The organism is Bacillus sp. V3B (assembly GCF_024494465.1).
In the GTDB taxonomy this organism is placed as follows: Bacteria; Bacillota; Bacilli; order Bacillales; family Cytobacillaceae; genus Bacillus_BD.
On sequence record NZ_JAETXM010000025.1, the window covers coordinates 1 to 51,153 of the forward strand.

The window sequence follows — 51,153 nt, forward strand, 5'->3', positions numbered from 1 at the left end:
GCAATCTAACGTTCAATAAATTCTGTTTCTCCTAAAAATGCTTGTACGTCTTCAAAATAAGGTAGTCCTTCATTATCGCCTTTTACACTAACAACCATAGAGCCTACAGCATTAGCAAAGTGAAGCGCTTTCTCAAAAGACATCCCTTTTAGAAGGCTTGATATAAAGCCAGCGTCGTACCCGTCTCCAGCTCCTACTGTATCGACAACAGCGCGGGCTTTAATGGGGGGCATATTATATACTTGTATACCATCTGATCCGATAGAACCATCGGCACCTTGTTTAATGATAACCTTTGAGATTCCAAATTCATGGAATTTCTTGATATAGTTCTCTAATGAATCACTTCCAAGAATGGTTTCTGCTTCATCTTCGCCAGTGAGTAATATATCAACATCTGGTAGAAGATCATGAATGAATGCTCGTGCTTCTTCTTTTGACCACATTTTAAGGCGAATGTTCGGATCAAATGAAACAAGTAAATCGTTTTGCTTCGCAAGTTTAACCGCTTTCTTGATGATCCTGCGGTTATTGCTACAAATGGAAGGAAAAACGCCAGTAACATGCAGTAGTTTTGCTTTTTGAAAATATTCTTCATGTAAATCATCTTCTGACATCGTTAAAGTAGGTGATTTGTCACGGTAATAAAAAGATCTTCCGTTTCCATCTTCCAGTACTTCTCGAAAGTAAATAGAGGTAGGGTGGCCTTCGATCAACTCAACTTGAGATGTATCGATTCCTTCTCCTCTAGCACAATATTGAATATATCTACCAAATTCATCTTTACCGAGTTTACTAATCCATCCTGCTTGTAAACCAAGACGTGAACAGCCAATGGCAAAATTGAGTTCAGCGCCACCTATTTTTCTTTCAAACATCTGAGAGAAACGAAGAGGTCCCTTTGAAACCGGATCCATTGTAATCATTCCATCTCCTATAGTAATGACATCCATCATTTGATGTGCACCAACTTTCTATGAGACTAATCACGGAATTACTAAACCGTTTTATGTTCATATTATAAACTCTTTTGTTAGCGGTTACAATATGAACAAATGAAAAGATGTTAATATTTGAATGGTTTTATTGTAAAAGTGTCCATTTCTTGGGTATTTTTTAAATAATCTAATCAAATATAGTCTAATATCATGATTCCTTAACACATGAACTAAAACGTTTTAGTTCTGTTATTGTCATATACTTACAATAGTTCTATAATTAAGAATGGGAATATTAAAAAGTAACCTAATATAATTACTAAATATACTAATTTCCTGCTTTCTTCTATAATAAAAAGAACGATCAAAATATAAATAAATCACATTTAACTTCATTCAGTAGAAGTCCTCCACTTCTGTAAGTGGGGGATGAATGCAAAAAGCTCTCTGATTCAGTGGGGGTTCAAACCCCGGCTGAATGAAGTTAAGCCTCCGGCGAGCCTTTCGATTTTTTAAAGGTCATTTATCGAGCGAGCTCGACGACGGACAGGACGTCCTAGTCAGGCGAAAGCCACAGGATGTGGCTTTCTGAAGCGTGATAAAAATCCGGGCGCAAATTCGGCGGGGCGAATTTGATTTTTTCAACATGGAGCGGTATTCCCATCCAATCTTATGTCGGAAAATCAAGTTAGACTTATATAGAACGAAAGGCCATCAGTTAACTTCTTTCTATTTTGCTTTGTACGTTTTAGAGCGTTAAGGAAGCGTATTAATTTATCCTATTATTTTTGGATCCTTTTGGAGGTGTTTTCTTATGAAAAAAGGTAAAACGGTTACAATTGAAGATGTCGCTAAAGCAGCAGGCACGTCTAAGAGTACGGTTTCGCAGTTTTTAAATAAAAGGTATGAATATATGAGTCAAAATACGAGAGAGAAAATCGAAAGAATTATTGCAGAAATGAATTTTCAACCCAATCACTTTGCTAGTAATTTAAAAAAGCGAAAAACAAAGATGGTAGGGATTATTGTAGCTAACATTCGCCATGTATTTTCTACAGAGATTATTAGAATCATTGAACAAACGTTACAAGAACAAGGGATGCAGGTTATTATTTGTAATGCGGATGATGATCCGGAAAAGGAAAGGGGGTATATTCAATTACTTGCTACAAGAAGTGTTGATGGCTTAATTATTTTTCCGACGGGTTCCAACTACGCAGAATATAGCCGTTTAATAAATGACAAGGTCCCGGTAGTTTTTATTGATAGAAAAATGGAAGGAATCCTTGCCGATACGGTACTTCTTGATAATGAAGCGGCTTCTTTCTTGGCGGTTTCAACTCTTGTGGAGCATGGGCGGGATCGAATTGCTATGTTTACTCAACCGGTTGATCATCAAATCTCTCCTCGTGTGGAGAGGATTGAAGGCTATAAAAAAGCTCTATCCTTTTTCAATTTTGATGATCATGCAGAACTGTTATGCTCGAATCCCCTTCCTTTATTAAAAGGTGATTTAGAACGTCTATTTAAGGCTGAAATAAAACCAGATGCAATTATTGCAGGGAACGATCTAGTTTTAAAAGAAGTACTTAGTTTTTTAAAAGAGAACAACATATCGATACCAGGCGATGTTTCTGTTATCGGAATTGATGATGTTTCATATGCAGATATTTATCATCCTTCGTTAACGACTATTGCCCAGCCAACACAGGAAATGGGGCTAAAAACAGCAGAAATTATCCTTAGTTCTATAAAAGAGAGTGAATCGAGAGTTCCGATTGTTTATCGGTTTTCCCCTGAACTAAAGATGAGGGAGTCATGTTAAAAGCAGACAAGTGGTGGATAGTTCAAACAATTACATCTGTATTAATATGTTCAAACCTTCCAACATGAAATAGTCCTTGTACCGTCAGTTTTAATTCTGGGATAACCGGCAGTGCGAGGAATGAGAGTGTTAAAAACGGATTGAAATGATCGCTTGCACCAAGGTGTTTTAGCGCAACGTTTAGATTTTGTAGTTGTTCGTTAACCTCTTTATAAGAAAGGGGAGAGATTAAACCCGAAATGGGTAATTCTAAAGCGGTAAGAACTTTTCCGTTCTTTACAACAACCAATCCTCCTTGCATCCTTTTTATTTCATTAGCGGCAAAGAGAATGTCGCTGTCATTTAATCCAGCGATAATGAGATTATGAGAATCGTGGGCAACGGTTGACGCGATAGCCCCATCCTTTAATCCCAATCCTTTAACGATACCTAATCCAATATGTTTTGTCATATGATGTCTCTCGATTACGGTTAACTTTAGTTGATCCTTTTTAGTAGAGGGTTGGAACATTCCTATCTGATTAACATCTACTTCTTCTACTAAATGCTGGGTAAGAAGACTATTTGGTATAATCCCAATAATATTGGCTTTATTTTCTTTAAGAGGAATTTGTAAATCCTCGACTTTTAATTCATGAAAGGACACCGTCTTACTTAAACTATCAGGTACTTCTATAGTATTCTCAGCAAAACTAGATATTTCTCCATTAACCATTAAGGCTGTTCCATTTTTAAAAACTTGCTGAATCGTCATTTCCTTTAGGTCATCAATCAATAAAAAGTCGGCCTGATACCCCGGTGCAATCGCTCCTTTGTCGTTAAGATCAAAACATTCTGCTGTGTTAATCGTCGCCATTTGGATAGCGGTAATCGGATCAATTCCTTCACGGATTGCAAGCTTTACATTATAGTCAATGCTTCCTTCTTCTAGCAAATCGTCTAGATGTTTATCATCGGTCACAAACAGGCAGCGTCGAGAGTTACGTTCATTTACAACACCAATCAGGTTACGCAAATCTTTTGCAACAGTTCCTTCACGAATCATGAGGTACATGCCTTTTTGCAGTCTTGCTTTTGCTTCATCGATGGTTGTGCATTCATGGTCCGTTCGAATCCCGGCAGCCATATAGACATTCAAGTCACTTTCCGTCAATCCTGCAGCATGACCATCAATCTTCTTCCCTGCAACTGTAGTTTCCAAGAGTTTTTCCATCATTGTTCTCTCACAATCCCTGACAGCAGGGAAATTCATTACTTCTGCTAGTCCGAGTACTCGAGGGTGGCTGTAAAAAGGTTTTAATTCTTCAATGTTTAATATCGCACCAGAATGCTCAAACTCCACAGCAGGAACGCAGGAGGGCATCATAAACAAAATATCGACTGGTAGCCCTTCACTAGAGTCAAGCATAAATTGTATACCTTGCACCCCAGAAACATTGGCGATTTCATGTGGATCTGTAATAACCGTAGTGACACCGTGTAAAAGTAGGACTTTCGCAAATTCTTGAGGTGTTACCATGGAGGATTCAATATGGACATGGCCGTCAATAAAGGAAGGGGAGACATAGCAGCCTTTTGCATCGATTACTTTTTTGCCCTCAAATTTTCCGACCCCAGCAAAATATCCATCAGTAATGGCCACATCTCCTTCAATCATTCCAGCATTAAATACATCGATGATTTTCCCATTCTTTATGACAAGATCCGCTGGTTCTCGGCCAGCAGCTACAGCCATTCTCCTTGTTAAAATATCACTGTCCATAAATAATCTCCTCACTTTGATTGAGATTTAATAAGCAATTCTTTTATTAGATGCAGCCCAAGCCTGAAACGGTGAATCTGCTTGTTCGAGGGAAAGTTGAACCATTTTAATTGTCCGTTTGTCTTTAGGAAGTGCAATCTGTTCGTAGATGAATTGATCATCAAATCCAACTTTTGCAGCATCTTTTTGTGTGCATGCATAGTAAACAGCTTTTGGCCTAGCCCAATAAATGGCCCCTAGACACATGGGGCAGGGCTCACAACTTGTATAAATTTCACAGTCATCAAGTTGGAACGTTTGTAAGGTTTGACAAGCTTCTCTAATCGCTTGAACCTCTGCATGGGCAGTGGGGTCATTTAATGCCGTTACCTGATTTCTCCCAACCCCAATAATTTTCCCATCTTTTACGACAACAGCCCCGAATGGACCGCCGTTATTAATCGTTACATTTTCAAGTGCAGTTTTGACAGCCATCCCCATATATTTCTCCATTTTTTCACTCCCTTATTCTCTAAACATCTTATTTTTATTATATTTGTACATTTTGCCATTGATGACATAGAAAAAGAACCCCCTTATTAATTATTCTGACATTGATTTTTAAATGAATATGTAATCAAACGTTTGATTAACCCCCTATGTTCGTAGCTAGCTTGTCTCTATTAAAGTTGTAGCTAATATTTGTGAATTTGTCGCATACTACTATTAATGTCAGGTTTAAAAAACAGTCCAACTTAAACTAGTGAATTAACAGAAAATTAACAAGAATACATAGTAACAGAGTCACTTTATTTACTGAACATGATAAAATAAGAAATAAGAATAAAATTAGGCTTATAGCAACCTTCTAAACTGATGGTTGGGACTCAAAACGGAGGAATGATGATGAATAATCATGAGATTGATTACAAACTTTATGGCGACGATATGCAGTTTGTTGAAGTGGAGTTAGACCCAGGTGAAACGGTGGTAGCAGAAGCAGGCGGATTGATGATGATGGATGATGGAATTCAAATGGAAACCATTTTCGGCGATGGATCCGGTGGTGGTGGTGGCTTAATGGACAAGCTGTTTAGTGCTGGCAAACGAGTCATCACAGGCGAAAGCTTATTCATGACGACCTTTACGAATCAAGGTCAAGGCAAGAAACATGTTTCATTCGCTTCTCCATACCCGGGAAAAATTATTCCGATGGATTTAAGTGAGCTTGGCGGCAAAATTATTTGTCAAAAGGATGCTTTCCTCGCAGCAGCAAAGGGAGTTACAGTCGGCGTGGAATTCCAACGCAAAATGGGTGCTGGTTTTTTTGGCGGTGAAGGTTTCATTATGCAAAAACTTGAAGGAGATGGACTATCGTTTGTCCATGCCGGTGGAACGATCATAAAAAGGGAACTGCAGACAGGAGACGTTCTTCGCGTGGATACAGGTTGTTTAGTCGCAATGACGAGCGATGTTGACTACAATATTGAGATGGTAAAAGGAGTGAAAACCACCTTGTTTGGTGGTGAAGGTTTATTCTTTGCGACGTTAAGAGGACCAGGGACGGTTTGGATTCAATCTCTTCCGTTTAGTCGCTTAGCCAGTCGTGTATTTGCGGCTGCACCGCAAACGGGTGGAGTCTCAAAAGGTGAAGGTGGCATTGGTGGTCTCTTTAATATGTTTAGTGATAAATAATAAGGATAATAAAAACAGGGTTGATCGGCGAAAAGCCGTCAACCCTGTTTTTGTTTATAAGACCATTAAAATTTAGTTTCGCGGCAAAACCACAAAAGTTTAAGTAAATAAATTCATTATTCAGCTACAGAACCGTCGTCGTCTTGATCATTCATTTTGTCTAGCATGCTAATGGCATTCACTAAGTGATTATTAAAAATTTGCTTCGCGACTTGAAGCAGATCAATGATTAAAGGGTCCCTTAATGAATAAATCACACGATTGCCATTTTTCGTTCCAACCACGATGTTCTTATTTCTTAAAACCATTAGTTGTTGAGAAACGGTAGAGCCTTCGCTTCCAATCGCACTTTGAATTTCATTTACACCCATTTCACCTTCAGCAAGTACCTCTAAAATTTTGATGCGGAGTGGATGGGCAAGGGCCTTAAAGAACTCCGCTTTAAATTGTTGCATTTCAAGATTCATAATAAATCCAGCTCCTTAAAGAGTTGGACGCTTATTTATGTGAAACGTCCTAAATTAATGACTAATTGAAGTATATACCTTTTTCTTTTCTATAACCAACTCTTTTGAACAGGAAAGACTCGTACATTCATGAAAAGCAAAATGTTTACAACCAACGCATTTTTGTGTATCTAAGTGATGCAATGCATATTGAATCGCATCACCCGTATGTTGGAAAAAATGTTCCTCACCAATCACATCGTATAAACCGGTTTTCTTTAAGATTTCTTCTGGCTGACTACCCAGGCCAGAGACGATCACGATACCATGCTTTGAAAAGTCTTTAACCATACTCGATAAATGGGCTTCACCTGTTATATCAATAAAAGGAACCTTTCCCATTCTTAATAAAAGGATCCTGGGTTTATGATTGATCGTATTCATAATCGTTTGTTGGAAGGTTTGGGCAACACCAAAAAACAGAGGTCCTTCTATATTATAAATGGTAATCTGCGGACAGTCATGGCCTTCCGCTACCATTTGTGTTTCAACTTTTTTACTAATCTTATTTAAATTAGGCAAAGCTTTAGCGATGACCTGAGCATCGACCATCCGTTTTGTAAATAAGACAACAGCAAGTATGAGTCCTACTTCAACTGCCGTCGTTAAATCAACAAATACGGTTAAGAGAAAGGTAACAACTAATACAAGAGAATCGGATGTTTTTGTTTTTAATATATAGGAAAAAACATGTCTTTCACTCATATTCCAGGCAACAACCATTAAGACGGGAGCAAGGCTGGCAAGTGGAATATGTGATGCGTAGGGTGCAAAGACCATTAAAACGATCAAAACAACAACCCCATGAATCACGCCTGATAGTGGCGAAACAGCTCCATTTTTAATATTTGTAGCGGTTCTTGCAATCGCACCTGTTGCTGGAATTCCACCGAAAAGGGGAGTGACCATATTGGCGATTCCTTGGCCAATGAGTTCCTTATTACTCTTATGGCGACTGTTTGTCATTCCATCTGCTACAACTGCAGAAAGAAGAGACTCAATTCCACCAAGAAGAGCAATGACGAAGGCTGGTCCAATTAGTTGTTGGATCAAACTGAAATTCACCTGAGGAATGGCCATTTTTGGAAGTGAACTCGAAATTTCTCCATAAGCTGTACCGATCGTTTCCACATGTCCTGGGTATAATAAGCTTGCGACAATAGTCGATAATAGTAATCCAATTAAAGGACCTGGTACCTTTGGTAGAAGTTTGGGTGTGATCAATATCGTGATCAGACAGATAATCGCAGTCACAACGCTAAAGGTGTTCACGGTATATAACCGATTGGATATTTCTGTCATATTGGCAAGAAAGCTTTCTTTACTCTCTATCCCTGTCAGACCAAGAAAGTTAGCAATTTGCCCTGTAAAAATAGTAATCGCAATCCCGGTTGTAAAGCCGATGGTTACAGGCCGAGGGATAAATTTGATTAATGAGCCAAGTTTGAAAACACCCATTAAGACTAAAATGATCCCCGCCATAAATCCTGCTACAAGAAGATTTTCATATCCGTAAGTCATCACAATACCAAAAAGAATAGGGATGAAAGCACCAGTTGGTCCACCAATTTGAAATTTAGAACCACCAAAAAGTGAGATGAGAATCCCAGCAATGATTGTTGTATAAATACCATACTCGGGCTTTACGCCTGAAGCTATCGCAAAAGCCATTCCTAGTGGGATCGCAATAATCCCAACAATAATTCCGGATATAAAATCTTTCTGTAAAGCCTTCCAACTATAATTTTGAAATCTCTCATCAAAAAGAAATGTACCTTGCATTTTTTCCCCTTCTCTTCTTTTTTAATATTTATATATTTGTATATTTGAATATACTGTTATACGAATTTACAACGTTTTTCCTTTTTTGTCAAAGTATTTTTGTTAGAAGAGAAGTAAAAAGTAAAGTTACAATAGTATGACCACTTTGGATTATAATCTATTAAGATGTTTAGAATGGGAATAGAGAAAAATGCGAATAGGATTCTATTGGTATACAATGGATATAGACATCATTTAGGAAGGAGTCTTAAGGATGAAGTATATCTCCCTCTATAGAATATGTACCATCGTGTGGCTGGCAGTGAGGATTTTTATTGAAATTATTTTTTTCCGAAGAAGGCATCGTAAGAATTGGACAGATCAAACGGATCAAAAGTGGGAGGAGCTACTTAGGAGACAGGCTCACCGTTATAAGCAGAAAGCATTGCACCTAGAAGGTGTTATGATTAAACTGGGCCAGTATTTAAGTACTCGTAAAGATATGATTCCTACTGCATATATAATAGAATTAGAAGGTTTACTTGACCAAGTTACTCCTGTTCCATGGGAAAAGTCGAAACAGGTTTTAGAAGATGAATGGAAGCAGCCTTATACGAATGTTCTTCATGATCTTAGTCCAAAACCAATTGCTTCTGCTTCAATAGGTGAAGTTTATCAAGGTGTTTTACATACGGGTGAAGTAGTGGCTGTCAAAATTCAACGTCCAAAAATTGGCGAGATTATTTATAGTGATTTTAGAGCAGTAAAAATTGTATTGTGGATGGCAAAACGTTTTACAAAACTAGAGAATTCAATGGATCTTTCTTTATTTTATAGAGAATTTGTGAGAGTGATTGGAAATGAGCTGAATTTTGAATTAGAGTTAGAAAACGGTCATTACTTTCAAGAGAAATATAAGGATTTTCCTGAAATAGAAATTCCTGAATACTATCCAGAGTTTTCAACTAAAAGGGTTTTGGTAATGGAGTGGAAGGAAGGGAACCGAGTTACCGATTTAGACTTTTTGGAAAAGCATCAGATTGATAAGTACAAGTTGGCTAATGTTTTGATTGAATGTTTCTTAGGGCAACTGCTTGAAGAGGGGAAATTCCATGCAGATCCTCATCCAGGAAATATTATGGTGAAATCTGATGGCACGCTTGTTCTAATTGATTTTGGAATGGTTGGAGTCATCAAGAGACAGGACGCCATGCATATACGTGATATTGTAATAGGGATCTTTTTGAAGGATTACGAGAAAGTAGTCGATTCCATTGAAGCAATGAGATTTCTACTTCCACATGCGGATAAGAGAGAAATTGAGCGATTATTAAGGATTTTGACTGAGACCTATAGTGAAAATGGGTTAAACGCAAATGATACTAGGGTTATTGAAGAGATTATGAGGGACATTGAAAAACTAGTGAATAATCAGCCCATTCAGCTTCCAAGTGAGTATGCCTTTTTAGGACGAGCCATCTCAACCTTTATTGGTATTTTATATAGTTTAGATCCTAAGATGGATTTATTAGAGATGTGCAAGCCGATTGTTTTGAGCTGGTTAAAGGGTAACAAAGAAGGAACAAAAACGACCGTATTAAATTTTGTTAAATCTACATTAAAGCCGCTTATTTCATTACCAAATCAGATTCAGCAAGTATTCGATGAACCAAGAAAGAATCGTGAATGGCAAAAGGCAAGCGAGAAATTGAAGATGAAGCACGAAATGGTGGTTTCAAGAAAAAAGGATGCTTTTCTTCTTGGGCTGCTTAGCTGTGTGCTGGTATATGTTAGTTTCTTTTTCAATCAACTTTATCTTTTATACGGAAGTTCCGGACTTTTCCTCATTAGCATGATTTATTATATAAGAATGTTAATTCATCATCGACGTCTTTTGAATAGATAATAGAAAGTAAATAGAAAGAAGAAGGTGAACACAAATCTATTTGACGTGTTCATCTTCTTTTTTGTTTGCATGCTACTAGTTTACAGTTATTTTTCCGGACTTTTCTATTTTAATAGTAGTAATAATAAAAATTATATATTACAATATTATTTGATGTAATATATTACCTGGTTCTTATATAGATATCTCTATTAATTTTATTAATTTGAAAGCGGATTCATCCAGTAAAGTGCTGATATAATCGAATTTTCAATAGTTAGAGAGATAAATAGAAATTCTGTTCGGGTATAAATTGTAAATTTTTCCCTTACGAAATTTGTAACAATTATAATGGTGAAGCTATGTTATTATCATAACGATGATGTTAATATAAACTAGCATAAGATAACTTTTATGAATGTGATTTAAGTTACACACTTACGAACAAATGCAAAAAACTTTAAAAATTCTTTTATTAGGCAATGGGAATTTAGGTTTTTTTCGTTTTGAACATTTGAGGGTTTGTTTATTAAGTATTTATGTTTTAGCTAATAAAAAATATATTTTAATAGTTTAAAAGAAAGGGGTATTAGTATGAAATTGAAATGGGCGTTATTCATGGCGATGTTTGCTATTGCCACGGTTCTAACGGGTTGTGAGCCATTAATGGTTTTAGATCCTAAAGGGCCTCAAGCTGAAAGACAAGCAAGAGATATCATGTTATCAATTGGAATTATGTCTGTTATTGTCATTGTTGTTTTTGCAATTTTAGTATTTGTATTAATTAAGTATCGTGCTTCAAATCAAAGTCCAGATTATGAACCACCTCACATTGAAGGGAACGTATGGGTTGAAGCGATTTGTGTAGGTATTCCGGTATTAATTGTTGCCTACTTCTCCTTTGTATCTGTTCAAAGTAACTATATTGTTGAAGCAACACCGGAAGGATATGAGGATCAAGCACCATTAGTGGTTTACGCTTCATCGTCAAACTGGAAATGGCATTTTAGTTATCCAGAGGAAGATATTGAAACCGTTAACTACCTTTATATTCCAACAGACCGAGCGCTAGAATTTAGACTTTATTCATACGGACCGATTACAAGCTTCTGGGTTCCACAGCTTGGAGGACAAAAATATGCGATGTCTGATATGGTCACTACATTGCATTTAGCAGCTGATGAACCAGGTGAGTATATGGGACGTAATGCAAACTTTAGTGGAAAAGGATTTGCTGAAAATATGTTCAATGTAACAGCAATGTCCCCTGCTGAATTTGCTGAATGGGTACAAGAAGTGAAAGACAGAGCTGAACCTCTTACTGAAGAAAAATTTGATGAACTATTAGAACCTGGTCACCTTGGGCGGATGACATTTACGGGGACTCATTTAGAGTTTATGCCGCCTCCTGAACATGATCATGGAGATTCTGATAAGGTAAACGCAGATTCAAACGAGGAACACTCTGATTCAATGGAAGCTGACGATCATAGTAATCATTAAGAATGAATGAATACTTGATTTCAAACCTTTTTTAAGATCAAATAACTAGTTTTACATGATGAATAATATATTTCTTGAAAGGAGTCACAAACGGATGGAATTCTTTGAACGTTTTGCTGTACCACATCCAAGTCCTGCGATTTACGCATCAATGGTTGCCATTGGTCTTACTGTAATAGCCGTTATAGCCGGTATTACTTATTTTAAAAAATGGGGCTATCTGTGGCGTGAATGGTTAACAACGGTTGACCATAAACGTATCGGTCTTATGTATCTGATATCTGCTTTATTGATGCTGTTCCGTGGTGGTGTAGATGCGATCATGATGCGTGCGCAATTGGCCGCACCTGAGAGTCAGTTACTAGACGCACAGCATTATAATGAAATTTTTACAACGCACGGGGTTGTCATGATTATGTTTATGGCAATGCCATTCATTTTCGGTTTTATGAACTATGTTGTTCCATTACAAATTGGAGCTCGTGATGTAGCTTTCCCACGATTAAATGCCATTAGTTTCTGGTTATTCTTTATGGGGGCAATGCTATTTAATATTTCTTTCGTTATTGGTGGTTCACCTGATGCAGGTTGGACTTCTTACTTCCCACTTGCAGGGAGTGATTTCAGTGAATCTGTAGGAACGAACTATTATATGTTAGCCATTCAAATATCTGGTCTAGGTTCATTAATGACGGGTATTAATATGATCACGACCATTATGAAAATGAGAGCACCTGGTATGACATTAATGAAAATGCCGATGTTTACATGGTCTGTTTTAGTTGCTAACCTTATTATCGTTACTGTATTCCCAGTACTAACAGTAGCTTTAGCTATGGGAACAATGGATCGACTATTTGGTACACACTTCTTTGCAACAACTAATGGTGGTATGGATATGCTTTGGGCCAACCTTTTCTGGGTTTGGGGACATCCTGAAGTATACATCTTGATTTTACCAGCATTTGGTATTTATAGTGAGATCATTTCTACATTCTCAAGTCGAAATCTTTATGGTTATAAATCAATGGTTGCTTCAATGGTGCTTATCTCAGCCCTTTCATGTTTAGTATGGGCTCACCATTTCTTTACAATGGGTCAAGGGGCACTAGCAAACAGTTTCTTCTCCATTACAACAATGGCGATTGCTGTTCCGACAGGGGTTAAGATTTTTAACTGGTTGTTCACCATGTGGAAAGGTAAAATACGCTTTACCGTTCCAATGCTTTATACAATAGGTTTCATCCCACTTTTCACACTCGGTGGAGTTACCGGGGTTATGCTTGCGATGTCAGCAGCTGACTATCAATACCATAACACGATGTTCTTAGTCGCTCACTTCCATAATACAATTATTCCTGGTGTTGTATTCGCGATGCTTGCGGGTCTTACATTCTATTGGCCAAAAATATTTGGATTTATGTTAAATGAAAGAATAGGGAAATGGGCATTCTGGTTTCTTTCTATCGGATTCTGCTTAGCTTTCTTCCCGATGTATATCACTGGTCTAGATGGTCAAGCACGTCGTATGTACACATACTCTGAAGCAAGTGGCTATGGATTTTTAAATATGCTTTCATTTGTTGGAGCAGGTGTGATGGCAATCAGCTTTGCTTTAATCGTATATAACGTTTACTATAGTATCCGTTATTCACCAAGAAATATTGGAAGCGATCCATGGGATGCGCGTTCATTAGAATGGGCTACACATACTCCAGTTCCAGAATATAACTTTGCAGTTACACCACAAGTGAATTCAGATCAAACATTCTGGGATTATAAGAAAAATGGTCATGTGCTATTCCCAGATAAAATTGAGGAAATTCACATGCCAAATAATAGTGGATTACCATTTATCATGAGTGCGATCTTCTTTGTATGGGGCTTCTCATTTGTATTTGCTATATGGCCTCTTGTTATTATTTCAACAATTGCGATTTTTGCATGTATGGCTTACCGTTCGTTCGAAAAAGATCATGGACGTCATATTTCCGTAAAAGAAATTAAAGAGACAGAAGCAAAATTAGAAGAAGTTAAAGAGCCAGAAGAAAAAATTGGGGGTGCTAAAAAATGAAAATAGATCACTCGCAACCTCTTGAATATAGTACTGGGCAAAATGATTTAAATATTTTCGGTTTCTGGATTTTCCTTGGAGCTGAAATTATGCTTTTTGCAACACTTTTCACATCATATTTTGCATTGGAGAGCGGGACTGGTAACGGTCCTGGAACGGAGATTTTTGAAATCACTCCAGTCCTAATTGAAACACTGTTGCTTTTAACAAGTAGTTTTGTGATTGGTCTTGGAATTCATGCAATGCGTCTTGGTAATAAAAAAGCGATGATGACATTCTTTGCCATTACGCTTCTTCTAGGTTTAGTATTCTTAGGTGTTGAAATTTATGAGTTCGCTCACTACATTCACATTGGTGCAGGATTACAAACGAGTGCCTTTACAGCGATCCTATTAACAACATTAGGAACACACGGAGCACACGTTACCTTTGGTTTATTCTGGGGAATAGCAATCCTCCTACAAGTGAAAAAACGCGGGTTGACTCCAGAAACAGCTAATAAATCATTCATTTTCTCTCTTTACTGGCATTTCTTAGATGTAGTTTGGATCTTTATCTTTAGCTTCATCTACTTGAAAGGAATGATGTAATATGAAAGAATTATTCCCAGCTAAACAAGTAATGGGCTTTGTATTTTCTTTGATTTTGACTGCGGTTGCTCTTGTTGTTTATTTCATGGACTTGTCATTTGCAGCAGGCATGACCATTCTTCTTCTTACAGCATTTGTCCAAGCACTTCTTCAGCTGATGGTGTTTATGCATGCGGGTGAAACAGAGGATAAATGGTCAATTTACGGGAACGTATATTTTATGATATTCATAGCTTTAGTTACCATTTTTGGTACATTACTACTCTTCCTTTGGGATATGTAATACGAAGGATGAAAGAGGGCGTCTATAGGGGCGCTCTCTTTCTTTTTATATTAGGCGCAAATGTCCTTTGGTTATTGCGCCTCTAAAAGAAATCATATAGACCTCCGATAATAAATTTATTTCTATCTTAATAGCGTTAATTAACCATCCCAACTATTTCGTTTTTTTGTCTTGAATCTTTAACAGCATTTCTTCTGAAGCGGAGAGAAACATCCCTATTAAAAAGATAAAAACAGCGCCCATGATCGTACCAATTCCAATGCCAGTCACTGAACTGTAATCGCTTACAAAGAAACCGTACAAGAAAATAGCTATTCCGATAGTTAGAATAATACTACCAACATATTTTGTTGCGGTTAACACTCTTGTGTATGACTTCATTTTCATCAGCCTCCTTATATATATATCTATATTATTCATATAATTCACAAAATTGTCAATATTATATATTAATTTTTGTCTTTTTTTTCAATTTTCTATTTTTATATAGTAAATGAACGTTTTCTATAGTATAATATAATACACTTTTTTATTAAAATCATTCAAAGGAACGATGCCTGACACCATAAAAAGACAAGTGTCTTTTTATGGTGTCAGGCATCGTCTTTTTAATTAAGTATTTTGCGATGGAAATATTCGGATGAATTAAAGTGCTATGTGGAATGTTAATGAAAAAGAGGGGTGACTACTATGAAAATAATGATGATGACTATTTTTCTTCTTTTTACAACATGTACAGATTTCGCTGGGGCTGAAACTAAGAGCTTGCCGGAAAAGAAAGAGTTGGCAATCGTGATAGATGACTTTGGTAATGATATGAAAGGTACAGAAGAGATGCTTGATCTTCCTATTCCAATTACAGCAGCCATCATGCCTTTTTTATCAACAACAGAGCGAGATGCTAAGTTGGCCCATGAAAAAGGACATGAGGTCATTGTTCATTTGCCGATGGAACCGAAGAAAGGAAAGAAAAGTTGGCTTGGACCAGGGGCAATCACAACTGATTTAAGCGATAAAGAAATCAGGGAGCAGGTTGAAAAAGCGATTGAAGCGGTTCCCTTTGCGGTTGGAATGAACCATCATATGGGTTCAAAGGCAACGGAAGATGAGCGAGTTATGAGAATTGTGTTGGAGGTTTGTAAAGAAAAAGGGCTTTATTATTTAGATAGCAGAACAACAGGTAACAGTGTAATTGGCAAAATTGCCGATGAATTATCTGTTCCTCATTTAGAAAATAATATGTTCTTTGATCATATTTATTCACAAGAGCATATTAATAAGCAGGCTACGCTATTGATGAAGCAGCTTAATGACACGGAGCAGTTAATAGCCATTGGGCATGTGGGGATTACGGGTGATAAAGTTGTAGGGGTTTTAAAAGCGTATATCCCGCAATATAAGGCACAAGCTGAAATCGTACCTCTATCCACTTTAATTCCAGGATCAGAGATGATAGATAAAAATATGTCATAAGGAATTCATTTAGTGTTCACCTCGTATAGACTATTATCCTTTTGCGGTGCTGGATACTATTAAAGATGAAAAAAGAGTCGTGACTTAACTCACAGACTCTTTTTTGCTTTTAAGTTTATGATAGAAGGTAGAGGAAAAGCTTACCAGTTTTATTCTCCTAAGTATGCGTTAAGCATCCAAACATGAGTGTCAATTTTCTCAATTAGACCAACTGCAAGATCATTTGTAATTGTATCATTTGCTGATTCAGCTAGGTCTGCTAATTGTTTAAGGCTTTCATTGATGTGTTTATAGTCTTTAACGAGAGTGGCAACCATATCAGCTGTTTTCGTTTCATTAGCTGATTCTAAGTATCCTTTCATTGTTGCAATTGGTTCACCACCAATAGCGAGTAGACGTTCAGCGACTTGATCAACAACAAGAGCAGATTCGTCATAAAGTTCTTCAAATTTAGCATGAAGAGTGAAGAACAGAGGTCCTTTCACATACCAGTGGAAACGGTGAAGTTGTGTATAAAGAACACTCCAGTTAGCGATTTGTAAATTTAATTCTGATTGAATTGTCATAAATAATTCCTCCTTGTTAGTAGCTTATATATTTATTATATCAAATAGTTTTTAAAAATTGGTATTATATTAAAGTTATTTTAAACAAGTTATTATTATAATTTAAGTGCAATAAAAAAGCTGACCCATAGGGTGTCAGCTTTTTTATGTCTTCAAAAGTATATAAATAAAGGCCTTACGGTTACTTAAACAAACGTTTGTTTAGTAGGATTAATGGTCTCGTTCCATTATTTGAGATCGAGAAGGAGTATAGTTTTGATCTGAAGAAAACATATAGTTTCGATGGTGATAATGAATACTGTATACGAGACCCATGGCAAACATATTTCCCATGAGAGAGCTTCCTCCGTAGCTAATAAAAGGTAAAGGAATCCCGGTAATGGGTAGTACTTGAATAGTCATTCCGATATTCTGAAATACATGGAAAGTGACCATACAAATGATTCCAACACAAATATAGGCATTAAATGGATCATTTGTTTCCAAAGCTGTTTTTGTCAGATGATAGATTAAAAGAAAAAATAAACTAATAACAATACTACCACCAACAAAACCGTATTCTTCACCGATCACGCTAAAAATAAAATCGGTATGACTTTCCGGAATATATACTTTACGCTCTGCAAAGCCTTTTCCAGTTAATAATCCAGATCCTATAGCTTTTAATGAATTAGCGAGGTGATAGCCGGCAGCGGTACCTTCAGGATCCAGCCAGGAATAGATACGATCAAATTGGTAGGATTTCACACCTAAATATTTTTCTAGAATTTCTGGAGCCCAAATCACAAAATAGAAGATGATGCCAGCAATGACGGAACCAGTTCCGTATAAAGGGACAATTATTTTCCATGTGATCCCTGAAATGAAAATAAGACCAGTCATAATGGCAAGCATGACAAGAGATGTTCCTAAATCAGGTTGCTGCATAACGAGTCCGATCGGTAGACCGGTAACGAGTCCAATTTTGCATAAGAGAATAAAATCTGTTTTGTTATTTCTAGTGTAGTAGTTTTCGTTATGGTGATAGACGGTTTTACTTAAAGCCAAAATCAGAAATACTTTCATAAATTCGGATGGTTGAATTGATCCAATCGGTAAAGCAAACCAACTTTGTGCTCCATTTATTCTTGGAGTAAGGTCTGTCACAGGGGCGACAGCTAATATGAGTAATAATAGATTTCCAATTCCATATAGTATCCAAGTGAGTTTTTTAATCTGATCACTGTCAAAATACATGACAACGGCAATAATGGCTACACCAACGGCATACCAAAATATTTGCTGTAAGAGGAAGTTTGTTCCTGTATATTGACCTGATGCTTGTCCGCTGTATATCGCTATGCAGCTAACTAAAAAAAATAACAATAATAAAAGAGTTAGAGTCCAATCAAGCCTCTCAGAAACCTTATTTTTCTGATCCATCCCCAAACACCTAATTTCATCCTCATTTGCATATACTTTCCTATTCAGACTATCAAATAATAAAAATTTCGACAATAGATTGGATCTATAAAACAATGGTTTTGTCGAAATTTTTTTACTTATATTGAATGTTGTTTCCAATAGTATTCTCATTTAAAAGAGGGAACGTCCCAAAAATAAAGATATCAGACGCCATAAGACAATAATACCTAGTACAATTAAGTAGAACATAATTCCATATATTGTCTTATAGATGTTAGACACCTTTTGGGACGGCCCCTTTGCCTTGAAAAGTAAATCTATTAAATTACCATCGTAGTACCGACTAAACATCTTTTAGATAGAATATGAAAAATTAGTTTGTTTCGAGGTCGCTTACATCAAATAACGAATAAACATCGTTGCAAAGCCGAAATAAATAATTAATGAGAAAATGTCGTTTAGTGTTGTGATAAGTGGTCCAGATGCAACAGCAGGGTCAATTTTTATCCGGTAAAGAAAAATAGGAATAATCGTACCTGCCAACGTTCCGATAATCAGTGTTAGAAAAAGTGAAGAACCTACAACTACACCTAGAATTGGGTTGCCAAGCCAAACATAAGCGATAATGGAAATGAGGATTCCACATGCTAAACCGATAATGAGACCCACACCACATTCTCGCATGATCAGTTTAAGGATGGCTTTCTTATCGAGGTCATTGTATGCAAGTCCACGTACCACAACAGCGAGTGATTGAGTACCTGTATTACCAGTCATACCAGAAATCATCGGCATAAAGTAAGTAAGCGCCACGACTTGCTGCAATGTATTTTCATAACCACTAATAATACTTCCTGATATAAGTCCAATAAATAAAAGTAAAATAAGCCATGGCAGTCGGCGGTATGCAGCAACAAAAGCTTTTGTATCAAAATCGATTGATTTCCCTGATGCGGATAGTTTTTCAATATCTTCTGTTGCTTCTTGAATCACAACATCAATGATGTCATCAACAGTGACAATTCCCATTAACACTTTGTCTTCATCCACAACAGGGATAGCAAGAAAGTCATAGCGCTCGATCATACGAGCCACTTCTTCTTGGTCTGTTGTAACAGAGACAGAGAGAATTCGTTCATACATAATGTTTCGGATTTTTTCATTGGCATCTGCAATGAGTAAATCACGATAGGAAACAACGCCCACTAGTTTGCGATTTTGGTCAACGACATATAAATAGTTGATTGTTTCAGCAAATTCCGCAAACGTTTTTAGCTTACCTACTGCATCCCTGACCGAATAATAATCGCGAATCCAGACAAATCGGTTTGTCATCAATCGACCAGCGGTTTCGGGAGGATAGTTCATGATGTTTTGAACAATTTTGGATTCCTCTATTTTCATACCTGACAGTAGGGAAGCCATCTTTTCAGGTGATAATTCATCCAATAGAGAAGCCAGGTCATCGTTGTCCATCTCATCAAGGACTTTATTTTTTCTTTCGATCCCAAGTTTGTTAAGAACATCAAACTGCTCTTCTCTACTTAATTCCTGTATTAAGTCTGCAAGTAGATCTATTTTTAAATGTAGTAAAAAGCGTATTCGATGTTTTTCCGGTAGATCTTCGTAAATTTGGGCAATATCATACGGCTGCAGTTCTTCTAGAATGGCATCCAAATCTTTTTGTCTGTTTTCTTTTAAAGCTTTGATAATATACAGGGTGATTTGATCTTCAGTCATATGTTGAATCATACTTCTCACGCTCCTTCCAACAGACTTGCGCAGGTTATACTGGTTTCGATGTTCACCACAGGGCATTGTTGGTCTCTAGTCAATGTTCCTCTAATGAAGGTTTCTGTTTTTTTATCTGCCATGACTATTATAATGAAAAAGTATCGTGAATTAAAATGAAAGTTTCGTAAACAGTGCTGTTTAGTAGATAATTATTCCATAAGTGTACTGTAGGATATGTTATCAGATGGAAAAAGGGAATAGGCATTTATACGAAAAAGGCTGTTTTGAAAACAATCTTGATCTTTACTATTTCACTAACGTGTAATACGCACCTACCATATATATCCGGTCCTATATTAGGCTATTTTTCCTAATATCTGCTATTATATATAGATTAGATGTAGTGTAACCAATTATTGTACTTTATTACGTATTCGGGGGTTTCATCGTTGAAAAGGAATAGTATACGAGATGTTATTTATGTCCATTTAAATGAAAAGGATCACTATGTGCTATCATACGGGATTGAATTTAAGGAGTTTGTGCAATCTTTAGGCGACTCTATCAATCATTTACTCCTGCTTAAGCATCAATTTGACGATGCTGATTTTAATATGCATACAATGTTGGAGTACGTTCCAAGAAAAAGAGTGATGAAACTTGCAGAAGAAGACGTTTATGGATACGGTGATTTTTGTTGGATTGATTTCGAGGAGATGGAAGGGTTAGATGAAGTTCCAGGTCAAGTGTTAGCAGAACTGCTCTATCTTGGACATGTCAAAGACCCTTTGCGACCTCCTTTCTATAGTTATTTAGGGAACTCCTATGCTTATTTAGCTCGTGATGATGGATGGCTTAACAAAACCTACTATCGAGATTTGAATCAATTTTACAAATTGCTCAGTCAAATAATTCCGATGAAGCTTGGGTCAGGAAAGCCAGAAAAAGGTTTATTAAGTCTAAAAAGGAAAAAAATATATCCATCTGTCGATCAACATCTTTTATTATCTTTAAAAGGGTTTATGAGTGAAGGAATGGTGTTGTCAGTAAAGGGAATTGTCCAAAATCGCTTTCGAATGGAGTTACCAATATGGGTAATTGGTGACTTTGCGAATATGGATGATGTGTACGAAGAATACGAAAAAAGTAGCAAAAAACCATGTGATGCAAAGCTCATTTTTGATAAAAAGTCTCAGGAGTGGAAAATACGGTCAAGTTAATTATTGGTCAATCGAGATAATAGAAAACGACAAAATACGAGCAAAAGCGAAAAAATATTACTATTTTTCTCATGTCATGCTATAATTCCGATAAAAGTAAAAGTTTTATAATGATGAAATGGGTGTCTTTTTTAAGAAGACTTAATAGGGAAGTTGGTGAAAATCCAACGCGGTCCCGCCACTGTAAAATGGGAGTGAACTGCATATCCACTGTACAATTTGTATGGGAAGGAGCAGGGAACAATGACCATAAGCCAGGAGACCTGCCTAGTTTCTTACGCACCAAAACAACCTACGAGGATAGGGGGCGTACGGCAAAAACTAGCCTTTATTCATTGGAATAAATCACTAGCATTCCGGCATCTCCTCATTCATGGAGATGCTTTTTAGTTTAAAGAAAATGGGGGATTTTAAAGGTGAAAAAGTTTTATTTATTGTTATTTTCATTGCTGTTATTAGTCGGTGTACTGGTAGGTTGTGGTGCAGCGGATGAGAAAGAAACGAGTCAAAGTGATCAAGCGGCAAAAACAGAACAAACGAATGAGGTTGCTTTTCCTATTACGATCAAGGATGCTATGGATCAAGATGTAGTCATTGAGGCAAAGCCAGAAAAAATTGTCTCGCTAATTTCTAGCAATACAGAAATTGCTTTTGCATTAGGGCTTGGTGATGAAATAGTAGGTGTTTCTGATCATGATACTTATCCAGAAGAAGCACTAGAAAAAGAGAAAATTGGTGGTATGGAGTTTAATATAGAGAAAATCATTTCATTACAGCCTGATCTTGTACTTGCACATGGATCTTCCATGGGAGGAACTTCTTCTGAAGGATTGCAACAGCTTCGTGATTCAGGTATTACGGTACTAGTGGTTAATGCAGCAAAAAACTTTGCTGAGGTTTATGACTCAATTGAAATGATTGGAACAGCTACAGGTAAAAAGGAAGAATCCGAAACGATTGTAAATGAAATGAAATCAAAAGTGGAAGAAGTTAAAGAAAAAGCTACACTCATCAAAGAAGAGGATAAGAAAAAGGTCTATGTTGAATTAGACATCGTGCCTAATATTTTTGGTGCAGGGAAAAATACCTTCATGGATGAAATGTTATCGATGATTCATGCCGAGAACGTAATATCAGAGGAAGGCTGGCAATCGATTGACCAGGAGGTTGTTATTGCCAGAAATCCAGATGTTATCATCACAACATATGGATTATATACAGAAGGCGCTGTTGAACAACTATTGAAACGGGAAGGCTGGCAAGATATTAATGCCGTAAAGAATAAACAAGTAATAGATGTTCATCCCGATAAAGTGTCGCGCCCAGGACCTCGTCTTGTTGAAGGAGTAGAGGAATTTGCAAAAGCGGTTTACCCAGATATTTTTAACCAATAAATTAATAGCTTATCTAGTTGCGGCTACTTTTTTACTAGTCACAATGCTAGTTGCTATATCGACCGGTTCAGTACATGTACCGGTCTCAGATCTTCTGCATATTTTAGGTGCGGGAATTTTCCGTTTATCTACTGAACAAATGGATCCGATGTACACGAATATTGTCTTGAATATTCGTCTGCCACGGGTTATATTAGCTGGTCTAGTTGGGGCGTCTCTTGCGATTGCAGGAGCCGCCTTTCAAGGGTTATTAAGGAATCCACTCGCTGACCCCTATACGCTTGGTGTCTCTTCAGGTGCATCCGTTGGAGCCGTTGTAACCATATTTTTTAATTTATCAATCCCCTTTATTGGAGCATTCACCCTTCCTTTTTTGAGCATCATTTGCGCATTCATGACGATTCTTATTGTTCTTCTTTTCGCTCAAAAAATTGAACGCTCGATGAAAGTAGAGACAATCATTTTAACCGGTATTATTTTTAGTTCATTTTTAGGTGCGTTTATTTCTCTTATGATTGCGTTAACGGGTGATGAACTTCGACAGATTATTGGTTGGCTGCTAGGAAGTGTGTCCATGAGAGGTTGGGATTATATTAAAATTATCCTTCCCTTTTTTATTGTCGGTGCACTGTTTATTTTAGTGAATGCCAATGAGTTGAATGCGATGTCATTTGGTGAAGAACGAGCCCAGCATTTAGGTGTCAATGTGCAAAGACGAAAAATGATGATTTTAACGGCGGGCTCTGTTTTAACAGGCGCGGCCGTGGCGGTTTCAGGAACGATCGGATTTGTCGGTCTTGTCATTCCACATTTAACAAGGCTACTAGGGGGTCCTGACCATAAGCATCTATTGCCATTATCTATTCTAACGGGAAGCAGCTTTTTAATTTTGGCTGATCTTGTTGCAAGGACGATTATTTCTCCGACAGAGCTTCCGATTGGTGTGATCACGGCATTAATTGGTGCACCGGTATTTGCCTTTATTTTAATTGGTCGCAAAAAGAAAGAAAGGAGAGGGTGACAATGCTGGAAATTCAAGATTTAAACGGGGGCTATGGCCATGCACAGGTACTTTCGGATGTTTCATTTAATGTACATAAGGGCGAGCTCTTTGGGATTCTTGGACCTAACGGAAGCGGCAAAACAACGCTTTTAAAGATGATCAGCGGTGTTTTGCCTTATCAACAAGGGGATATTTTGCTAAAAGACCATTCGTTGAACATGTACTCAGCCAAACAGCTTGCAAAAGTCATTGCTGTTCTCTCTCAGCATACTTCCGAAGCCTTTTCTTATACGGTCAAAGAGACAGTCTCTCTTGGTCGGTACGCCCATCAAAAGGGATTTTTCAAAGAGTGGAGTAAGACAGATGAGGAAATGGTTCAAAAGGTAATGAGTTGGACGGGAATCACGGCTTTTCAAGATCATTCCATTCAACTCCTTTCTGGAGGAGAGCGGCAACGTGTCTTTTTAGCCCAAGCACTAGCACAGGAACCAGAGATTCTTCTGCTTGATGAACCGACGAATCATCTCGATTTGTCTTATCAAAAGGAGCTATTAGACTTGTTGCGAAAATGGACGAGGGAAAAGGGCTTGACGGTCGTGTCCATTTTTCATGATCTTAACTTAGCAGGCCTTTATTGCGATCGTTTGCTGCTTCTTGAAAATGGAAGGATTCATCGCTTTGATACGCCAAACGAAGTGTTAAAACAAGAAACGATCCAAGCCGTTTATAAGACAAAAGTGATCAAACAATCCCATCCGAAGGTGCCAGCACCACAAATGGTATTGCTTCCTGAGATCAATGATGTTGAATGGGTAGAAGAAAAAATTACGGAAGAATGTGTAACAGTTCATAAGGGTTATATTGATCTTAAAGCCCCTTATTCTTTACGAACGATGTCTTCAGGTGTGATCGGATCTGGAACAGGCTGGCATAATACATTTGTGAATAGACATGTTGATAAAAATTATAATTGTGACAATCATCGTGAAGAAATGGCTAACTTTTTGAAGGAGAATGGGTTTGATCCTTCTGAAACGGTTGGTATGATGACAGCTGTTGTAACGGAAGATGTTGTTTTTCGGTTGTATGAAGAAAAGGATTTCTCCCTATTGGTGGTCGTGACGGCGGGTGTAGGGAATGCGGTTGATGTTTCAAAAAGCTATGAAAACAGCTTTCAAGTAAAACCAGGTACCATTAATACATGGTTATTTGTCAATGGAGAACTGACAGAGGAGGCGTTTATCCAATCGATTATGACGGCGACAGAGGCGAAAGTAAAGGTACTGCAGGATAGAGGGATTAAAGATGCTAATACAGGAACGATTGCAACAGGAACGTCGACTGACAGTATTTTGATTGCCGCTACCCAAAAGGGCAGGTCTCTTGAGTTTGCTGGTACGATTACGCCCCTTGGAAAACTGATTGGTAGGGGCATATATGAATGTACAATAGAGGCGATTGAGAAAAGTAACCAAAGAAGAGCAAGCATATGATCATTGAACATTTACTAGCTATTACGATTGCGTTTGTGCTGGATCGCATTGTTGGAGATCCACCTTCATGGCCACATCCGGTTAAATGGATCGGAGCACTCATATACAGGCTTGATAAAAGGTACAATAAAGGACCTAACCGGAAGTGGAAAGGCCTCATGATGTTATTTATTGTTCTGTTGGTTGTGTTTGTACCAGCATTGTTTATCAGTACTGTCGCTTATCAGATTCATCCTTTGGTAGGCATTATCGTAGAAAGTATCTTGATTTCTACGACGATGGCCCAAAAAAGTTTAAAGGAAGCTGCCTTGGAAGTCTATCACCCACTGCAACGGAATGATTTTGATGAAGCGCGTGTAAAGCTCTCCTATATTGTAGGGAGAGATACTGAAAAATTGGATGAAAGTGAAATTGTCCGTGGAACGGTTGAAACGGTGGCTGAGAATACGAGTGATGGGGTAACTGCACCGATGTTTTGGGCGTGGGTTGGTGGTGCTCCTTTTGCACTTTTGTACCGGGCGATTAATACTTGCGATTCGATGGTGGGTTATAAAAATGACAAGTATCTTGATTTTGGCTGGGCATCTGCTCGGATGGACGATGTTGTGAATTGGATTCCAAGTAGATTGACTGGTTTTATCATGTTACTCGCCAATCGACCGAAAAAAACAGAGACAAGGACTGCTTGGAGGATTTTGTATCGTGATGCAAAGAAACATCCAAGTCCAAACAGTGGTTGGTGTGAAGCGGCGGCTGCTGCTCTTCTTGGTGTTCAGCTTGGTGGAATAAATACATATAAAGGAATCGTTTCAAATCGAGCGCTTATGGGAGATCCACTGGATCCGCTTGAACGGAATGATATCGTTAAAATGAATACCATTTTATTACAAACAACTTTCTTCTTTTTACTAATATTATGGCTTGGAGGTGTGTTCGTTGACATGGCCATCACATGGTTCTAATCCGCACTATTTATACGAAGCTGCTGGACTTAAGAAACCAGATCATGTACTTGATTTCAGTGCCAATATTAATCCATTTGGACCACCGTCTTCGATTCAAGAGAACTGGATCGATTTTTTTCAAGGGATTTGGCAATATCCTGATCCTCATACAGCTTCTTTAAAAGGGAAGCTAGCTGAACGAGAAGGTGTCTTGAAAGAACAAATCTTAATTGGAAATGGCGGCGCCGAAATGATTAGTCTTATTGGGAGGCTTTTGGCAGGTAAGAAGGTTCTGATTGTGGAACCGGCATTTTCTGAATATGAAAAAGCTTGTCAGATAAATGACTGTGACATTTCTTATTTTCAGTTGGCGGAAGGCTGGGAGATTGACTCTGACGCTTTAAGAAAGAAGCTTTCACAGGTGGATGCTGTTTTTTTCTGTAATCCGAATAATCCAACGGGTCTTTATTATCCTCTAAAAACGATTCTACCGATCTTACGAGAATGTGAGACACAAAATTGTTTTCTGATTGTAGACGAAGCATTTCATGATTTCTTGATGGAATATGAGCCACTCTCACCTTTGATAAAGGAATATACTCGTCTCATTTTATTGCGATCCTTAACGAAAATGTTCGCTATTCCTGGACTTAGACTTGGTTACGCAATAGCTAGTCGTGAAATTATTACGAAACTGTCTGACTACCGGCCCCATTGGAGTGTGAATAGTGTGGCACTTGCAGTAGGGGATATATGTGTGGCAGAAAAAAACTATATAGAGGAAACGGTTCAATTCATCCATTCAGAGCGTGAAAAGTTGGTTGCATTCTACGAGAAAAATGGCTTTGAAGTGTCCTATTCAAAGGTTAATTTTTATTTGCTTAGAGACCCACAGTTAGTAGATCCTTATCCGTTGTTTCAATTTTTACTCCAAAAAGGTATTGTCCCTCGACATACCTTTAATTTTCCAGGACTGGAAGGGCGCTGGCTGCGCTTTGCGATCAGAAACAGGGAGGAAAATCAGAAACTGAAGGAGGCGATGCAGGAATGGCGAATGATTCATCCATTATCTTTATAACCGGCGGGGTCCGCAGTGGAAAAAGCCGTTTTGCTGAAAAAATGGCGATGGAGCTATTGTCGTTTTCTAGTGGGAAGCAACTTCATTATATTGCAGCGATGCAGGCATCAGATTCTGAAATGAATTTAAGAATTAGCCGTCATCAAGAGGAGCGGCTTCAAAGTGGATATCAATGGAAGACATGGGAGCAGCCTATTTCGATTGGGGAGCTAGCGCCATTTTTCCAACAGGATGACATTGTTTTACTTGATTGTTTAACCACGTGGCTGAACAATGAATTGTTTTTTGTAGAGGACAAGTGGCAGGAAGACCAATTTCGAGTTACGCTTTTTGAAAAAATGTATCAGGGGATAAGTGCGATTAGTCAGAAGGTGAAATGTCTCATTATTGTTAGTAATGAAGTGCTTTACGAGCCAATGGGGAACAATGACCTTGTGTTTAGTTATCATCAATTGCTAGGGAAACTACACCAATCGATTGTCGCTAATGCTCATCAAGCGTTTTTAGTAGAAGCAGGGATTCCTGTTTTAATGAAAGGGGAAGCGAGATGAAGGGAGTTATGATCCAAGGTACTGCTTCTGATGTGGGGAAAAGTTTAATTGCGACTGCACTTTGTCGACTTTTTGCTCAGGAAGGAACGAAGGTAGTACCTTTTAAATCACAAAATATGTCTAATAATTCTTATGTGACCATAGATGGATTGGAGATTGGGCGTGCCCAAGGAATTCAGGCAGAGGCGGCGAAAACAGAAGCCACGGTTTGGATGAATCCAATTCTGCTAAAGCCACGGTCAGACCAAGAAGCAGAGGTTGTGTTGCTTGGGGAAGCTGTTAAAACACTTTCTGGTAAAGGATATCGCGAAACCTTTTATGATAAAGGGCTTGAGGTGATCGATGAGGCATTAAATCAGCTTGGTAAAGAGTTTGAGGTGTTTATTTTAGAAGGAGCAGGAAGTCCGGTAGAAATGAATTTAAAAGACCGGGAGCTTGTGAATATGAAGATAGCCGAGGTAGCTGATGTGCCTGTTTTCTTAGTTGCTGATATTGATCGTGGCGGGATATTTGCTAGCATTGTCGGAACGCTTGACTTATTAACAAGTGAGGAACGGAAAAGAGTGCAAGGAATCATTATTAATAAATTCCGAGGGGACTTCAGTTTGTTTACAAACGGTGTGAAATGGATCGAGGAAAAGACAGGAGTTCCAGTCTTGGGGGTTCTTCCTTACATAAACAATCATATGATTGATCGTGAGGATTCTTTATCTATCAATGAGTTTCGGAGTATGAAAAAAAACGGTCGTCTTGAGATTGCGGTGGTTCAGCTTCCGTATGCATCAAATATAAGTGATATCGAACCATTCCTATATGAAGAAGATGTACACTTGCGTTTTGTGCGAAACAGTGCTGAGTTTGGTCAACCAGATGCGGTAATCATTCCAGGGACGAAAAGTACCATTCATGATTTACAGTTTATAAAGGAGGTCGGACTTGCTGAGGCAATCATAGATTTTGCACGTAATGGCGGCTTTGTGACTGGGATATGTGGTGGTTATCAAATGCTTGGGAAAACGCTTATCGATGAGGAAGGAACAGATACGGGAACAGTAGCCTTTGAAGAATCAGGTTTAGGGCTTATGGAAGCCGTAACTTATTTTCGTAAAGAAAAGCAGACGATCCGTGTTAAAGGTATCTATCATCCACAAACGAGTATTGGCGAAGGTAAAGTAGAAGGATACGAAATTCATTTAGGTGATACGGTCTTTTCTGATGAAATAGAGAAGAGAGGATTGTTCCTGTTTGAGTCAGATCGTGAGGAAGGTTACTATAGCGAGAATGGGCGTATTGTAGGCACATACCTTCATCATCTTTTTCATAATGATGACTGGCGTCATTATTGGCTGAATACGGTTCGTAAAAATGTGAATCTACCACAAAAGCCAAAAGTGAGTGTCGGCGTATTGAAAGATGAACGCTATGATCGATTAGCTGAAGAGATGGGAAAACATCTTGATTGGGAAAAAATAAAGAAGATCATCTCGGAATGGAACTTTGTTCATGAAAACCATTAAAGGTCTGATTATGAGTATTCAATTTTTTACAAGTATTCCGATTCCCTATGAAGTTCCAATGGATCGTATTCATATGGAAAAGGCGATTAAAATGTTCCCGTTACTCGGTTTATTACAAGGGATCTTTTATAGTTTTCTATTGTATGGGCTTATGCATTGGACGCCTTTTTCTCCACTTGCTGTTGCTTTTATTATTTGGCTTTCACTTATCACTCTAACAGGTGGACTTCATCTTGATGGATGGATGGATGCAAGTGATGCCTTCTTTTCTTATCGTGACAAGCAAAAACGACTTGAAATTATGAAGGATCCTAGGGTAGGAGCATTTGGTGTGCTCTCGATTATCGTTCTGTTAAGTGCTCGTTTTCTATTTATTTATGAGATCACACTTCAAGCGGTTGATGCTACTTATCTCTTCATCCTATTGATCCCTTTTTTTAGTAAAAGTGTGATGGGGATTCTTTTACTTAAAGTACGGGCAGCAAAAGAGGATGGACTTGGAATGTTATTTAAAAATGCAGCAACACCACGTACTCTATGGGTCTATCCTGTTTATATAGTGATTGTGTTTGGTGGAGTGTTGCTTATGCTGCCAGAAGCTGTTAACGGGGTTCTTTTATTATTGATGGTAGCTACTGTATTTTTGTTTATTACTTCAAGAAAAGTTGTTAAATGGTTTGGTGGAATTACAGGTGATGTATTAGGGGCATCAGTAGAAGGAGTGGAAACTGTTTTATGGATGACGCTGTGGTTGTGGCATTATTTCGCCATGGGATAACAGAGGAAAATAAACGAAAAGCTTATATTGGTTGGACAGACGCTCCGATTTGTGAGGACGCAAGGTTGGTTTTAGCTAATCAGACGTCTAAACTGTCACCATATGAGAGGGTTGTGACAAGTGACTTGAAACGTTGTTTGCAAACAGCTGAAGTTTTGTTTCCAGATCAAGATCCACAAGCATGGCCGGAATTTCGCGAGATGAATTTTGGTCGTTGGGAAGGGAAAATGTATGAAGAGCTAGCTGGGGATCCTTATTATGAAGAGTGGATCAAGAATCATTTTGCGAGTGAACCGCCTGAAGGTGAAGGATATTCCACTTTTGCAGAGCGGATTGAAAAGGGCTGGCAAAAGGTATTTCTGATGATGTTAGAGGGGGATCTGGGCCGTACGGCTATCGTGACTCATGGGGGTGTGATTCGTTATCTGCTATCAAAACTAGGGCACGAAGAACGTGGTTTTTGGGAGTGGCAGGTTCCTCATGGAAATGGTTTTGAACTCGTATGGTCAACAGAAGAAGCTTTTAGGAGGGGTGAGCGGTGTACTTTGTTACGGGTGGTGCCTTTAACGGAAAATCAGGTTGGGTAAAAGCATACAATGGGATAAGTGAAAAAAATAGCCTTTGGCTTTCCGCTTATCAGGAGGATGTTTTACCAGACAGTCTAGATATTTTGCATGATGGGACCGTTGTATTAGAAGGGGTTGAACAGTGGGTAAAAGCGTTATTGACTGTGTTTAATGCTGTAGAAGTTCGGCAGAAATGGCAGTTATTATTGAAAGAGTGGCTGATATGGGAAGAGAGTCAACAAGGTAGAGTGATTATTTTAATTGGCTCAGACATCACAAAAGGAATTGTTCCTATTGAAGCAAGCGAGCGAATGTGGCGTGATGTAACAGGAAGGGTTTTTCAGGATACGGTCTCTGTTTGTGAGCGAGTTGATCTGATTTGGTACGGAATCAATCAAAGGTTGAAATAAAAGGAAAAAAGGGGAGAAATGAAATGAGAATTTATACACGGACTGGTGACAAGGGGCAAACAAGTATTATTGGTGGAAGAGTAGGGAAGGACGATATACGGGTAGAGGCATATGGAACCGTCGATGAAGTCAATTGCTTTGTTGGGCAGGCTGTGACTCAGCTTCAAGCTGAACTTTTTCAGGATGTGATTGATGATTTGGAAAAAATTCAACATGAGCTATTTGATTGTGGTGGAGACCTAGCAAATGTGACGAAAAAACGTGAGCTTAAATTAACAAACGAAGCCATTGCCTATTTGGAAACGAGAATCGATGCGTTTATCGAAGAAGCGCCTGAATTGGAACGTTTTATTTTACCTGGAGGAGCACCGGCCGCTGCGTCTCTTCATATTGCACGTACAGTAACAAGAAGGGCGGAAAGATTAGTGGTAAAGCTTTCGAAAGAGGATCCTAGCTTAGCTGAATTACCTTTGCAATATCTCAATCGGCTTTCTGATTATTTCTTTGCTGTAGCAAGGGTCGTCAATTTTCGTCTTAACGTGAAGGATGTTGAGTACGTCAGAAGTGCTCCAGTCTTCCGTGATGGGAAAAGAAAGGAAGTAAGTGACAATGAACGTAAAGAAAATTAGTCTGATTAGTTTATTTCTAGCTCTGTCTGTTGCGGGGGCTTCAATTAAAATACCGGCGATTGTATCAAGTGTTGCGCTAGATGTGGTTCCGGCATTGTTAGCAGGTGTGATATTTGGAGGAGGACCAGGAGCCTTTATCGCTTTTCTTGGTCACCTTTTATCGGCTTTTATTGGGGGGATGCCATTAGGTCCACTTCATTTAGTGATTGCTGTTGAGATGGCTGTGCTTGTTTGGTTGTTTGCTATTTTTTATAGGAAAGGGAAGCGAGTGTTGGCTAGCGTTTTATTTGTTTTAGGGAATACGTTTGTAGCACCGTTACCGTTTTTATTTTTACTAGGTGCTGGATTCTACATTGGAATGATTCCTTCATTATTGATTGGATCCTTATTTAATATCGTGTTAGGTCTCCTATTGGCACCGCGATTATCATCCTTTTTTGCTGGGCGTATTCATAAGGAAACGGTAAAATGAAAAGAGATGTTTTAGTTATTCCAATGAACGAGTGGGAGTCGCTTGTGATATCTTCAGATAACAGTGGGGCCATTGGGTTGAAGGAGAAAGATGTTGTTAAAACTCTGTATGAAGTGGTCGCTTATTATGGTTTTAGGGTAGCTGTGATGGAATGTATGGCGGCAGGAGGGGTTCCTCTTTCTGTGGTTATTCATAATTTTTGTGAAGACGATTCATGGGAAGCCATTGTGAACGGAGTAGGTCGAGGGTTGGCAGAAATGGGAATGGTGACTGTGCCAATCACTGGTAGTACGGAAAGTAACTTTATGATGTTGCAATCGGCACTCGGTATGGTTGTGATCGGGAAAAGGGATCGTGATTTTCAGGAAGAGCCTATTGCAGCTATGGAGATGAAGTTGGCTGTTATTGGTTCGCCGTTAGTTGGCAAAGAGGTATTAGACAAGGAAAGAGAAGTGTTGCCGCTTTCCTTGTTTCAAGAAATTTGTCAGTTAGATGATGTGGTAGTTTTACCAGTGGGATCAAAAGGCGTTTTACATGAGTTAAAGGTTATGCTCGGCGATCATAAATTAGTAGAAGATGATTGGAACTGTGAAGTTGACCTACGTAAATCAACTGGTCCATCCACATGTATACTCATAGCCTTCCCACCAAACGCTGAACCAATCATTAAACAACTAACCTCCGACTTCTACCACCCCCTTCAGTGTCAGGCGCCATAAAAAGACAAATGTACGTATTGAATAGACGAAAAACGATATTTTATGTTTAGACTGTGTTAAAGGTTATTGTTGATAAATAGCTTTTGGTGTATGTGGCCATGCGTGTTATTCAGAATGAATAACTTAATGGACGCGTACACCAAAGGCCATTTGACCATCAATACTAGTATTTAATACAGCTTATGTTTAAAAGAAAAGAGAATTCCTATATGCAATTTTGGAATAAAAATAAACGGGAGTGTAGGATAATGGTATATTTATATATTGTTAGACATGGGGAAACCGAATGGAATAAAGAGGAGCGAATCCAAGGTAGACTAAATTCTAGCCTGACTACAAAAGGAAAAGAATATGCTAAGCTCTTAAGTGAACGGTTAAAGGATACCGAATTTGACCATATTCTTTCAAGTCCAAGTGAAAGAACGCTTGAAACAGCACAGTTGATCAAAGGAAATAGAAACATAAGGATTAGAACAGATGAACGTATCATGGAAATGCATATGGGACCTTGGCAAGGAATGAAGAAAACAGAAATTAAAGCTCTATACCCTTATGAATATGATCACTTTATGAATAAACCAGATGGTTATCGAAATAAAGGTGCTGAATCGTTTGTAGATATGAACAAGCGGGCGGTCGATTTCCTTAATGAGATCAGATCTAGGAAGATAAGTGGAAATCTTTTAGTTGTGACACATGGATTGTTCATCAAATCACTCTATCTTCTTTTTAAAGGGATTGATTTAAAGGAGATATGGACAGAGCCTACGGTTGAGGGGACTAGCTTAACGATAGTGAAAATAGATCATGATCGGATCGAACTTATATTGGAAGGCGATATGAGTCATGTGAAAGGAAAAGAAGTTTTAAGTTATTGAGCTCTTTTTCCATCATTATTTTCCTTTTAAAGGTTTCGATGGAGCCTATTGATACATACTTATAAGAATAAATACTCCCTCTTAGGCAATAGGCATAAGAGGTATCAAGGGTTAATGATAGAGAAATAAAAAACTTGATCCATACCCTACAATAATCACTCCCTCTCCTATTTCATAAAATGGTAAAATGATTGAGTGCGACTTATAAACTGGAGGTTCTAAAATGAAAATAAAATTGGGTTTATTATATGGCGGGAAATCGGCAGAGCATCAAGTCTCATTACGGACAGCGTTGGCCGTTATTGAAGCATTAGATCATGAAAAATTTGAAATACATCCTATTTATATTAATGAAAAAGGCGAGTGGATCAAAGGGTCACAATTAACAGAACCTGTTGAAAGGGTAGAGGATTTAAAGTTTTCACAAACAGAAACCTCTTCAAGTACAGCTCTGTCTTCGACTCTTTTTCAAACGAGTGATGGAAAGGAATCAGTTGATGTCGTTTTCCCGCTTCTTCATGGTCCAAATGGAGAAGATGGTACGGTGCAAGGGTTTTTAGAGTTGCTAAATCTCCCTTATATTGGAAATGGTGTTCTGGCTTCCTCAGCTGGTATGGATAAAGTCATTATGAAAGATATTTTTGCCCATGCAGGACTTGAACAAGTGAAGTATGTATCATTTATTAAAAGCGAGTGGAAGGATGCACAGGAATCAGTGTATAAGCAAGTTGAAAGTGCCCTTGGTTATCCTTGTTTTGTGAAGCCTGCCAATCTTGGATCAAGTGTTGGAATTAGTAAATGTACAAACATGACTGAATTAGATAAAGCGTTTCAAGAAGCTTTTCAATTTGACCGGAAAGTAATTATTGAAGAAGGCGTCACTGCTAGAGAAGTGGAGATAGCTGTACTAGGGAATGATGATCCTAAATGTTCAGTTGCAGGAGAGATTGTTCCGAAGAAAGATTTTTATGATTACAAGGCAAAGTATGAAGATGGGGATACAGGTCTTATTATCCCTGCCGAGATTACAGAAGAGGAATACAATCTGTTGAGCGAGAAAGCGGTTCAAGCATTTAAATCACTTGATTGTTCTGGACTTGTAAGAGCGGATTTCTTCTTAACAAAGGACGGAAAAGCAATGATTAATGAAGTCAATACAATGCCTGGATTTACACCAGTGAGTATGTTCCCTCTTCTTTGGAAACATACGGGAATGGAATATCCACAATTAATTGAGCGTCTTGTGCAATTGGCAATTGAACGACATGAAGAAAAGCAAAGTATTAAATATACATTTTAATGCGTATAAAAACATGGTAAAATTCCATTTTTTTGATGAGAGGAGGGTCAGACGATGATTAATCGAACGTTAGAACAATTACAGAACATGATACAAATAGAGAATAATCCTACGGCTTTTAAAGATATTGTTATAAAAGGTGTTTCCATTGATTCGCGAAAAGTTGAATCAGGCAATTTATTTGTACCTTTTAAAGGAGAGAGCTCTGATGGTCATCGTTTTGTAGAAGATGCTTTAAAAAGAGGAGCATCAGCTGCTCTTTGGCAGAAAGATGTCCCCGATCCACCCACACACCTACCTATTTTAATGGTAGAAGATACACTTATTGCACTGCAGGAGCTAGCTAGAAGCTATCGAAATGAACTAGATATGAAGGTTGTCGGGATTACTGGTAGCAATGGTAAAACAACAGTAAAGGATATGACAGCCAACCTACTGGCGCTACAATACAAAGTGCAAAAAACAGAAGGGAACTACAATAATCATATTGGATTGCCATTGACGATTCTATCTCTTGATGAGGATACAGATATTGCTATCCTAGAAATGGGCATGAGCGGTAAAGGTGAGATTGAATTCTTATCGAAGCTTGCGCGACCAAATGTTGCAGTGATTACGAATATTGGTGAATCACATTTACAAGATTTAGGATCAAGAGAAGGAATTGCTGAAGCGAAATTAGAAATTATTCAAGGCATTGTGGACAATGGGTTAATTGTCTATATGGGTGATGAGATTCTGTTAAAGGAAGGGCTTTCTCATTATGAAGGTCGTGCACAAATCAAGACTTTTGGGCGTCGTAGCAAAAATGACCTGTACCCAGTTGAAATGGATACTGATCAAAAGGGGAGTGCGTTTAGAATCAACGCATCAGAAACAGAATATTATTTACCCGTGCTAGGTACCCATAATATTTTAAATGCACTGGGTGCGATGCTGACCGCCCATTATTTCGAGGTCCCATATGAAAAAATGAATGATGGCTTTTCTAGTTTGAAATTAACCAATATGAGAATGGAATTAGTAGAAGGAAAACGAGGAGAAAGGATTATTAATGACGCTTATAACGCAAGTCCAACATCGATGAGAGTGGCCATTGATCTTGCTTCCAATCTTCCAGACTATGAAAGAAAAATCCTTGTAATTGGAGATATGCTTGAATTAGGTGAAAAGGAAAAAGAATTTCATTTTGAGATGGGAAGAAATATTGATCCGCAAAAAATTAATTTCGTTTTTACACTTGGAAATTTAGGAGCCCAGATTGCTGAAGGGGCCAAAACCGTTTTTCCATCTGAAAGAGTTCTTTCTTTTCTAGAGAAACAAACTCTTGTCGAAGAGTTGAAAAAATATACAAATGCAGAGACGCTTATTATGGTGAAAGCTTCTAGGGGAATGAAACTAGAAGAGGTGGTTACTGCTTTGCTAGAATAAAAATGAGCATCTTGCATTGTTGCAAGATGCTCGTTTTTATGTTGTAGAATCATTTAGGTTGATTTTAATAATGTCACTAATTGCTGAAAAGTTTCACTAAATTGTAAAAGCCTTTTAGTAAAACATTGAATGAAAGTTCTCAAAGAATTGGTAAGATAGTAGGTACCATCAGGGGGATTTCGAATCAAACCAATATTTTATCATGAAATGCGGCTATTGAAGCTGTAAGGGCTGGAGAAAGTGGTAAAGGATTTTCTCTTTTTTATGAAACTAAAAATTTCCATGTGTAGCATAATACTACATGGGTGAAAAATAAGGAATGAATCTATCTCAATTTCTTATGATGGCGGTGTCTTGAATGATTGGTTGCTTATGTATCCATGGGTTTACAGGTGCTCCTACTGAAGTTGAACCACTTGTATATTTCTTGCAAAGAAATACAGATTGGAAGATATCTGTACCAACCCTGCCAGGACATGGTGAAGCACTTGAACTAAAAGGGGTTCAGTACAAGCAGTGGATTGCGCATGCTGAACAGGAATTAGAGAAATTACTATGTACATGTGAAAAGGTCTATGTTGTTGGTTTTTCCATGGGGGGAATGATTGCGAGTTATTTGGCGGTGCATTTTCCAGTAGAAAAGCTTGTGCTTTTAAGTGCTGCAGCGTACTATGTAAACCCGAAACAACTGGTGACTGATATGGGAATGATGGCAAAGGATCTATGTAGAGGCACTCTTTCAGAAAATGAACTGTTTTTACGCTATCGACGAAAATGGAAGGAAACCCCTGTAGCGGCCACGCTCCAATTTCGCAAGCTTGTGAATTCAATAAGGCCTTTACTGCCTCAAGTAAGTGTTCCGACTTTTATTGCCCAAGGTGAAGTGGATGGTGTTGTTCCACCAAAAACAGCCCAATATTTATATAACCATATTCGTTCTTCATCAAAAAAACTCTTTTATTTAAAAAACTCGAAACATATCATCTGTCACTGTGAAGAACGAGAAGAATTATTTAAAAATATTCTTTATTTTTTAGAAACGAAAAATAAAAGTAAGTAAACAAACTTTTAAAATGAACCTATTTGAAAAATACTCTGTACTCTACTTATTCCAAAGTTGTCTGTGTTGCAAATAGGAGAGAAAACTGGTAAAATTATCTTAAAAGTGCCAATGAGAGAATTTCTTTCGAACCCAGACATACTCCATTTGGAGAATGTCTTTTTTCATTTTTGTATGTATTGCTGCGTCTTAAAATAAATTTTTGCAGGAATTTTACAGTGGAAAAGTGAGCAAGACTTGTTGAATTTAGCTATCTGTCTAGATTCAGGTTCCATCGGCTCAGTTCATAAGCCGATAGGCAGGTGCATTCCACTTTTCTAATAGGCTCGGGAGAAATCCACACTAGCCACTTTAATATAGACTATTTTGTTACAATTAAAGGAGATTGAATAAGTTGACAAAATTTGAAGAATTAGGAATTAGTCCAGCTACATTAAAGTCTTTAAATAGAATGGGATTTGAAGAAGCCACCCCCATTCAAGCTGAGACGATTCCATTAGGTCTATCAGGCAAGGATCTAATCGGTCAAGCGCAAACAGGTACAGGAAAAACAACAGCATTTGGAGTTCCAATGATTGACACAATTGATTATAGTAAGGACGTCATTCAAGGAATTGTTATCGCTCCAACGAGAGAATTAGCCATTCAAGTATCAGAGGAACTTTATAAGATTGGGTATGGAAAAAGAGCAAGAGTTCTGTCTATCTATGGTGGGCAGGATATTAATCGACAAATACGGGCGTTAAAAAGGCCTCCACATATTATTGTAGGTACTCCTGGTCGTTTACTTGATCATATCAACCGCAAAACAATGCATCTTGATCATGTGCAAACCGTTATTTTGGATGAAGCGGATGAGATGTTAAATATGGGATTCATTGAAGACATTGAATCGATACTTGCGCAAATTCCTGAAGAACGCCAAACATTACTTTTCTCAGCAACCATGCCTGCCCCGATTCAACGGATGGCTGAACGGTTTATGAAAAACCCTCAAATTGTTCGTGTGAAAACAAAAGAAGTAACAGTGTCTTCGATTGAACAATATTATATTGAGATACACGAAAAGGGTAAATTTGATATCTTAACAAGACTACTGGATATTCAATCACCAGAATTAGCAATCATCTTTGGACGGACAAAAAGACGGGTTGATGAACTTTCAGAAGCATTAAATCTTCGTGGGTATAATGCGGAAGGCATTCATGGAGATTTGAGCCAAGCAAAACGTATGTCGGTTTTACGAAAGTTTAAAGAAGGTTCAATTGATGTCCTTGTGGCCACGGATGTTGCAGCTCGTGGTTTAGATATCTCTGGTGTAACCCATGTATATAACTTTGATATTCCACAAGATCCTGAAAGTTATGTTCACCGGATTGGGCGAACAGGACGTGCAGGGAAAACAGGTGTAGCGATGACATTGATTACACCGCGTGAAAAGTCATACTTACATGTTGTAGAAAGAACGACGAAACGAAAAATGGAACGGATGGAACCGCCTACTTTAGATGAAGCATTAGAAGGTCAGCAAAAAGCCGTTATGGAAAAAATCGTCCAAACGATTGATTCCAATAATCTCAAATATTATAAGCAAACAGCTGATGAACTATTAGAAGGTCATGATGCTTCAACGGTTGTGGCAGCAGTCTTGAAAATGCTCACAAAAGAGCCTGATACAACTCCAGTGAAGTTGACAGAGGAAAAACCTTTGCCTTCTAAGCGTGATCGGAGATTTGATGATCGAAAGCGTGGCTACGATTCTAACAATCGTAACAGAAAACCGATGAAATCACGTCAAGGTCATAGTGGAAAGCGTTCAAATAACTCTCAGTATAAATCAAAATCAAATAGTTATAATAAGTAGCCATGTCTGAGGCTGACTCAAAAAGGTGTCAAGGATCCCCAAAATTACTATCTAGTGTAGACTGGTCAATAACCAGATTAGAGCAAGATTATTTTGTGGAGTTAGACTTCTTATGGGTCACCCTCTTTTTTTATGTTTTCATTAAGTTGTAATTGAATTTTGTGAAACTAAATAAATGTTATTACGTAAAGTAAACGAATACATTCATCCTACCTTAATTAAGACTCTGAGAAAATCTAGAAAGGATAGGTAGGGGATGAACTGTCCGTAAAAGTCTGATAAGTGCAATAAGAGTTTGCGTGACTAACCATTAGTGGGTGATGAGAAAAAACTCACTGATAGAAGTTTTCTTGATCAGATTAGTCAATAAGGGGGAATATGATGTTGGTTGAGCCGCAAAGTAGGATTTCAGAAAGAGCATTAATCGTATGGAAAATTTCAGGTGCCATTTATTCTATTTTATTTTTGTTATTGGCAGGAGGAATAACTGGTTTAACGATTGCATTTAATTGGCCCGTTTGGATTAGTATCGTGGCTATTATTTTATTTCTTTTTTTCACTTATTTTATAGTGTTTCTTTTTCCAATCTTACGCTGGAAACGATGGAGATATGAAGTGCGTGAGCAGGAAATTGAGCTTCAGCATGGGATTTTTGTGATTCAACGTACGCTCATCCCAATGGTTCGTGTTCAACATGTAGATACACTGCAAGGGCCTATTTTAAGAAAATACCATTTAGCTTCAGTTACAATCTCCACAGCGGCTACGGTCCATGAAATACCCGCTTTAGATTTGAAGGAAGCAGAAGAAATGAGAATTTCTATTTCGAAGCTTGCGAGGGTAGCTGATGAAGATGTCTAAACCGAAACGACTTCATCCAGTATCTGCAGTTATAAACTTCTTGAAATCATTAAAGGAATTAATTTTTCCATTTGTTTTCATCTTTCTATTTGGTGGGAATGGGATTAGTTTCAACTTTTGGCAAGTCTCGTTGGCTGTTGTTTTTATACTCCTTTCACTCGTTACCGGAGTACTATCATGGCTTCGATTTACGTACCGAGTTGAGGACGGAGAACTTAGAATTGAATCAGGTTTGTTTGTGAGAAAGAAACGCTATATTCCGTTTGAAAGGATTCAAAGTCTTGATCTTTCTGAGGGGATTTTACAACGTCCATTTGGCCTAGTGAGAGTAAGGGTGGAGACAGCTGGATCAAGTGGTTTAAAAGATGCTGAAGCGGTTTTGACAGCGATCACTAAAACAGAAGCAGAGGCAATCCAGGATATTCTTGCTTCAGTAAAATATACTGAACGAGTAGAAATGGAAGATGCAGCGGACGAAGCTGAGGTTATTTATAAAATTAAGCCATCGCAACTTTTGTTATTAGCTTCTACATCAGGAGGAGCAGGGGTTGTGATTTCAGCAGCTATCGCGTTTATTGCTCAATTTGATGAATTAATTCCATATAAAAAGATGTTTGAAGAATTGCAAGGGTTTATTTCAAGTGGGGTTGTATTTGTGAGCACCATTGTATTCCTGATCTTTTTGCTAGCTTGGTTGGTTGCTGTAGTGGGAACGATTATGAAATATGCTGGTTTTACAGTGAAGAAAGTAGATGACGATCTAATTATATCAAGAGGGTTACTAGAAAAACGACAATTGACGATCCCTCTAAATCGGGTGCAGGGGATTCTTATTTGTGAAAATATAATCAGACAACCTTTGGGGTTTGGGTCTGTATACATAGAGAGTGCAGGAGGATCACAGGAAGGAGACGGTTCGAAGGCGCTTATTCTGCCGATTATTAAGAAAAAAGAAATTGCGGGTCTGTTATCTCCTTTTTTAGCTGACTATCATTTTCGTCCTGACATCGTACCTTCTCCAAAGCGGGCTTTAAAAAGGTATATGTTTCGCAATTTAATCATTCCATTGTTCATTGTAGTTGTTTCATTAATTTTCTTCCAACCGTGGGGATATTTATCACTGTTACTTATTCCTGTTGGAGCTATCTGGGCTTTTCTAGAACATAAAGATGCTGGATGGAATGTGCAGCATCAACAATTAACGCTAACGTACCGTGGAATAGTTAAAAGGACTATTTTGATGAAAAAAAATAAAATTCAATCACTATCTGTGAGTAGAAGCTACTTTCAGAAAAGACAGGAACTTACCTCAATTAAAGCAACTATAAAATCAGGAATAGGAGGTTCAGGAGGAACTGTTGTGGACATTGAAAAAAGGGATGGCCACAAGGTTTATATTTGGTATAAACATACTTAATCGAGTGGTTGGCTCCATAAGAATAGAGAGGAGACTAGTGCCGATGTGTACATTAGCATATTTAAAGGGAGTCGAGTCTCTTAGGGTCAGCCTTTTTTTCGTAATGCAATAGCACCAATTAGGAACCCTGACAGAAGGCCGAAAATATGGGAAATGATATTAATATTTGGTTGAAGGAAGGTCATGATAACACTAATGACGGCAATGGTAATAATGAGTTGGCTGTTGTCCTTTGAAAGTAGGCTCTTGCGATAAATAACTAAGCTGATATACATACCGAATAAACCAAAAATTGCTCCACTAGCCCCTACATGAATGTATGTAACAGGTTCAATGAATAAAGTGGCGATATTTGCTGAAATTCCGGTGATCAAATAAATCGCTGTAAAGCGAACGGGTCCTAGTATTCTTTCTAAAGCAGGTCCAAAAAGAACAAGCGAAAAACTATTAAAAAGTACATGAGAGAATCCGCTATGTATAAAGATAGGTGTGACGAGTCTCCAAAGTTCTCCCTGCCAGATATACAAATTAACGCCTGCTAAATATTCAAACACTAATGAGTTGGGGAATATAGGTAATGATGTTAATAAAAAGAATATAATATGGATCAGAACAATCAAAGAAACGATAGGATAATAACGAATAAATTCTTGGAAGCTTTCTGTTCTCGTAAACATATAATCCCTCCTAAAATTTATTTTCTTAAATCATACCATAGCCCTTCTTAGATCAAAACTGAAAGGGCTCTTGCTACAATGTCCTCTGTCCTTTTTCGGTGGCTGACATCGGTATGTTAATAAATATTATTATAGATAGAAGGAAGATGCAGAATGATTGCTGGTATTGGACTTGATATAGTTGAATTACAACGGATAAGAAACATTTCTGAGCGTCAAATAAAATTTGTGGATCGTATTCTTACTTCATTTGAGAAAGAAACGTATCAATGTTTAACTGAAAAAAGACAGGTGGAATACTTAGCAGGAAGATTTGCTGCTAAGGAGGCGTTTGCAAAGGCAGTTGGAACAGGAATTGGTGAAAGTTTATCTTTCCTTGATATTCAAGTAGAAAATGATGAAAAGGGAAAGCCATTTATTCGTAAGCCACAGCAAGAAGGAATACACCTTTCTATTACGCACAGTGCTGAATATGCAGTAGCACAAGTAATCATTGAAAAGGAGTGTTAGGATATTGGGTATTCAAAAAGTTGAAGGAATACTCCTTGCAAAAGAAGAACGTTTTTTTATGCAAGGACAGTGAAAAAATTCTTTCCTTATTTGAGCTGAAAAAAGCTTTAGTTTCCTGATAAAAGGAATTATAAAGAAGACTTCCATCAGTGGGGGTTTTCTTCATCCCCCATTGATGGTTAGTCACGCGAAGCCTGATTGTCTTTTCTAAGAGCTGAAGCTCTTAGAAAAGACCTTATCGCCCTTATCGCCCTTATCGCCCTTATCGGATCTTAACGGGCAGTTTGATCCCCAACAATCCTTCCTCGATTCTCTCGAAGTCTTGAGGTAGGGGTCTTACTGTCCGTTAAGACGGGATTAAATAATAAAAGAATATAATAAAATGCCTTTAATCCCTTTCTTTTAGTCCGTCATATTATACGAGGTTGTCTCATATATTCATAGTGCAATAGGAGAGACAAGGCTAGGTAACTTCTGCTTTTAGTTTTCTCCTTCTAGGTTGAAATGAGACAAAGGGGTTGAAGGAATGAAGAAAAAGTTATTCATGCTGGCTTTAGGGCTCATGATTGTCCTTGTATTATCTGCCTGTGGAGAAAAATCACAAGAAGATGTCTTGAACACGCTAGGAGGGAAGGTGGATGAGTTAGCAGGTTATAAGGCAAAGGCAAAAATGACCTTACAAATGGGAAGTGAACCACATACGTATGATGTGGAGATTTGGCATAAAGACCCTAACTTCTATCGGGTTGACTTAAAAAATGCCAAAAAAGATCAGAACCAAATGATCCTTCGCAATGAGGAGGGGGTCTTTGTATTGACGCCAGCCCTAAACAAGAGCTTTAAATTCCAAAGTGATTGGCCACAAAATAGTAGCCAAGCGTATTTATACGAGTCACTTGTAAAGGATATTATAGAGGACAAAGAAGCGAAGTTTACAGCGACAAAAGATCACTATGTGTTTGAAACAAAAACACGTTATCAAAACAGTAAAATGCTCCCTTATCAAGAAATTACCCTAAATAAAAAAGATCTAGCACCTATAAGTGTAAAAGTAATGGATACTGATCGCAATGCACTTGTAACTGTTGAATTTTCTAAAATGGATTTTAACGCTAGCTTTGATAAAAATGACTTTAACGTACAGAAAAATATGACAGGTGCCCAACTCGATAAAACCGTCATGGCCGATTTAAAGGATCAGGAGTTTTCAGTTAAGTATCCGGAAGAAATGCCTGGTGTTAGTTTAATTAGTGAAAAAGAAGTGGAAGTGGAAGATGGGAAACGAGTTGTACTCACTTATGAGGGTGAAAAGTCGTTTACATTAGTTCAAGAAAAAACAACCGTCATGCCTGCTACAGCCGGACCAACCAATGTGACCGGAGAACTTGTTGATTTAGGATTTACTATTGGAGCACTGACAGATAATAGTCTCACTTGGACAAATAACGGAGTGGATTATATGATTGCCTCCAATGATTTGACTTCTGAAGAAATGGTGACAATTGCTCGTACAGTTCAAAGCAATGCGGTAAAATAAGGAAAGGAACAGGCTCGGAATAAAGAGCCTGTTTTTATTTTAGGATTTGCTCAGGTATAACGAGATATTTATACTCAAAAGATCCTCTTAACCTATTTGACAAGCATTGATTCGAGTCTGATAATATAACGTATGTAGGTGCTTGCCGACTTTAGGGAGGGTCAACTGGAAAAATGGGGGAACAGAGATTTTATCGTGATACATGGGCAGAAATTAACTTAGATCATATTTATTATAATGTACAATCATTGAAGCGTATATTACCGGAGAAGGTGACCTTGTTTGCAGTTGTAAAAGCAAATGCGTATGGGCATGGTGATGTTCAAGTGGCACGTACAGCTCTTCGTGCCGGTGCCTCTTATTTAGCAGTTGCTTTTATTGATGAAGCAGTTGCTTTACGAAAGAAAAGGATTACTGCACCGATTCTTGTTTTAGGTGCCTGTCGACCAGAAGATGTTGAATTGGCTATAGAGCAGAATATTACATTAACCGTTTTTCGAAAAGAATGGCTGTTAAAGGCAAAAGAATGTTTAAAAACGAACAAACAGGTTCGTGTTCATATAAAGATAGATACTGGAATGGGTAGAATCGGTGTAAGGACAAGGGAAGAGCTTAAAGAAATTGAGAACTTCATTAGAGAAAATCCTTGCTTCTATTTAGAAGGGGTTTTTACCCATTTTGCAACAGCAGATGAATTAGATCGAACATACTACAAACAACAGTTAACCTTATTTAATGGTCTATTGAAGAGTTTTCAACAACTTCCTGATATCGTGCATTGTAGTAACTCGGCTGCATCCCTTCGATTTCCAGAAAGTTATTTCAATGGCGTCCGCATGGGGATTTCCATGTATGGGTTAAGTCCCTCGCTCGAAATGATACCTGTATTACCTTTTCAGTTAAGAGAGGCCTTTTCTCTACGGACAAAACTCATTCATGTGAAGAAAATGAAGCAGGGTGAAAAAGTGGGTTATGGGGCAACCTACGAAGCGGGAGAAGATGAATGGATTGGAACATTGCCAATTGGGTATGCTGATGGATGGATTAGAAAACTTCAAGGGCAAGATGTTTTAGTGAATGGAAAACGAACACCTCTTGTGGGCAGGATTTGTATGGACCAATCGACGATAAAACTTTCTTCGTGTTTACCGTTAGAAACGGTTGTTACGCTTATTGGTACACAAGGGGATGAGACAATTTCGGTTAATGAAATTGCTGGGAAGTTGGAGACGATTAACTATGAGGTCACTTGTATGGTATCTAATCGAATTCCACGCGTATTTATGAAAGAGGGAGAAGTAGTGGAAGTGGTCAATGGATTGCTTTAATGAAAATCAGGAGGGTTCCCAGTTTATTTGTGGTATAATTCATTGGAGGAAAGATTGTTTTAAGTGAGAATCCCAACATATTCTAGATAATAAAGCGTATGTATGCATAAAAGGAGATTTTTTTGGACTTAATATTGTAGAATTCTTGAATAGTCTTTGCATTAGGTTAAAATAATGATATTATAAAAAATGGTAGAGTGAATTGGTGTGTATTGATGGTGGAGGTGTAGAGTTGTGTCTGAGTCAAGTGTAACGACAGAGATTATGATAAAATTACCGCAACATCTATTAAGTGAGTTAGACGGTTTTGTCAAACAAGAGAATGTAAATCGTAGCGAATTTATTTATCAAGCAACAAAAATGTATTTGCGTGAACGAAAAAAAAGACATATTCGTGAATCCATGAGACGAGGCTATATGGAAATGGCCAAAATAAATTTGACGATTGCATCTGAAGCATTTCAAGCAGAATATGAGGCAGAACATACAGTTGAACGTCTAGTAAGCGGAGGATAATCCTTTGATTGTCAAACGTGGAGACGTTTATTTTGCGGACCTTTCCCCAGTTGTTGGCTCAGAACAAGGCGGGGTACGCCCTGTACTCGTCATTCAAAACGACATCGGGAATCGGTTTAGTCCCACAGTAATTATTGCAGCAATTACAGCGCAGATACAAAAAGCGAAGCTGCCTACGCATGTTGAAATTGATGCGAAACGTTATGGCTTTGAAAGGGATTCGGTCATTCTATTAGAGCAAATTCGTACAATAGATAAACAACGCTTAACCGATAAGATAACTCATCTCGATGATGAAATGATGGAAAAGGTCGATGAAGCCCTGCAAATTAGCCTTGGTCTTATTGAATTTTAAACTTCTTTATATGTAAACGTCCTTATTTAATATAGGGACGTTTTTATTTTGGCAAAGCTGTGTTAATGATTGCGATTGAAAATAGCCTTTGGTATACGTGGGCATGTGTTTTATTCTATTGAATAACTTAATGCCCGCGTATACCAAAGGCTTTTGAAGCACTGACAAAATAGCCTTGTGACTTTGTAGAAATTTGTCTATAGATTCAATAGAGTTGTGGTTGTGTATCGCATGTGTTTTTTTGTTAAAATAAAAAATAATAATAACCATTGGAGGCTGTACGATTGGAAAAAACCATAGATAAAAAAGAGTCATTATATCAACTAATCGCATTAGAGCAATCTCTTTCCATTAAACAGGTAAAAAATGTGATTGCGATGCTTGATGAAGGGAATACCGTTCCGTTTATTGCTCGTTATCGAAAAGAGCAAACGGGATCTTTAGATGAAGTGCAAATAAGGGATATTATGGAAAGATCACAGTACATACAGAACTTAGAACAGCGAAAAGAAGAAGTGATCCGACTGATAGATGAACAGGGGAAATTGACTCCTGAACTAGAGCAGAATATTGTGAAGGCAGTTAAGTTGCAAGAAGTTGAAGATTTATATCGTCCCTATAAACAAAAAAGGAGAACAAAGGCCACTATTGCAAAAGAAAAAGGATTAGAGCCGTTCGCTCAGTGGTTATTAACTTTTCCGAAAGAAGGAGCACTTGAGGAAGAAGCTAGTAAATACTTTTCAGATGAAAAGGGAGTTATGTCCATTGAGGACGTTTTGGTAGGTGCCAAAGACATTATCGCGGAAATGGTTTCCGATGAAGCTGAAAGTCGTAAATGGATTAGAAGAGAAACAAGTAAAAAAGGTGTGATTGAGTCCACTGTAAAGGATGCAGATAAAGACGATAAAAAAGTATACGAAATGTATTACTCTTATGAGGAACCGGTTAGCAAAATTGTTCCTCATCGTATTTTGGCGTTAAATCGAGGAGAAAAAGAAGATATCCTCCGCGTAAACATTAAGCCAGATGTCGAATTTATCCTTCAATATTTAAATAAAAAATGGATACGTAATTCAAGTTCTTTTGCTGCGAATATTATTTCTGAAGCCGTTGAGGATGGGTATAAACGCCTCATACAGCCATCGATTGAACGAGATATTCACAATGAGTTGTCAGAAAGGGCGGAAGCGCAGGCCATTCATATCTTTTCAGAGAATTTACGTAAGCTTTTGTTGCAACCACCGTTAAAAGGAAAGGTTGTCCTTGGTGTTGATCCGGCTTATCGGACTGGTTGTAAATTAGCTGTTGTTGATGATACGGGAAAGGCATTAATGATTGGTGTTATTTATCCTCATTCATCTGCTTCAAAGGCAAAAGAAGCAAAAGAAAAGTTTATTCATATTGTTAAGCAATATAACGTAGAAATGGTGGCAATTGGGAATGGGACTGCCTCCCGTGAAACAGAACAATTTGTAGCGGATATTTTAAAGGATTTACAAGAAGAAATATTTTATTTAATTGTGAACGAAGCTGGGGCAAGTGTATATTCTGCTTCTGATATAGCGAGAGCGGAGTTTCCTGATTTGCAGGTTGAGGAAAGGAGTGCAGTCTCGATTGCTCGTCGCCTTCAAGATCCGTTAGCTGAACTTGTGAAGATTGATCCGAAATCAGTCGGGGTTGGTCAGTATCAACATGATGTATCGCAAAAGAAGTTGTCTGAATCTCTTACGTTTGTCGTTGAAACGGCTGTTAACCAAGTAGGGGTGAATGTAAACACTGCATCTCCTTCCCTTTTACAATATGTATCTGGGCTTTCAAAAACAGTTGCTAATAATATCGTAAAAAAGAGAGAAGAAGAAGGGAGATTTACTACGAGAGCTCAGTTAAAGAAAATTCCTCGTTTAGGGGCTAAAACATTTGAACAGGCTATTGGCTTCTTAAGAGTCGTAGGTGGGACTGAAGCGTTAGACCGAACAGGGATCCATCCGGAAAATTATGAAGCTGTTAAAAATCTATTACAGTCTCTTGGTTTTCAATCTGCTGATCTTGGTGCAGATGAATTAAGAAAGGCCCTTACGACGATTGATTTAAGGGAAACGGCTGAAAGGTTATCTATTGGAGAACTCACGTTGCAAGATATTGTTGAAGCATTGATGAGACCAGAAAGAGATCCGCGTGACGAATTGCCGACTCCACTGCTCAAAAAGGATATTCTTAAGTTGGAAGATCTAAAGGAGAATATGGAGCTGCAAGGTACGGTTCGTAATGTAGTTGATTTTGGTGCTTTTGTCGATATTGGTGTAAAACAAGATGGGCTCGTACATATTTCTAAATTGAGTCGTCAATTTGTTAAGCATCCACTTGATGTAGTATCAGTAGGAGATGTAGTGACCGTTTGGGTTGATTCCGTCGATTTGAAAAAAGGCAGGGTGGCATTGACAATGCTCTCACCCAATGAGGCATAAGCTGACCTTGATTGATTAAATGAGTCAGTTCTTACCATAAAATAAAGTTAGAAAGGAAATAGGATAATGCAACGCGAAGTTAGTTATGCCTCCGCGTTGCATTATCCTATTCCTGCTCCTTATATTGTTTGTTGCAATGCTATAAAAGTGGTTAGTACTTATGTGGCTAAGGGTGAGTTTTATATATTGTGATCAGTTGTTCATGGAGTTTAATTACTCTATTGAAAATATTTTTTTTTATAGAAAAACCAACATTGATTTAACAGTTTAATTTGATAACGATTTTTTTCATAAAATGCTTTTTTTATTTGACTTTGAAACCAAGTAGGCATGCGATGACCTCCCGGATTAAAATCTCGATAAGTAACTCTAATTAGTTTATGCTTGCATAGGTTGTCAGGTTCATTGTGATCGGAAAGGGGATTGAATTAATGTGAATGATCAAGAGTTGCAAAGTTTAGTTGAAGAGATTTCTTGGAAGTATTTTAATAAAACTTTTCGTCATAAAGCTATTTTTAATCGCCGACTCAAAACGACAGGTGGTCGTTATTTATTAAGCAATCATAACATTGAAATGAATAAAAAGTATTTTGAGCAGTTTGGTAAAGATGAATTGGTTGGGATTATTAAACATGAGCTCTGCCATTATCACCTTCATTTAGAAGGGAAGGGTTATAAACATCGAGATCATGATTTTAAAAGGCTATTACATGAGGTTGGGGCTCCAAGGTATTGTTCACCTCTTCCGGAGGCTGTAGAAAAAAGAAAGAGTAAGAGGGTATTAACCTATATATGTTCTAAGTGTAAGTGGGAGTATAAAAGAAAAAAGAGAATCGATACAAATAGATATGTGTGTGGTAGTTGTCGAGGTGAATTAATTTTAATTGATGGTTGACGCTTTTTCTATTTGGTGGTATATTGTTATCTTGTAATTAACGATTCAATGGTTGTTCTGATAGTTTTTGAAAAAAATAATATTTTTTCTTGACTTTCATGCAAAGTATAAATATAATATAAAGAGTCGATAATGAAATCGATGATTTTTCACAGTAACAGAGTGGTAGAGGAACATAATACTTTTAAGGTTGCTTCATTAAAAAGTGATCTTTCAGGACGAAAGACCACTAACTTGATTTAAAAAGATATAATTTCTTATTCCGCAGTAGCTCAGTGGTAGAGCTATCGGCTGTTAACCGATCGGTCGTAGGTTCGAATCCTACCTGCGGAGCCATTAGGGGAAGTACTCAAGTGGCTGAAGAGGCGCCCCTGCTAAGGGTGTAGGTCGCGCGAGCGGCGCGAGGGTTCAAATCCCTCCTTCTCCGCCATAAATTCATTATGGCCCGTTGGTCAAGCGGTTAAGACACCGCCCTTTCACGGCGGTAACACGGGTTCGAATCCCGTACGGGTCACTTTTTGAAAGAAAAAAGTATCTAGTAGATACTAATAACAAATATCAATATGGTCCGGTAGTTCAGTTGGTTAGAATGCCTGCCTGTCACGCAGGAGGTCGCGGGTTCGAGTCCCGTCCGGACCGCCATAAATATTCTTGTTGGGCTATAGCCAAGCGGTAAGGCAACGGATTTTGATTCCGTCATGCGAAGGTTCGAATCCTTCTAGCCCAGCCATTTTTATTTTTGAGCCATTAGCTCAGTTGGTAGAGCATCTGACTTTTAATCAGAGGGTCGAAGGTTCGAATCCTTCATGGCTCACCACCTTTAGGCTGTGAGATTAAAAGTTGGGTCGTAATTTTGATTTCGATATTTAATATGCGGTCGTGGCGGAATGGCAGACGCGCTAGGTTGAGGGCCTAGTGGGGGTAACCCCGTGGAAGTTCGACTCTTCTCGGCCGCACCAAAAAAAGTTATTGACATTTGAAAGATAATTCGATAAGATATTAAAGTCGTTCATTCATAGAAAAATCGAGTATCTGACTAGCTCATCTGGGCACGCTATTTATTTTTAAGGCGGGAAGTAGCTCAGCTTGGTAGAGCACTTGGTTTGGGACCAAGGGGTCGCAGGTTCGAATCCTGTCTTCCCGACCAGGAAGAATTTTATTTTAATAATGCGGGTGTAGTTTAGTGGTAAAACCTCAGCCTTCCAAGCTGATGATGAGGGTTCGATTCCCTTCACCCGCTCCAATACAAATTGCTCTTTGAAAACTAAACAAACAAAAACGTCAACATTTTATATTTTAGTCTTTTT

Annotated in this window: 47 protein-coding genes, 9 tRNA genes and 1 riboswitch; of the genes, 45 read left to right on the forward strand and 11 right to left on the reverse strand. The window is 38.0% G+C overall.

All coding sequences use genetic code 11. The features are described 5' to 3' along the window. Positions 1 to 5 precede the first annotated feature (5 nt). Positions 6 to 956, reverse strand: a complete 951-nt coding sequence (locus tag JMM81_RS18840; RefSeq protein ID WP_256243084.1) for a sugar kinase — start codon at positions 954 to 956, stop codon at positions 6 to 8. A gap of 796 nt (positions 957 to 1,752) precedes the next feature. On the opposite strand from JMM81_RS18840, the gene JMM81_RS18845 reads away from it, so the two are divergent. Then, a complete protein-coding gene (locus tag JMM81_RS18845) occupies positions 1,753 to 2,763 on the forward strand; it encodes a LacI family DNA-binding transcriptional regulator (RefSeq protein ID WP_256243085.1) in 1,011 nt (336 codons plus the stop codon). 22 nt (positions 2,764 to 2,785) lie between these two features. On the opposite strand, the gene ade is transcribed toward JMM81_RS18845, so the two are convergent. Both ade and JMM81_RS18855 read right to left on the reverse strand, forming a co-directional pair. Next, entirely contained in the window at positions 2,786 to 4,525 is a 1,740-nt protein-coding gene (ade, locus tag JMM81_RS18850; protein WP_256243086.1) for an adenine deaminase, read from the reverse strand. A 27-nt stretch (positions 4,526 to 4,552) separates the two neighbouring features. After that, on the reverse strand, positions 4,553 to 5,017 hold the full coding sequence (locus JMM81_RS18855; RefSeq protein WP_256243087.1) for a nucleoside deaminase: 465 nt from the start codon (positions 5,015 to 5,017) through the stop codon (positions 4,553 to 4,555). 393 nt (positions 5,018 to 5,410) lie between these two features. On the opposite strand from JMM81_RS18855, the gene JMM81_RS18860 reads away from it, so the two are divergent. Then, positions 5,411 to 6,199, forward strand: a complete 789-nt coding sequence (locus tag JMM81_RS18860; protein ID WP_256243088.1) for a TIGR00266 family protein — start codon at positions 5,411 to 5,413, stop codon at positions 6,197 to 6,199. 116 nt (positions 6,200 to 6,315) lie between these two features. Here JMM81_RS18860 and JMM81_RS18865 read toward each other — a convergent pair whose 3' ends face one another. After that, positions 6,316 to 6,666, reverse strand: coding sequence for an ArsR/SmtB family transcription factor (locus tag JMM81_RS18865; protein WP_256243089.1), 351 nt, complete (start codon positions 6,664 to 6,666; stop codon positions 6,316 to 6,318). Positions 6,667 to 6,720: 54 nt separating this feature from the next. Further along, a complete protein-coding gene (locus JMM81_RS18870; RefSeq protein WP_256243090.1) occupies positions 6,721 to 8,487 on the reverse strand; it encodes a SulP family inorganic anion transporter in 1,767 nt (588 codons plus the stop codon). Between the two features lie 253 nt (positions 8,488 to 8,740). On the opposite strand from JMM81_RS18870, the gene JMM81_RS18875 reads away from it, so the two are divergent. The 5 genes from JMM81_RS18875 to qoxD all read left to right on the forward strand — a co-directional run bounded on the left by JMM81_RS18875 (position 8,741) and on the right by qoxD (position 14,801). Next, positions 8,741 to 10,372 (forward strand): ABC1 kinase family protein, encoded by a 1,632-nt coding sequence (locus JMM81_RS18875; RefSeq protein WP_256243091.1) that lies wholly within the window; start codon positions 8,741 to 8,743, stop codon positions 10,370 to 10,372. A gap of 573 nt (positions 10,373 to 10,945) precedes the next feature. After that, a complete protein-coding gene (gene qoxA, locus JMM81_RS18880) occupies positions 10,946 to 11,854 on the forward strand; it encodes a cytochrome aa3 quinol oxidase subunit II (protein WP_256243092.1) in 909 nt (302 codons plus the stop codon). A 94-nt stretch (positions 11,855 to 11,948) separates the two neighbouring features. Then, positions 11,949 to 13,928 (forward strand): cytochrome aa3 quinol oxidase subunit I, encoded by a 1,980-nt coding sequence (gene qoxB, locus JMM81_RS18885; protein WP_256243093.1) that lies wholly within the window; start codon positions 11,949 to 11,951, stop codon positions 13,926 to 13,928. Beyond that, on the forward strand, positions 13,925 to 14,518 hold the full coding sequence (gene qoxC / locus JMM81_RS18890; protein ID WP_256243094.1) for a cytochrome aa3 quinol oxidase subunit III: 594 nt from the start codon (positions 13,925 to 13,927) through the stop codon (positions 14,516 to 14,518). The genes qoxB and qoxC overlap by 4 nt, the downstream gene beginning before the upstream one ends. A gap of 1 nt (position 14,519) precedes the next feature. Then, on the forward strand, positions 14,520 to 14,801 hold the full coding sequence (gene qoxD / locus JMM81_RS18895; protein WP_256243095.1) for a cytochrome aa3 quinol oxidase subunit IV: 282 nt from the start codon (positions 14,520 to 14,522) through the stop codon (positions 14,799 to 14,801). Between the two features lie 153 nt (positions 14,802 to 14,954). Here qoxD and JMM81_RS18900 read toward each other — a convergent pair whose 3' ends face one another. Further along, positions 14,955 to 15,182 carry a hypothetical protein gene (locus JMM81_RS18900; protein ID WP_256243096.1) on the reverse strand — a complete coding sequence of 76 codons (228 nt, stop codon included), beginning with the start codon at positions 15,180 to 15,182 and terminating at the stop codon, positions 14,955 to 14,957. 309 nt (positions 15,183 to 15,491) lie between these two features. On the opposite strand from JMM81_RS18900, the gene JMM81_RS18905 reads away from it, so the two are divergent. Continuing rightward, positions 15,492 to 16,274: a divergent polysaccharide deacetylase family protein gene (locus JMM81_RS18905; protein ID WP_256243097.1), complete on the forward strand. Its 783-nt coding sequence runs from the start codon at positions 15,492 to 15,494 to the stop codon at positions 16,272 to 16,274. 149 nt (positions 16,275 to 16,423) lie between these two features. Here the strand turns inward: JMM81_RS18905 and JMM81_RS18910 are convergent, their stop codons facing one another. The 3 genes from JMM81_RS18910 to mgtE form a co-directional block, all read right to left on the reverse strand. Further along, a complete protein-coding gene (locus tag JMM81_RS18910; protein ID WP_256243098.1) occupies positions 16,424 to 16,840 on the reverse strand; it encodes a Dps family protein in 417 nt (138 codons plus the stop codon). 210 nt (positions 16,841 to 17,050) lie between these two features. Then, positions 17,051 to 18,262: an FtsW/RodA/SpoVE family cell cycle protein gene (locus JMM81_RS18915; protein ID WP_256243099.1), complete on the reverse strand. Its 1,212-nt coding sequence runs from the start codon at positions 18,260 to 18,262 to the stop codon at positions 17,051 to 17,053. Positions 18,263 to 18,637: 375 nt separating this feature from the next. Beyond that, positions 18,638 to 19,996, reverse strand: coding sequence for a magnesium transporter (gene mgtE, locus JMM81_RS18920; protein ID WP_256243100.1), 1,359 nt, complete (start codon positions 19,994 to 19,996; stop codon positions 18,638 to 18,640). 431 nt (positions 19,997 to 20,427) lie between these two features. Between mgtE and JMM81_RS18925 the strand changes: the two genes are divergently transcribed. From JMM81_RS18925 to JMM81_RS19025, 21 genes are all read left to right on the forward strand, one after another. After that, complete coding sequence (locus JMM81_RS18925; RefSeq protein WP_256243101.1) at positions 20,428 to 21,198, forward strand: hypothetical protein; 771 nt, start codon at positions 20,428 to 20,430, stop codon at positions 21,196 to 21,198. Positions 21,199 to 21,301: 103 nt separating this feature from the next. Then, a riboswitch (cobalamin riboswitch) is annotated at positions 21,302 to 21,483 on the forward strand. A gap of 131 nt (positions 21,484 to 21,614) precedes the next feature. Beyond that, positions 21,615 to 22,592 carry an ABC transporter substrate-binding protein gene (locus JMM81_RS18930; RefSeq protein ID WP_256243102.1) on the forward strand — a complete coding sequence of 326 codons (978 nt, stop codon included), beginning with the start codon at positions 21,615 to 21,617 and terminating at the stop codon, positions 22,590 to 22,592. Beyond that, positions 22,555 to 23,613: a FecCD family ABC transporter permease gene (locus tag JMM81_RS18935; RefSeq protein WP_256243103.1), complete on the forward strand. Its 1,059-nt coding sequence runs from the start codon at positions 22,555 to 22,557 to the stop codon at positions 23,611 to 23,613. Before JMM81_RS18930 ends, JMM81_RS18935 begins: the two co-directional genes overlap by 38 nt. A 2-nt stretch (positions 23,614 to 23,615) precedes the next feature. Then, entirely contained in the window at positions 23,616 to 25,088 is a 1,473-nt protein-coding gene (locus JMM81_RS18940) for an adenosylcobinamide amidohydrolase (protein ID WP_256243104.1), read from the forward strand. Continuing rightward, positions 25,085 to 26,050: an adenosylcobinamide-phosphate synthase CbiB gene (gene cbiB / locus JMM81_RS18945; protein ID WP_256243105.1), complete on the forward strand. Its 966-nt coding sequence runs from the start codon at positions 25,085 to 25,087 to the stop codon at positions 26,048 to 26,050. The genes JMM81_RS18940 and cbiB overlap by 4 nt, the downstream gene beginning before the upstream one ends. Then, the gene (gene cobD / locus JMM81_RS18950) at positions 26,025 to 27,110 is read left to right on the forward strand and encodes a threonine-phosphate decarboxylase CobD (RefSeq protein ID WP_256243106.1); all 1,086 of its coding nucleotides are present in this window, start codon (positions 26,025 to 26,027) and stop codon (positions 27,108 to 27,110) included. The genes cbiB and cobD overlap by 26 nt, the downstream gene beginning before the upstream one ends. Further along, the gene (locus tag JMM81_RS18955) at positions 27,080 to 27,661 is read left to right on the forward strand and encodes a bifunctional adenosylcobinamide kinase/adenosylcobinamide-phosphate guanylyltransferase (protein ID WP_256243107.1); all 582 of its coding nucleotides are present in this window, start codon (positions 27,080 to 27,082) and stop codon (positions 27,659 to 27,661) included. The genes cobD and JMM81_RS18955 overlap by 31 nt, the downstream gene beginning before the upstream one ends. Continuing rightward, positions 27,658 to 29,178 carry a cobyric acid synthase gene (locus JMM81_RS18960; protein WP_256243108.1) on the forward strand — a complete coding sequence of 507 codons (1,521 nt, stop codon included), beginning with the start codon at positions 27,658 to 27,660 and terminating at the stop codon, positions 29,176 to 29,178. The genes JMM81_RS18955 and JMM81_RS18960 overlap by 4 nt, the downstream gene beginning before the upstream one ends. Continuing rightward, complete coding sequence (gene cobS / locus JMM81_RS18965; protein ID WP_256243109.1) at positions 29,165 to 29,956, forward strand: adenosylcobinamide-GDP ribazoletransferase; 792 nt, start codon at positions 29,165 to 29,167, stop codon at positions 29,954 to 29,956. Before JMM81_RS18960 ends, cobS begins: the two co-directional genes overlap by 14 nt. Then, on the forward strand, positions 29,914 to 30,543 hold the full coding sequence (locus JMM81_RS18970) for a histidine phosphatase family protein (RefSeq protein ID WP_256243111.1): 630 nt from the start codon (positions 29,914 to 29,916) through the stop codon (positions 30,541 to 30,543). Before cobS ends, JMM81_RS18970 begins: the two co-directional genes overlap by 43 nt. Beyond that, positions 30,495 to 30,932: a bifunctional adenosylcobinamide kinase/adenosylcobinamide-phosphate guanylyltransferase gene (locus JMM81_RS18975; RefSeq protein ID WP_256243112.1), complete on the forward strand. Its 438-nt coding sequence runs from the start codon at positions 30,495 to 30,497 to the stop codon at positions 30,930 to 30,932. The genes JMM81_RS18970 and JMM81_RS18975 overlap by 49 nt, the downstream gene beginning before the upstream one ends. Before the next feature lie 23 nt (positions 30,933 to 30,955). Beyond that, positions 30,956 to 31,561, forward strand: a complete 606-nt coding sequence (locus JMM81_RS18980; RefSeq protein WP_256243113.1) for a cob(I)yrinic acid a,c-diamide adenosyltransferase — start codon at positions 30,956 to 30,958, stop codon at positions 31,559 to 31,561. Then, positions 31,542 to 32,033 (forward strand): ECF transporter S component, encoded by a 492-nt coding sequence (locus JMM81_RS18985; protein ID WP_256243114.1) that lies wholly within the window; start codon positions 31,542 to 31,544, stop codon positions 32,031 to 32,033. The genes JMM81_RS18980 and JMM81_RS18985 overlap by 20 nt, the downstream gene beginning before the upstream one ends. Continuing rightward, on the forward strand, positions 32,030 to 32,752 hold the full coding sequence (locus JMM81_RS18990) for an ATP-binding protein (RefSeq protein WP_256243115.1): 723 nt from the start codon (positions 32,030 to 32,032) through the stop codon (positions 32,750 to 32,752). The genes JMM81_RS18985 and JMM81_RS18990 overlap by 4 nt, the downstream gene beginning before the upstream one ends. A 248-nt stretch (positions 32,753 to 33,000) precedes the next feature. Further along, entirely contained in the window at positions 33,001 to 33,630 is a 630-nt protein-coding gene (locus JMM81_RS18995) for a histidine phosphatase family protein (protein WP_256243116.1), read from the forward strand. A 223-nt stretch (positions 33,631 to 33,853) separates the two neighbouring features. Continuing rightward, positions 33,854 to 34,930, forward strand: coding sequence for a D-alanine--D-alanine ligase (locus JMM81_RS19000; protein WP_256243117.1), 1,077 nt, complete (start codon positions 33,854 to 33,856; stop codon positions 34,928 to 34,930). 54 nt (positions 34,931 to 34,984) lie between these two features. Further along, complete coding sequence (locus JMM81_RS19005) at positions 34,985 to 36,361, forward strand: UDP-N-acetylmuramoyl-tripeptide--D-alanyl-D-alanine ligase (protein WP_256243118.1); 1,377 nt, start codon at positions 34,985 to 34,987, stop codon at positions 36,359 to 36,361. Positions 36,362 to 36,719: 358 nt separating this feature from the next. After that, positions 36,720 to 37,421: an alpha/beta hydrolase gene (locus JMM81_RS19010; protein ID WP_256243119.1), complete on the forward strand. Its 702-nt coding sequence runs from the start codon at positions 36,720 to 36,722 to the stop codon at positions 37,419 to 37,421. Between the two features lie 451 nt (positions 37,422 to 37,872). Next, on the forward strand, positions 37,873 to 39,285 hold the full coding sequence (gene cshA, locus JMM81_RS19015; RefSeq protein WP_375162417.1) for a degradosome RNA helicase CshA: 1,413 nt from the start codon (positions 37,873 to 37,875) through the stop codon (positions 39,283 to 39,285). A 381-nt stretch (positions 39,286 to 39,666) separates the two neighbouring features. Continuing rightward, positions 39,667 to 40,146: a PH domain-containing protein gene (locus JMM81_RS19020; RefSeq protein ID WP_256243128.1), complete on the forward strand. Its 480-nt coding sequence runs from the start codon at positions 39,667 to 39,669 to the stop codon at positions 40,144 to 40,146. Further along, positions 40,133 to 41,563 (forward strand): PH domain-containing protein, encoded by a 1,431-nt coding sequence (locus JMM81_RS19025; protein ID WP_309143509.1) that lies wholly within the window; start codon positions 40,133 to 40,135, stop codon positions 41,561 to 41,563. The genes JMM81_RS19020 and JMM81_RS19025 overlap by 14 nt, the downstream gene beginning before the upstream one ends. Positions 41,564 to 41,649: 86 nt before the next feature. Here the strand turns inward: JMM81_RS19025 and JMM81_RS19030 are convergent, their stop codons facing one another. Then, positions 41,650 to 42,240, reverse strand: coding sequence for a rhomboid family intramembrane serine protease (locus tag JMM81_RS19030; RefSeq protein ID WP_256243121.1), 591 nt, complete (start codon positions 42,238 to 42,240; stop codon positions 41,650 to 41,652). Between the two features lie 153 nt (positions 42,241 to 42,393). On the opposite strand from JMM81_RS19030, the gene acpS reads away from it, so the two are divergent. The 6 genes from acpS to JMM81_RS19060 all read left to right on the forward strand — a co-directional run bounded on the left by acpS (position 42,394) and on the right by JMM81_RS19060 (position 48,951). After that, the gene (gene acpS / locus JMM81_RS19035) at positions 42,394 to 42,750 is read left to right on the forward strand and encodes a holo-ACP synthase (protein WP_256243122.1); all 357 of its coding nucleotides are present in this window, start codon (positions 42,394 to 42,396) and stop codon (positions 42,748 to 42,750) included. Between the two features lie 526 nt (positions 42,751 to 43,276). Then, positions 43,277 to 44,287 (forward strand): LolA family protein, encoded by a 1,011-nt coding sequence (locus tag JMM81_RS19040; protein ID WP_256243123.1) that lies wholly within the window; start codon positions 43,277 to 43,279, stop codon positions 44,285 to 44,287. A gap of 173 nt (positions 44,288 to 44,460) precedes the next feature. Then, the gene (gene alr, locus JMM81_RS19045; RefSeq protein WP_256243124.1) at positions 44,461 to 45,615 is read left to right on the forward strand and encodes an alanine racemase; all 1,155 of its coding nucleotides are present in this window, start codon (positions 44,461 to 44,463) and stop codon (positions 45,613 to 45,615) included. A 234-nt stretch (positions 45,616 to 45,849) separates the two neighbouring features. After that, positions 45,850 to 46,131 (forward strand): CopG family ribbon-helix-helix protein, encoded by a 282-nt coding sequence (locus tag JMM81_RS19050; protein WP_150442114.1) that lies wholly within the window; start codon positions 45,850 to 45,852, stop codon positions 46,129 to 46,131. Between the two features lie 4 nt (positions 46,132 to 46,135). Continuing rightward, positions 46,136 to 46,486 carry a type II toxin-antitoxin system endoribonuclease NdoA gene (gene ndoA, locus JMM81_RS19055; protein ID WP_019156408.1) on the forward strand — a complete coding sequence of 117 codons (351 nt, stop codon included), beginning with the start codon at positions 46,136 to 46,138 and terminating at the stop codon, positions 46,484 to 46,486. 284 nt (positions 46,487 to 46,770) lie between these two features. Further along, positions 46,771 to 48,951, forward strand: a complete 2,181-nt coding sequence (locus JMM81_RS19060) for a Tex family protein (RefSeq protein WP_256243125.1) — start codon at positions 46,771 to 46,773, stop codon at positions 48,949 to 48,951. Between the two features lie 218 nt (positions 48,952 to 49,169). Here the strand turns inward: JMM81_RS19060 and cmpA are convergent, their stop codons facing one another. Next, on the reverse strand, positions 49,170 to 49,283 hold the full coding sequence (gene cmpA / locus JMM81_RS19065) for a cortex morphogenetic protein CmpA (protein ID WP_256243126.1): 114 nt from the start codon (positions 49,281 to 49,283) through the stop codon (positions 49,170 to 49,172). 101 nt (positions 49,284 to 49,384) lie between these two features. Here cmpA and JMM81_RS19070 point away from each other — a divergent pair, with 101 nt between their 5' ends. From JMM81_RS19070 to JMM81_RS19115, 10 genes are all read left to right on the forward strand, one after another. Then, positions 49,385 to 49,846 (forward strand): SprT family protein, encoded by a 462-nt coding sequence (locus JMM81_RS19070; RefSeq protein ID WP_256243127.1) that lies wholly within the window; start codon positions 49,385 to 49,387, stop codon positions 49,844 to 49,846. 261 nt (positions 49,847 to 50,107) lie between these two features. Beyond that, a tRNA-Asn gene (locus tag JMM81_RS19075) sits at positions 50,108 to 50,182 on the forward strand. Between the two features lie 3 nt (positions 50,183 to 50,185). Beyond that, a tRNA-Ser gene (locus tag JMM81_RS19080) sits at positions 50,186 to 50,276 on the forward strand. Between the two features lie 12 nt (positions 50,277 to 50,288). Then, positions 50,289 to 50,360, forward strand: a tRNA-Glu gene (locus tag JMM81_RS19085). A gap of 51 nt (positions 50,361 to 50,411) precedes the next feature. Next, positions 50,412 to 50,488, forward strand: a tRNA-Asp gene (locus tag JMM81_RS19090). 13 nt (positions 50,489 to 50,501) lie between these two features. After that, positions 50,502 to 50,576: transfer RNA gene (locus tag JMM81_RS19095), tRNA-Gln, on the forward strand. Between the two features lie 11 nt (positions 50,577 to 50,587). Next, positions 50,588 to 50,663: transfer RNA gene (locus tag JMM81_RS19100), tRNA-Lys, on the forward strand. A gap of 56 nt (positions 50,664 to 50,719) precedes the next feature. Next, positions 50,720 to 50,805 (forward strand) — tRNA-Leu (locus JMM81_RS19105). A gap of 111 nt (positions 50,806 to 50,916) precedes the next feature. Continuing rightward, a tRNA-Pro gene (locus JMM81_RS19110) sits at positions 50,917 to 50,993 on the forward strand. A gap of 22 nt (positions 50,994 to 51,015) precedes the next feature. Then, positions 51,016 to 51,089 (forward strand) — tRNA-Gly (locus JMM81_RS19115). Positions 51,090 to 51,153: the final 64 nt, after the last annotated feature.

Coding starts and splice junctions, on each gene's coding strand:
- JMM81_RS18840 (WP_256243084.1), bottom strand. CDS start 956: ATGATGGATGTCATTACTATAGGAGATGGAATGATTACAATGGATCCG.
- JMM81_RS18845 (WP_256243085.1), top strand. CDS start 1,753: ATGAAAAAAGGTAAAACGGTTACAATTGAAGATGTCGCTAAAGCAGCA.
- ade (WP_256243086.1), bottom strand. CDS start 4,525: ATGGACAGTGATATTTTAACAAGGAGAATGGCTGTAGCTGCTGGCCGA.
- JMM81_RS18855 (WP_256243087.1), bottom strand. CDS start 5,017: ATGGAGAAATATATGGGGATGGCTGTCAAAACTGCACTTGAAAATGTA.
- JMM81_RS18860 (WP_256243088.1), top strand. CDS start 5,411: ATGAATAATCATGAGATTGATTACAAACTTTATGGCGACGATATGCAG.
- JMM81_RS18865 (WP_256243089.1), bottom strand. CDS start 6,666: ATGAATCTTGAAATGCAACAATTTAAAGCGGAGTTCTTTAAGGCCCTT.
- JMM81_RS18870 (WP_256243090.1), bottom strand. CDS start 8,487: ATGCAAGGTACATTTCTTTTTGATGAGAGATTTCAAAATTATAGTTGG.
- JMM81_RS18875 (WP_256243091.1), top strand. CDS start 8,741: ATGAAGTATATCTCCCTCTATAGAATATGTACCATCGTGTGGCTGGCA.
- qoxA (WP_256243092.1), top strand. CDS start 10,946: ATGAAATTGAAATGGGCGTTATTCATGGCGATGTTTGCTATTGCCACG.
- qoxB (WP_256243093.1), top strand. CDS start 11,949: ATGGAATTCTTTGAACGTTTTGCTGTACCACATCCAAGTCCTGCGATT.
- qoxC (WP_256243094.1), top strand. CDS start 13,925: ATGAAAATAGATCACTCGCAACCTCTTGAATATAGTACTGGGCAAAAT.
- qoxD (WP_256243095.1), top strand. CDS start 14,520: ATGAAAGAATTATTCCCAGCTAAACAAGTAATGGGCTTTGTATTTTCT.
- JMM81_RS18900 (WP_256243096.1), bottom strand. CDS start 15,182: ATGAAGTCATACACAAGAGTGTTAACCGCAACAAAATATGTTGGTAGT.
- JMM81_RS18905 (WP_256243097.1), top strand. CDS start 15,492: ATGAAAATAATGATGATGACTATTTTTCTTCTTTTTACAACATGTACA.
- JMM81_RS18910 (WP_256243098.1), bottom strand. CDS start 16,840: ATGACAATTCAATCAGAATTAAATTTACAAATCGCTAACTGGAGTGTT.
- JMM81_RS18915 (WP_256243099.1), bottom strand. CDS start 18,262: ATGGATCAGAAAAATAAGGTTTCTGAGAGGCTTGATTGGACTCTAACT.
- mgtE (WP_256243100.1), bottom strand. CDS start 19,996: ATGATTCAACATATGACTGAAGATCAAATCACCCTGTATATTATCAAA.
- JMM81_RS18940 (WP_256243104.1), top strand. CDS start 23,616: ATGCTGGAAATTCAAGATTTAAACGGGGGCTATGGCCATGCACAGGTA.
- cbiB (WP_256243105.1), top strand. CDS start 25,085: ATGATCATTGAACATTTACTAGCTATTACGATTGCGTTTGTGCTGGAT.
- JMM81_RS18955 (WP_256243107.1), top strand. CDS start 27,080: ATGGCGAATGATTCATCCATTATCTTTATAACCGGCGGGGTCCGCAGT.
- JMM81_RS18960 (WP_256243108.1), top strand. CDS start 27,658: ATGAAGGGAGTTATGATCCAAGGTACTGCTTCTGATGTGGGGAAAAGT.
- cobS (WP_256243109.1), top strand. CDS start 29,165: ATGAAAACCATTAAAGGTCTGATTATGAGTATTCAATTTTTTACAAGT.
- JMM81_RS18970 (WP_256243111.1), top strand. CDS start 29,914: ATGGATGACGCTGTGGTTGTGGCATTATTTCGCCATGGGATAACAGAG.
- JMM81_RS18980 (WP_256243113.1), top strand. CDS start 30,956: ATGAGAATTTATACACGGACTGGTGACAAGGGGCAAACAAGTATTATT.
- JMM81_RS18985 (WP_256243114.1), top strand. CDS start 31,542: ATGAACGTAAAGAAAATTAGTCTGATTAGTTTATTTCTAGCTCTGTCT.
- JMM81_RS18990 (WP_256243115.1), top strand. CDS start 32,030: ATGAAAAGAGATGTTTTAGTTATTCCAATGAACGAGTGGGAGTCGCTT.
- JMM81_RS18995 (WP_256243116.1), top strand. CDS start 33,001: ATGGTATATTTATATATTGTTAGACATGGGGAAACCGAATGGAATAAA.
- JMM81_RS19000 (WP_256243117.1), top strand. CDS start 33,854: ATGAAAATAAAATTGGGTTTATTATATGGCGGGAAATCGGCAGAGCAT.
- JMM81_RS19005 (WP_256243118.1), top strand. CDS start 34,985: ATGATTAATCGAACGTTAGAACAATTACAGAACATGATACAAATAGAG.
- JMM81_RS19010 (WP_256243119.1), top strand. CDS start 36,720: ATGATTGGTTGCTTATGTATCCATGGGTTTACAGGTGCTCCTACTGAA.
- cshA (WP_375162417.1), top strand. CDS start 37,873: ATGGGATTTGAAGAAGCCACCCCCATTCAAGCTGAGACGATTCCATTA.
- JMM81_RS19020 (WP_256243128.1), top strand. CDS start 39,667: ATGTTGGTTGAGCCGCAAAGTAGGATTTCAGAAAGAGCATTAATCGTA.
- JMM81_RS19025 (WP_309143509.1), top strand. CDS start 40,133: ATGAAGATGTCTAAACCGAAACGACTTCATCCAGTATCTGCAGTTATA.
- JMM81_RS19030 (WP_256243121.1), bottom strand. CDS start 42,240: ATGTTTACGAGAACAGAAAGCTTCCAAGAATTTATTCGTTATTATCCT.
- acpS (WP_256243122.1), top strand. CDS start 42,394: ATGATTGCTGGTATTGGACTTGATATAGTTGAATTACAACGGATAAGA.
- JMM81_RS19040 (WP_256243123.1), top strand. CDS start 43,277: ATGAAGAAAAAGTTATTCATGCTGGCTTTAGGGCTCATGATTGTCCTT.
- alr (WP_256243124.1), top strand. CDS start 44,461: ATGGGGGAACAGAGATTTTATCGTGATACATGGGCAGAAATTAACTTA.
- cmpA (WP_256243126.1), bottom strand. CDS start 49,283: ATGCCTACTTGGTTTCAAAGTCAAATAAAAAAAGCATTTTATGAAAAA.